Consider the following 54610-nt stretch of genomic DNA (forward strand, 5'->3'; position numbering starts at 1 on the left):
TCACCCGCGACCGCGGCTTCACCGCGCAGTTCGAGCACACCCTCGTCATCAACGAGGACGGGCCGGAGCTGCTCACCGTCGTCTGAGCGGGCCGACGGGCAGGACGGGGTCCGTGCCGCGAGGAGATCTTCGGCATACTGTCCCTCGCGGCCGCCCGTCGGACGGCCCCGGACCCGGCGGACCGGGACGAGGACCCATCGTGAGCTCTGACAAGCAGAAGACGGCCTTCGGCATCGACATCGGCGGCAGCGGCATCAAGGGCGCCCCCGTCGATCTGCGCAAGGGGAAGCTCGCCGCGGACCGCGTGCGCATCCCGACCCCGCAGCCGTCCCTCCCGGATGCCGTCGCGGACACCGTGCGCGACCTCCTGGACTCCTTCGACGTCCCCGCCGGCATGCCGGTGGGCGTCACCTTCCCGGCGGTCATCCAGCACGGGATCGCCCGCACCGCGGCGAACGTGGACGACTCCTGGATCGGCACGGACGCCGACGCCCTGTTCACCGAGCGCACCGGCCACGACGTGTTCGTGGTCAACGACGCTGACGCCGCCGGCATCGCCGAGGCCGAGTTCGGCGCGGCCCGCAAGCAGAAGGGCGTCGTCATCGTGACCACGCTCGGCACCGGCGTGGGCAGCGCGGTGTTCAACGACGGCGAGCTCGTGCCGAACACCGAGCTGGGGCACGTGCTGCTCCACGACATGGACGCCGAGAAGTACATGGCGGACTCCGCCCGGGACCGCGAGGACCTCGACTGGAAGACCTGGGCGGCGCGCCTGCAGGAGTACTACGCGCACATCGAGTTCCTCTTCAGCCCCGACCTGTTCGTCGTGGGCGGCGGCGTCTCCAAGCACCACGAGAAGTACCTGCCGCTGCTGGACCTGAAGACCCCGATCGTCCCTGCGAAGCTCCGCAACGAGGCCGGGATCATCGGTGCCGCGGCGCTGGCCCGCAAGGAGGCCAAGCGGGCGAAGAAGGCGGCGTCCTCGGACTGAGGACCGCCACCGCCGACGAGGAACGGGCCCGGACGCTCTCGCGTCCGGGCCCGTCCATGTCGAGCGGACCAGCCGGCCTGTAAGCCGGGTTCTGTGTTCGACAGTCATCCCTCTCGGATCGCCGTTGCCGACGACCTCCAGCGGTCCACCCGGACGCTCGGGCTGGCACCCTCGAACGCGCCCTGTCCGACCTTGCTCCCGGTGGGGTTTACCGTGCCGGCCTCGTCACCGAGACCGCGGTGGTCTCTTGCACCACCCTTTCACCCTTACCGCCCCGCCCGAGGGCGGGGAGGCGGTCTGCTCTCTGTGGCACTGTCCCGCGGATCGCTCCGGGTGGGCGTTACCCACCACCGTGCCAGGTGGAGCCCGGACTTTCCTCGGCCCCGCACGAGTGCGGGGACGCGACTGCCCGGCCGACTGGTCCGCCCAGGATCCTACGCCCGCGCTCCCGTGCCCTGCACCGGGCCCGGGCGCGGCGTGCGCAAGCTCTCCGCGCCGCCTGCCGGCGCGGGCGCCGCGGCCCGGGACAATGGACGGGTGCTGATGCTGCTGCCGCCCTCCGAGACGAAGACCCGCCCCGCCGACGGGAGCGCGCCGCTGGATGCGACGGCGCTCGCCCACCCGGAGCTGTCCAGGGCGCGGGAGACGATGCTGAGGGCCGCGCGGTGCACCGCCGAGGGGCGCGACGGCGGGGAGCGCCTCGGCGTGCCCGCCTCCTCCCCCGAGCTCGTGGCGCGGATGGCCGCGATCCACGAGGAGCCCGCGGGTCCGGCCCTCTCCGTCTACTCCGGGGTGCTCTACGACCAGCTCGCCCCCGGGGCCGTGATCCCCGAGGACCGCCGGGTGCTCGTCATGAGCGCGCTGCTCGGCGTCGTCGACGCCGCCGGGGACCGCGTGCCCGCCTACCGTCTCTCCGCCGGGTCCCGGGTGCAGCGGCTCGGCGCGGCCGGGCCCTGGTGGTCCACCCACCTGAGGCCGCTGCGCACGCGACTGCTCGAGGAGACGGGGGCGGGGCCCTCGCCGCTCGTGGTCGACTCCCGCTCGGGGGCGTACCGCTCGATGCTCCCGCTGCGCAGCGGGCGCGGGGCGCGCGTCCTGCAGGTCGCGCCCGTGCAGGAGCGGGGTGGATCGCGGAAGGTGATCTCGCACGACGCGAAGCGCTACCGCGGGATCGTCATCCGGGAGCTGATCGCGGCCCCGGAGCTGCCCGGGGACGCGGACGCCCTCGTGGACCTCCTGCGCGAGCGTCTCGCCGCAGTGCCGGGCGTCGCTGGTGCGCCGCTCGGCGTCGAGCTCGACGGGGATCAGCTCGTGGTCGTCGACCCGGTGGGCTGAGTCCCCTCCCCCGATCCGCCGGGACCCTCCGCTCCGCCGGGACCCTCCGCGCCGCCCTCGCCCGCCTGCGCGCCGTCCCCCGACTCCGCCGCGGTGATCGCGGCACGGAGGCGCTCCCGCACCTCCGCGATCCCGCCCCGCGCATCGATGCGTCGTGCCCGCGGGCGGATCTCCTGGACCCTCTCGAGGGAGGCGATCAGGTCCACCGCGTCCGACGGCGGCGTGAGCGCGCTGTTCACCGCGTGCTCGGGCCGGTCCGGCCGCTCCGCCCGGGTGGCGAGCCGGGACGCGAGCGTCGAGGCGTCGAGGTCCAGCACGAGCTCGTGGAAGCGCGCGCCGTGGCGGCGGGCCGCCTCCTCGAGCGCCGCGGGGAACTCGGGCCGGGCGAGGTACTGCCCGAGCACCGCATCGGCGCCGGCGGCGAGCTGCGCGTCGACGAGCGCGAGGGCGAGCTCCCGGGCCCGCAGCCCGGCCCGCTGCGGGTCACCCGGCCAGGAGCCGAGGCCGTGCTTGATCTGGTCGACGTCGATCGCGAGGGCATCGGGGTCGCCCGCGACGAGCTCACGCGCGAGCGTGGACTTCCCGCTCCCGGGCGCGCCGTTGAGGAGGACCAGACGGGCCATGGCTCAGCCCGCGCGCCCGGTCCAGGGATCGGTGGTGCGCGCGGAGACGGCCACCTCGAGACCGGGAAGGGCCGTGGTCAGCAGCTCCTGAGCGAGTGGGAGCCACAGCGCCTCGCTCGCGGAGTGCGGCACGTCCACGAGCGCCGGCACCGCGAGCGGATCCGCCGCGGACTCCACGTGCTCGAGGGTCGGATGATGGCGGAGGTCCGAGGTGACGTAGGCGTCCACCCCCGCCGCGGCGGCGTCCGAGAGGAAGGAGTCCCCCGCGCCGGGGCAGACGGCGAGGGTGCGGACGACGCGGCCCGGATCTCCGGTGCGGAGGATCCCGCGGGCCGTCGCAGGGACGATCCCGGCGATCCGCTCGCTCAGCGCGGCGACGCTCATCGGCGCGGGGAGCGTGCCCACGGCGCCCAGACCGAAGCGGGCGGAGCCGTGGCCGGCACCCTCGAGGGCACCCGTGCCCCCTCCCTCGCCGCCCCCCAGCGGCCGTGGGTCCTGCAGGTCGAGGGCCCGGATCCAGGCGCCGACGGTGCCGAGGGTGGAGCGGTCCACGTTCGTGTGCCCGCACCACAGGCCGACGCCGGCGCGCAGCAGGGCGGTGACGACCGCGCCCTTGCCGTCGTCTGCCGGGAGGAAGCTCGCGCCGCGCAGCAGCAGCGGATGGTGGGTGACGAGCAGCTGGTGGCCGTCCTCGATCGACTCGCGGGTCACGTCGAGCGTCGGGTCGACGGCGAGCAGCACGGAGCGCACCGTCGCCTGCCGCTCCCCCAGCACGAGGCCGGCGCGGTCCCAGTCCTCCGCCCACGAGAGCGGGTAGGCCTCCTCGAGGACGCCGACGACGTCGCCGAGCATCGGGGTGCCCATCAGGCGCCCAGCACGCGGGTCTCGACGAGCGCGGCCTGGAACGCCTTCCAGGACATGAGCACGCACTTCACCCGGTTGGGGAACTTCGCGGCGCCCACCAGCGCGATGCCGTCGCCGATGATCTCCTCGTCCCCCGCCTGCTTGCCGCGGGCGTGCATGACCTGGTCCATGTGAGCGGCGATCGGCTCGATCTCGGTGAGCGTGCGCCCGATGAGCAGGTCGCTCATGATCGAGGCGGAGGAGCGGCTCATCGCGCAGCCCGTCGCGTCGTAGGAGACGTCCTCGACGCGCACGGCGCCGTCCTCCCCGGTGCCGAGGTGCACGCGCAGGGTGATCTCGTCGCCGCAGGTGGGGTTCACGTGGTGGACCTCGGCGTCGAAGGGTTCGCGCAGCCCCGCGTGGAGCGGGCGCTTGTCGTGCTCGAAGATGATGTCGGTGTACAGGGAGGTGAGATCCATGGGGTCTCCGATCACTCGAAGCGGGCGAAGAAGTCGATGACGGCGCCCATGCCCTCGACGAGCGCATCGATCTCCTCCGGTGTGGTGTACACGGAGAAGGTGGCGCGCGTGGTGCCGGGCACGCCGTAGCGGCGGTGCAGCGGCCAGGCGCAGTGGTGGCCCACCCGCACCTCGACGCCGCGGGAGTCGAGCACCTGGCCCACGTCGTGGGGGTGACGCCCCTCGAGGACGAAGGACACGGCGCCCACCCGGTCCGGACCGGGGCCCGGGCCCAGGATCCGCACCCCGGGGAGGGCGGCGAGGCCCCGCACGGCGCGGTCGGTGAGCTCGCGCTCGTGGGCGGCGACCGCCTCCATGCCGAGCGCGGAGAGGTAGTCGCAGGCGGCGGCGAGGCCGACGGCCTGGGAGATCATCGGGGTCCCCGCCTCGAAGCGGGCCGGCGGCTCGGCGTAGGTCGACCGCTCCATGGTCACGGTCTCGATCATGGAGCCGCCGGTGATGAAGGGCGGCAGCTGCTCGAGGATCTCGTGGCGGCCCCAGAGCGCGCCGATCCCCGTCGGCCCCAGCATCTTGTGCCCCGAGAAGGCGGCGAGGTCCACGCCGAGGCCCGGCAGGTCCACACTCATGTGGGGCACGGACTGGCACGCGTCGAGCACCACGAGCGCGCCCACGGCGTGGGCGGCCTCGGCGAGCTCGGCGACCGGGTTCACGGTGCCCAGCACGTTGGACTGGTGCGTCAGGGCGAGCACCTTGGTGCGCTCGGTGAGCAGGGAGCCGAGATCGGAGAGGTCCAGCCGGAAGTCCTCGCCCAGCGGGATCCACCGGAGCGTGGCACCGGTGCGCCGCGCGAGCTCCTGCCAGGGCACGAGGTTCGCGTGGTGCTCCATCTCGGTCACGAGGATCTCGTCGCCCTCGCGCACCCGAAGCCGCTCCGGCGTCGAGGCGTCCCCGTTGCCCAGCGAGTAGGCGACGAGGTTCAGCGCCTCGGTCGCGTTCTTCGTGAACGCGATCTCCTCGGGACGCGCGGCGCCGACGAAGCCGGCGACGGTCTCCCGCGCGGTCTCGTAGGCGTCGGTCGCGGCCTCGGCGAGGCGATGGGCCCCGCGCTTGACGGCGGCGTTGTCGTGGCGGAGGAAGGCGACCTCGGCGTCGATGACCTGCTGGGGGCGTTGAGCGGTCGCTCCGGAGTCCAGGTAGATCAGCGGGGTCGTCTCGTCGAGCCGGCGGCCGAGGATCGGGAAGTCCTCCCGGATCCGGGCCACGTCGAGCGGGGACGGGACGGTGGACGCCTGCGGCGCGGTCATGCGGTGCCTTCCCATAGGGGACCTTGGGGGTCTTCCAGTATAGGAACGGGAGGCGCCGCCGGCGGTGCCGGGGTCGGGCACGCCACGTCACGCCCCTCCTCGATCGCCTGCCCGTCGCCCCGTGCATCGCAGGCACCCTGGGGCCGGGCACGGGACACGAGCAGGCAGGGGATGCCAGACTGGGCCCGTGGGCACCGTCATCCTCATCGTCTTCGCGATCGCCATCGTCACCACGCTGGTGGTGATGATCCCGCGCACCGTGCGCGCCCTGCGCGCCGACGCTGCGCGACCCCGATCGGAGCGCGAGCGTGAGCGCGACTCCCGCTCCGCCGTCATCTGGCTGCTCGTGGTCGTGATCGTCGTCGGGGCGCTGTGCCTCGCCTATCTGCTGACGCGCAGCGCCTGAGCGCGAGCGCCCTCACGGCGCGGCTGCGCGCCGCCGGCAGCGTCTTCGCCGAGGAGGAGGCGCAGCTGCTCCTGGCCCGGGCACGCTCCGCCGAGGAGCTCGAGGAGCTCGCCGCGCTCCGGATCGCCGGGGCCATGCTCGAGCACGTGGTGGGCGAGGTCGAGTTCTGCGGGCTGCAGCTGCCGCTCGGCCCCGGCTGCTTCGTGCCCCGGCGTCGCACGCGCCTGCTCGCCCGGCTCGCGGTCGCTGCCCTGCGCGGTCACCCCGCCTCGCCCCGCGACCTCCGGTTCGTCGAGGTCTGCTGCGGCATCGCCCCGATCGCCGCGGTCGTGCACCGCGCACTCCCCGCGGTCTCCCTGGACGTGACGGACGTGGACCCGGTCCCGCTCGCCCACGCACGCCGCCACCTGCCGCCCACGGCGGGGGTGCACCGCGGGGACCTGCTCGACGCGCTCCCGGAGTCGCTGCGCGGAGCGGTCGACGTGATCGCAGCGGTCACCCCGTACGTCCCGACCACGGCGCTGCCGCTGCTCCCCCGCGAGGTGCGTGAGCACGAGAGCGAGCTCGCGGTCCACGGCGGGGAGGACGGGCTGGACCTCGCACGGCGGCTCGTGACCGCGGCGCCGGCCTGCCTCGCGCCGGGCGGGACGCTGCTGCTCGAGCTGCACCGGGAGCAGGCCGCCCTGCTCGCGCGGGAGTCATCGGATCCGGGGCTCACGTCCCGGTTCCACGGGGCGCTCGACGGGCGGACCGGAGTGCTCGCCCTGCGTCGAGGGTGCTGATCGGGTGGGTCGTGAGGGGTTCGAACCCCCGACATCCACGGTGTAAACGTGGCGCTCTACCGGCTGAGCTAACGACCCCGTCGGGGCGGGGCCCCGTGGGCGCCGCCCCGGGAGGGCGGCGCCGGTGGATCACTGACGGGAGGCGAGGCGGGTGCCGGTCCAGTCCGCGGCGAGGCTCACGGTGCTCATGACGCGCAGGCCCGCGGTGCCCGCGGCCTCCTGGACCTCGCCGGGGGTGACGTGGCCGTCACGGCCGGCCTTGGGCAGCAGCAGCCAGATCGGACCACCCGCGGTGAGGGTGGTCAGGGTGTCGACGAGGGCGTCGGTGAGGTCGCCGTCCTCCTCGCGCCACCACATGATGACGGCGTCGACGATCTCCTGGCAGTCCTCGTCCTCGAGCTCCTCGCCGATGGCGTCCTCGATCGCGTCCCGCAGATCGAGGTCGACGTCGTCGTCGTACCCGAACTCCTGCACGATCTGCCCCGTCGAGAGGGCCATCACCTCTACGGGCGAGCTGGTGGCATTGACGTCGGACGACGGTGACAAGAACGGACTCCTCACGGGACGGGGATGACGGACGGCGCACGAGCGGCGCCGGATGCGGAGCGGACGCCCGGGGACGGAGGCCCCGAGGCACTGCTGCGCGCAGGTCGATGCTATCCCACGGCCCGTCGGCACGCACCGGCGGAGGCGGGATCCTCGGCCTGCCCGCCCTCCCCGACCCGCGGCGCGTGTCGGGTCTCTCACGGTCCCAGGGGCCGACAGGACCGTCGGGAGCGGTGCTCACGACGGTAGGCTGACGGGCACCATGGCCGAAGGTCCGGGCGCACCGTCGCACCATCCGTCGGCTGGTCCGACGCCTCCCGTAGAGAGAAGGACAGTGTGAGTTCGTTCGAGACGCCTCGTCCCATCGGTATCAACCTGCCCAGCCATGCGCAGGATCCTGATCCCGAGGAGACGCGGGAGTGGCTGGACTCCTTCGACGGCCTCGTGGAGCAGCGCGGTGAGGACCGCGCCTCCGAGATCGTCCAGAACCTCATCCAGCATGCCCGTCACCAGGATCTCCACCTGCCTGATTCGCTGACGACGGACTACGTCAACACGATCCCGGCGGATCAGCAGCCCGAGTACCCCGGTGACCTCCGCCTCGAGCGCGAGATCCGCGACATCAACCGCTGGAACGCGGCGATGATCGTCCATCGCGCCCAGCGCCCCGGCGTCTCCGTCGGCGGCCACCTCTCGAGCTACGCCTCGATCGCGACGATGTACGAGGTGGGCTTCAACCACTTCTTCCGCGGCCGTGACCACGAGGGCGGCGGCGACCACGTCTTCTTCCAGGGCCACGCCTCCCCCGGCATCTACGCCCGCGCCTTCCTCCAGGGCCGCCTCACCCAGGAGCAGCTCGACGGGTTCCGCCAGGAGAAGTCCAGCCCCGTCGGCATGCCGTCCTACCCGCATCCGCGGGCGATGCACGACTTCTGGGAGTTCCCGACGGTCTCGATGGGCATCGGCCCGGTCAACGCGATCGAGCAGGCCTCCTTCGACAAGTACCTCCACAACCGCGGTCTCAAGGACACCTCCCAGCAGCACACCTGGGCGTTCCTCGGCGACGGCGAGATGGACGAGGTCGAGTCCCGCGGCGCGCTGCACATCGCCGCCAAGGAGCACCTCGACAACCTCACCTTCGTCGTGAACTGCAACCTGCAGCGGCTCGACGGCCCGGTGCGCGGCAACGGCAAGATCATCCAGGAGCTCGAGGCGCAGTTCCGCGGTGCGGGCTGGAACGTCATCAAGGTGATCTGGGGCGCCGGCTGGGACCCGCTGCTGGACGCCTCCGACGACGGCGCCCTCATCGACCTCATGAACTCCACCCCGGACGGCGACTTCCAGACCTACCGGGCGGAGAACGGCGGCTTCATCCGCGACAACTTCTTCGGTCGCGACCCGCGCACGAAGGCGCTCGTCGAGGACATGTCCGACGACGACATCTGGTGGAAGCTCAACCGCGGCGGCCACGACACCCGCAAGATCCACGCCGCCTTCCAGGCCGCGATGGACCACAAGGGCCAGCCCACGGTGATCCTCGCGCACACCATCAAGGGCTACCGCCTGGGCAAGAGCTTCGCGGGCCGCAACGCGACCCACCAGATGAAGAAGTTCACGCTCGAGGACCTCAAGGCCCTCCGCGACACCCTGAACATCCCCTTCTCCGACGAGCAGCTCGAGTCCGGCAGCGTCTACGACGCCCCGCTCTACGTGCCCGAGCCCGACTCCGAGGTCATGCGCTACTTCGAGTCCCGTCGCGCCGAGCTCGGCGCGGTGCCCTCGCGCCGCACCGAGCACACCCCGCTGCCGATGCCCGAGGAGAAGGTCTGGGAGGTCGCCAAGCGCGGCTCCGGCAAGCAGGAGATCGCCACGACCATGGCGCTCGTGCGACTGCTCAAGGACCTGCTGCGCGACAAGCAGAGCGGCAAGCGCTGGGTGCCGATCATCCCCGACGAGGCGCGCACCTTCGGCATGGACTCGCTGTTCCCGACGGCGAAGATCTACAACCCCGACGGCCAGAACTACCTCTCGGTGGACCGCGACCTGCTCCTGGCCTACAAGGAGTCGGTGCAGGGCCAGATCAAGCACATGGGCATCAACGAGATCAGCTCGACCTCCGCGTTCACCGCGGCGGGCACCTCGTACTCCACCCATGACCTGCCGATGATCCCGCTCTACATCTTCTACTCGATGTTCGGGTTCCAGCGCACCGGCGACTTCTTCTGGGCCGCCGGCGACCAGATGGCGAAGGGCTTCGTGATCGGCGCGACCGCCGGCAAGACGACCCTCGCCGGCGAGGGCCTCCAGCACATGGACGGCCACTCCCCGATCCTCGCCTACACCAACCCGGGCACGGTCATCTACGACCCGGCGTACGGCTACGAGATCGGGCACATCCTGCGCGACGGCCTGCAGCGCATGTACGGGGAGGACGAGACCCGCCTCCAGGAGGTCTTCTACTACCTCACCGTCTACAACGAGCCGATCGTGCAGCCGGCCGAGCCCGAGGGGCTCGACGTCGAGGGCCTGCTCAAGGGCATGTACCTGCTCGAGGGCGCCGCGGAGGGCGAGGGCCCCGAGGTCCAGCTGCTCTCCTCCGGCGTCGGTGTGCCGTGGGCCCGCCACGCCCGCGAGATCCTCGCCGAGGACTGGGGCGTGCGCGCGAGCGTGTGGTCCGTGACCTCGTGGACGGAGCTGCGCAAGGAGGCCCTCGAGGCCGAGAAGCACAACCTGCTCCACCCCGAGGACCAGCGCACCCCCTGGATCTCCTCCCGCCTGCAGGGCGTGACCGGGCCGTTCGTCGCCTCGAGCGACTACGACTTCCTGGTCCCGGACCTCATCCGCGAGTGGGTCCCGGGCAGCTACGGCGTGCTCGGGGCGGACGGCTGGGGTTTCTCCGACACGCGCCCCGCCGCGCGCCGGTTCCTCAAGATCGACGCCCACTCGATGGTCGTCAAGGCGCTCCAGCTGCTGGCCCGCGAGGGCAAGGTCGATCCGTCCCTGGTGCGCCGGGCGATCGACAAGTACGACCTCACCGACGTCAACGCCGGCCAGTCCGGCTCCTTCGGCGGCGAGTCCTGACATCGACGGGCCGTCCGTCCCTCCGGGGGCGGGCGGCCCGTCGCCGTCCCCGCACGCGGCCGCGCACCGGCGCCGCCGCTCCCCTGCACCACCCGTCGTCCCCTCATCCGGAGGTCTCCCCGTGCTCGCGATCGTCTGCCCCGGCCAGGGCGCCCAGAAGCCCGGCTTCCTCGAGCCCTGGCTCGACCTGCCCGGCGTCCGTGAGCGCCTCGAGGCCCTCTCCGTCCCCGCCGGCATCGACCTGGTCGCCCACGGCACCGTCTCGGACGCGGACACGATCCGCGACACCGCGGTCGCCCAGCCGCTCCTCGTCGCCGCCGGCATCATCGCGGCCGCGGAGCTGCTCTCCCCCGCCGATCTCCCGTCCCCGGACCTCATCGCCGGGCACAGCGTCGGCGAGCTCACCGCCGCCGCGATCTCCGGGGCGCTCTCCGACGAGGACGCCCTGCGGCTCGTCGCCGTCCGCTCCCGCGCCATGGCCGACGACGCCGCGAAGGAGCCGACGTCCATGGCCGCGGTCGTCGGCGGAGTGCGCGAGGAGGTGCTCGCCGCGATCGAGCGCCACGGGCTGCACCCTGCCAACCTCAACTCCGCCGGACAGGTCGTCGCGGCGGGCGCCGTCGACGCCGTCGCGGCCCTCGCCGAGGACGCCCCGGCGCGTGCCCGGGTGATCCCGCTGCAGGTCGCCGGAGCGTTCCACACGCCCTACATGGCCGGTGCCCGGGACGCCGTGGCCGCCTTCGCCCCGGAGCTCGCGCCGGCCGCCCCCTCGACGCCGCTCGTGTCCAATGCGGGTGGGGAGCTCGTCACCGACGGCGGCCGCTACCTCGAGCTGATCGTCGGCCAGGTCGCCTCCCCCGTGGACTGGGAGGCCTGCATGGCCACGCTCAAGGAGCGCGGCGTCACCGGCATCATCGAGGTCGCCCCCGCGGGCACCCTCACCGGTCTCGCGAAGCGTGAGCTGAAGGGCGTGGCGCTCGCGAACCTCAACGTGCCCGCCGACCTCGAGGCCGCCCGCGCCCTCGTCCGCGAGCACGCCGGCGTCGCCCCGACCGCCGAGGAGGCCTGAGCGATGGCGATCTCCCTGCGCTCCCGTCCCACCGTCCCCGGCTCCCGGGTGCTCGCCTACGGCGCGGCCCGCGGCGACCTCGTGGTCCCCAACGACGACCTCGTGGGTCCCATCGACTCCTCCGACGAGTGGATCCGCCAGCGCACCGGCATCGTCACCCGGCACCGCGCGAGCGCCGAGCTCGGGGTGAAGGACCTCGCCCTCACCGCGGGTCGCGAAGCGCTCGAGCGCTCCGGCATCGCGATCGACGAGCTCGACGCGATCATCGTCTCCACGATCTCCTTCCCGTACCCCACGCCCTCGCTCGCCACCTGGCTCGCGGGGCAGCTGGGACGTCCCGACGTCATCGCCTACGACATCTCCGCGGCCTGCGCGGGCTTCGCCTACGGGATCGGCCAGGCGGACTCCCTCGTGCGCTCCGGCTCCGCCCGGAACGTGCTCGTGATCGGCGCGGAGAAGCTCTCCGACTTCGTCGACCCCACCGATCGCTCGATCAGCTTCCTGCTGGGCGACGGCGCGGGCGCCGCGGTCGTGGGAGCGTGCGAGCAGCCGCTGATCGGCCCCACCGTGTGGGGCAGCGACGGCGACAACTGGTCCACGATCCGCATGACCGGCTCGCTCACCGAGTTCCGCGACGGCACGGGCCCCTGGCCCACGCTCGAGCAGGACGGTCGCACCGTCTTCCGCTGGGCCGTGTGGCACACGGCGAAGAAGATCCGCGAGATGCTCGAGCTGAGCGGCCTCACGATCGAGGACGTCGACGTGTTCGTGCCGCACCAGGCGAACATGCGCATCGTCGACGAGCTCGCCAAGCAGCTCGCGCTGCCCGAGCGCGTCGTCATCGGGCGGGACATCGCGGAGACCGGGAACACCTCGGCCGCATCGATCCCGCTCGCGACCCATCGTCTGCTCGAGGAGGGCGCCGCGGGCAGTGGCGACGTCCTCGTCCAGTTCGGCTTCGGCGCGGGCCTCGCCTACGCCGGCCAGGTGATCGTGCTCCCCTGAGCACCCGCCACCCGGTGCGGCATGTCGTGACCGTCACGCCGCGCCGGACCACCTGGACCATCACCGCTCGGACACCGTCCGTCGCGGGTAGTCTGTCCCCGCCAGAGAAACCGACCCACAAGGAGCACCCATGGCCAGCACCGAGAACGAGATCCTCGAGGGCCTCGCCGAGATCGTCAACGAGGAGACCGGTGTCGCCACGGAGGACGTCAAGCTCGACAAGTCCTTCACCGACGACCTCGACATCGACTCCATCTCGATGATGACCATCGTCGTCAACGCCGAGGAGAAGTTCGACGTCCGCATCCCCGACGAAGAGGTCAAGAACCTCGTCACCGTCGGCGACGCCGTCACCTACATCGCGGGCGCCCAGTCCTGACCCGCTCCTGGCGCCCGGGGCCCCAGGTCCCGGGCGTCGCTGCACCCCGCCCCTTCCCGTCCCCGTCGTTCCGGAGGTCCAGATGACCGCTCCTCGCCCCCGTGTCGCCGTCACCGGTCTCGGCACCGTCAACCCCCTCGGCGGCGATATCGCCACCACCTGGGAGAACGCGCTCAAGGGCACGTCGACGGCCCATACCCTCGACAACGACTGGAAGGAGCGCTACGGCCTCGCCGTGGACTTCGCGTGCGAGGTCACGATCGACCCGTTCGACGTGCTCGCCCGTCCCGAGGCGAAGAAGCTCGACCCCTCCGGCCAGTTCGCCCTCATCGCCGCGCGCGAGGCGTGGTCCGACGCCGGCACCCCCGAGGTGCCCGGTGAGCGCCTCGGCGTCGTCATCGGCACCGGCATCGGCGGCGTCTGGACGATCCTGGACCAGTGGGACGTGGTCCGTGAGCGCGGCGCCCGCCGCGTGAACCCCTTCACCGTCCCGATGCTCATGGCGAACTCCTCGAGCGCGCACATCGAGATCGAGCTCGGCGCGAAGGCCGGGGCGCACACCCCCGTCTCCGCCTGCGCCTCCGGCGCGGAGGCCGTCGCCCAGGGCTTCGACATGATCCGCTCCGGCCGGGCCGACGTGGTCGTCGTGGGCGGCACCGAGTCCTGCGTGCATCCGCTGCCGCTCGCCGGCTTCGCGAACATCCGTGCGCTCTCCACGCGGACCGACGATCCCGAGCACGCCTCCCGTCCTTACGACACCGATCGCGACGGATTCGTCCTCGGTGAGGGCGCGGCCGTGCTCGTGCTCGAGTCCGAGGAGCACGCCGCCGCCCGCGGAGCGCGCGTCTACGCCTACGTGGCCGGCCGCGGCATGGCCTCGGACGCTCACCACATCTCCGCCCCCTCCGCGGAGGGGCAGGCCCGTGCGGTGCGCGAGGCGCTCGAGGACGCCGGGCTCGAGGCGGCGGACGTCAAGCACGTCAACGCCCACGGCACGTCGACTCCGCTCGGCGACATCGGCGAGCTGAACGCCGTCTCGCAGGCCCTCGGCGGCGTCACGGACCAGCTCGTCGTCACCTCGACGAAGTCGATGACCGGTCACCTGCTGGGTGGCGCGGGAGCGCTCGAGTCGGTCTTCTCCGTGCTCGCGGCGCACCACCGCATCGCCCCGCCGACGATCAACATCGAGAACCTCGATCCCGAGACCCCGATGCGGATCGCGCAGAACGCGCCGGCCGAGCTCCCCTCGGGTGATCTCGCGGTGCTGAACAACGCCTTCGGGTTCGGCGGCCACGACGTGGCCGTCATGTTCACCAGCGCCTGACCCGGCCGTCGACGAAGCGCCCCGCCCCGGAGTGATCCGGGGCGGGGCGCTTCGTCGTGCTGGAGCGGGGCTGCGGGCCGATCCGCTGCAGCAGGGCCGCGGGAGGGCTGCGGCGGTCCCGGCGGACCCCGCAGGAGACGGGTCGGTTCAGCCCACGCGGTGGAGCCAGCGCATCGGTGCGCCCTCGGCGCCGTGGCGGTAGATCTCGAGCTCCTCGTCCCAGGGCTCGCCGAGAGCGATACCGAGCTCGCGGTGCAGGGCGGTGGGATCCGCGCCCGCCCGTTCCATCGCGCCGCGCACCTGGTCCTCGCCGAGCACGGTGTTGCCGGCCCGGTCGGTCATGGCGTAGTGGATGCCGAGGTCGGGGGTGCAGCTCCAGCGGGAGCCGTCCTCCTGGGTGGTGGCCTCCTGGGTCACCTCGAAGCGCACCTCGTGCATGCCTCGCAGGGCGCTGACGAGGCGGGCGCCGGTGTCCTCCCGGCCGCGCCAGGTCATCTCGCCGCGGAGCATCCCACGGTGGGCGGGCTGCTCCTCCCAGCGGATGCGGCACGGCATGCCGAGGACTCCGCTCGCGGCCCACTCGATATGAGGGGTGAGGGCGCGCGGGGCGGAGTGGATGTGGACAACACCCTGGGTCATCGCGTTCCTTCCGGTCTCCGAGACGTCTTCCCCACGAATCGGCGGACAGGATGCAGGCTGCGATGGACTGCAGGTGGCGGGCCGGGGCCCGGGGACAGACTAGAGGGTCTCGCGGATGGCGCGCAACGCCTGCTTGCGCACGGAGCGCTCGAGGCCGTCGATGTACAGCGCCCCGTCGAGGTGGCCCACCTCGTGCTGGATGAGGCGCGCGATGATCCCCTCCCCCTCGAGCTCGATCTCCTGTCCCTCGACGTCCATGCCGACGCAGCGGGCATAGGCGGAGCGGGTGCGCGGGAACCAGAGGTTCGGGACGGAGAGGCAGCCCTCGTCCCCCTCCTGCAGCTCGTCCGAGAGCTCGACGATCACGGGGTTGAGGATGCAGCCCAGCGGCTGGTCGAGATCCGGGAGGTTCCAGGAGAAGGCGCGCACGGAGACGCCGATCTGGTTGGCGGCGACGCCAGCACGACCCTCGTCGTCCACGGTGGCCACGAGGTCCGCCGCGAGCCGGCGCGTGGAGTCGGTGATGTCCCGGACGGGATCGCAGGGGGTGCGCAGCACGGGATCGCCGACGATCCGGATGGGGCGGATGCTCATCGGGCATCCTCCTCCGCCGGCGGCTCGCCCTCGGCACCGAGGATCCGGTGCGTGACCTCGACCCCCGGGACGATGCTGCGCTCGACGGTGCAGGCGGCTGCGACGGCGCGGCCGAAGACCTTCACGACCGCGGCGACCTCCTTCTCGTCCAGGCCCTCCAGGGGCAGCTGGATCTCCTCGCCGATGCGGAGGTAGCGGTCCTGCTCGGCGTCGGACTCGTCGTGCGCCCACAACCGCATCGGGAAGTCCTCGCCGAGGCGGCGTGCGAGGGTGCGGTCCGAGCTCATGCCCGCGCAGCCGAGCAGCGCGATCTTCAGCAGCTCGCCGGGGTTGACCTGCCCCTCGCCGGAGCCGATGGGGATCTCGACGCCGCGCTGGTTGCGTCCCACGAGGGAACGCTCTCCCACGCGGTCCACCCAGACGCTCGCCCCGGTGACACCCTCGGGGAGCGGGAAGCTGTCGTGCGGCAGGACCATGGGATCTCCCGATTGACGGTGGGGGCGGGGCAGGGGGGGAACGAGAACAGCCCCGGCGCTGGGCCGGGGCTGTTCTCGGTGATGCTGGCTCCCGCGACTGGACTTGAACCAGTAACCGTTCGATTAACAGTCGAATGCTCTGCCGATTGAGCTACGCGGGATCGACCTGGACGACTCTAGCAAGCCTCCGCCCTCCGCGCATCCCGAAGAGGCCTCCGACCGGTGACTATGCCCTAAATCACGACACGCTCGAGCGGAGAGCGCCGTCCATCGGGCTCTTCGGGGCGGAGGGGTCGGTGGAGGCCCGCACGAGCAGCTCGGGCTCGATCACCCGGGACTCGAAGGTGCCGGAGCTGCGGTCCCCGCGTGCCGCGACGACCTCGAGCAGGCGGCTCGCTGCGAGGCGCCCGTACTCGACGGCCGATCGTCCGATCGCGGTGATGGGCGGGCGGTGGCTGCGGGCGAGCGGTGAGTCCTCGATGGTCACGACGGCGACGTCCTCGGGGATCGCGCGACCGGACTCGAGGACGACGTGGGCGCCGGCGAGGGCCATCTCGTCGCTGTCGAAGACGATCGCGCTCGGGGCGTCCTCGGTCGCGAGGAGGTCCGCCGTCGCGCGGGCGGCGCCCTCGGCCCCGTAGCCGGCGTCCTGGAGCACGGTGCCGACGCCGAGCTCGGCGCCGACGGCCTCGAAGGCGGCGTCCCGCTGCGCGGTGTGGAGGAAGGACGCGGTGCCTGCGACGCGCGCCACGCGGCGGTGGCCGAGCGAGGCGAGGTGCTCGACGACGAGGCGCACCGCGAGGGCATCGTCCACGTAGACGGCGGGCAGGCTGCCGTGGTGCCCGGGGCCGCCCACCACCAGCGCGGGCTCGCCGAGGGCCTCGAGGGCGGGGACCCGCGGATCGTCCACCCGCAGGTCCACCATGACGACGCCGTCGACGCGACGCTGCGCGAACCAGCGACGGTAGGTCTCGACCTCCGCCTCCGGGGAGTCGACGATCTTCATCTGGAGGGCGTAGTCGCGAGCGCTGAGCACCTCCTGGAGCCCGGCGCCGAAGGCGCCGAAGAAGGCCTCGGAGCCGAGGACGTCCGCCGGGCGGGCGAGCACCATGCCGATCGTGAGCACGGGGGCGCCGGCGAGGGCGCGCGCGGCCGGCGACGGCTCCCAGTCCAGCTCCTTCGCGATCCCGAGGATCCGCTCCCGGGTGGCGTCGGAGACCCCGGGGCGACCGTTCACGGCGAGGGACACCGCAGCGGGGGTGACGCCGGCACGGCGGGCGATGTCCGCGATAGTGACGCGCCCCCGGCGCGGGGCGGGCGTGGACGGTGGCATGGGCTCTCCCCTGGGACGGCGCCCGCAGGGGCGGCGGACGGCGGATCGTGCTCGCTCCGACGGTACCGGGGAAACACGGCGCGGACGGCTACTTGAGCGCTATAGTAAACCTCGTTGACCGACGGGGAGGAGCCCTGTCGGCGATGCGGGCCGCGCCCGTGCTCCAGCCGCCCCGGAAGGACGACGATGTCTGAGGCCCTCGCGCCGCTCCCCCGCACCGTGCGCTTCGGCGTCAACCACACGCCCCGCCAGGGGTGGTTCCACTCCTGGCTCGACCTGGACCTCGACGCGGTGGGAGAGGATCTCGCCGCGATCGCCGCGATCGGGGCGGACCACGTGCGGATCTTCCCGCTGTGGACGCTGCTCCAGCCCAACCGCTCACTCATCCGCTCCCGCGCGCTCGACGACGTGCGCGCCGTGGTCGACGTGGCAGCGGGCGTCGGACTCGACGTCGTGGTCGATGCGCTGCAGGGCCACCTCTCGAGCTTCGACTTCGTGCCGAGCTGGCTGACCAGCTGGCACCGCCGGAACATGTTCACCGATCCCGAGGTCGTCGCCTCGACCGCGCGCCTCGTCGGCGAGCTCACGGACCGCCTCGCCGGCGCGCCGAACCTGCTCGGCATGACGATCGGCAACGAGGTCAACCAGTTCTCCGCCTCGAACCACCCCGACCCGGACCCGCTCTCCCCCTCCCAGGCCGAGGCCTGGACACGGACGATGCTCGACGCCGCCGAGGAGCGCGCGCCCGGTCTCCTGCACACCGTCGCCAACTACGACGCCGCCTGGCTCCTCGACGACCACGCGTTCACCCCGGACCAGTCGGCGACACTCGGCGCGGCGACCGTCGTGCACAGCTGGGTCTTCGACGGCACCGGTCAGCGCTACGGCGGCCGGTCCCACGAGGTCGCCCACCGCGCTGAGTACTACCTCGAGCTCGCCCGCGGCTTCTCCCGCGATGCCCGGCGTCCGCTCTGGCTGCAGGAGGTGGGTGCGCCGCGCAACGTCCTCGAGGAGGCGGACGTGCCGTGGTTCGTCGAGCGCACCGTCGCGAACGTCCTGGACTGCCCCGACCTGTGGGGCGTCACCTGGTGGTGCTCCCACGACGTCTCCGAGGACCTCGCGGACTTCCCGCCGCTCGAGCACACGCTCGGCCTGTTCGACGCACAGGGACGGCTCAAGCCCGCCGGCGCCGCGTTCCGCGACGCGATCGCCGCCGCCGCGGAGGCCCCCTCCCCTGCTCCGCGCGGGACGGCCGTCGAGCTCGCGGTGGGCGAGGACCCGCTCCTGCATCGCTCCGCCGCGGCGCCGGGAGGCTCCGTCTTCGAGGCGTGGATGGAGGCCAGCCGCGCCGGCGAGCGGCCGACGGTGCACGTCCTGCGCGAGCACGCGCAGGCGCGGGCGGGTGACTCCCGGACCGGGGGCGCCGCCGCGACCCGCGCCGCCCGGTGAGGATCCCCGCCCTGCTGATCCCCCTCGGTCCGCGCCGCCCGGCGCCACGAGGACCTGCAGGTCGGTGATAGATTCGGCACGGCTCTCCCCCAGGGCCGAGGCCCAGTAGCTCAGCCGGTCAGAGCAGCGGACTCATAATCCGTCGGTCGAGGGTTCAAGCCCCTCCTGGGCTACCCTCGCTCCCCGGCAGCACGAGGTCCTCCTCACGACGGGCGCTCCGGGTCCGGGGCGACCCCGGGGCCCACGGGTGGCACGCGCCGCTTCCGCGTCTCGACCTTCGGACCCACATGCCCACGCCACGAGATGCGCGCGAGGGTCCGCACCGGTCAGCACTTGCTGACCATTCAGTGTTCACTGTATGGTCATCACATGCTGACCAAAGCCTCGCAGCTCGACGTGATGAATCGGCTCGGCCGCGCCATGGCCGATCCCACGCGCTCACGCATCCTGCTCTCGCTCCTCGATCATCCGGGCTATCCCGCCGTCCTCGCCGATGAGCTCGACCTCAGCCGCACGAACGTCTCCAACCATCTCTCGTGCCTGCGCGGCTGTGGGATCGTCGTCGCCGCCCCCGAGGGTCGACGCACCCGTTACGAGATCGCCGACGCCCACCTCACCCGGGCGCTCTCGGCACTGGTCGAGACCGTCCTCGCCGTGGACGACGGCGCCCCCTGCACGGATGAGAACTGCGACGTACCGCTGTGCTGCAACTCCAGCGTTCCCGAGGAGATGACCCGATGAGCGACGAGTGCTGCGGGTCCGAGCGCCCCACCACGACCCCGCGGTCCCCGATCACGCTCGCCGCACGTCCGGCCCCCGAGGTCGACGCGTGCTGCGGCCCCGATCCGAGGCCGACGCCGGTCGAGGACGGGGACGCGTGCTGTGGGAGCACCTCACCGAGCCCGGCGGACGCTCCGCTCGAGGCCGAGCAGTCCAGCCCGTGGTGGCGGGACCGGACCCTCCTGCTCCCGATCACCGCCGGGGTCCTCTGGATCGCCGGGATGGTGATCGACCGTGCAGGACTGGAACTGGTCGCGCTGATCGTGCACGCCCTCGCGCTCGCCGCGGGTGCCTCGACCTTCGTGCCCGGCACGCTCCGACGCCTGGTGCTGGGCCGCGGCCGGGGACGGCTCGGCGTGGGCCTGCTCATGACGATCGCCGCGACCGGGGCCGTGCTGCTCGGCCACGTCGGCGAGGCCGCCGCGCTCGCGTTCCTGTTCTCCCTCGCCGAGGCGCTCGAGGACCGGTCGATGGACCGGGCGAAGCAGGGACTGCGCGCTCTGCTCGCCCTCATCCCCGAGACCGCCCGCGTCCAGCGCCCCGACGGCACGCGGACGGTGCCGGTCTCCGAGGTCCGCGTCGGAGACGTGCTCCTGCTCGGCGCCGGTGATCGCGTCGCCACCGACGGAGTGATCGAGACCGGCCGCTCCTGGCTGGACACCTCGGCGATCACCGGAGAGTCCATCCCCGTCGAGGTGGGGCCCGAGGACGAGATCCACGCCGGCTCGGTGAACGGCTCCGGCTCCCTGTCGATGCGCGCGACGGCCGACGGACGGGACAACTCCCTGACCCAGATCGTGCGCCTCGTGGACCAGGCGCACGCCGCCAAGGGAGAGCGCGCGCGACTGGCCGACCGCATCGCCCGACCGCTGGTGCCGACCGTGCTCGTGGTCGCCGCACTCGTCGCCCTCGTGGGCGTCGCCACGGGAGATCCCTCGACCTGGATCGAGCGGGCCCTCGTCGTCCTGGTCGCCGCCTCCCCGTGCGCACTCGCGATCGCCGTGCCCGTCACGGTGATCTCCTCGATCGGCTCGGCGAGCAAGCTCGGCGTGGTCATCAAGTCCGGCGCCGCCTTCGAGCAGCTCGGCACGATCCGCACCGTCGCCCTGGACAAGACCGGCACCCTCACCCGCAACCAGCCTCGCGTCGTGGACGTCGCAGCGATCGACGGGCGCAGCGACGACGAGGTCCTCGCCATCGCCGCCGCCCTCGAGTCGGTCAGCGCCCACCCGCTCGCCGCCGCGGTCCTCTCGGCCACCGGCAGCGCACCCGACGCCGAGGCCGTCCAGGAGATCCCGGGGCACGGGATCACCGGGACCCTCCGGGGACGCGCCGTGCGCGCCGGCAGCCCCCGCTGGATCGCCCCGGGAGCGCTCGAGAGCCGCACGCGTGACATGGCGTCCCGAGGGATGAGCGTGGTCATGGTCGAGGAGGACGCACGGGTGATCGGGGCGATCGGGATCCGTGACGAGCTGCGTCCCGAGGCCGTCGAGACCGTCGCCGCGCTCCACGCCCAGGGCATCCGCACCGTCATGCTCACCGGCGACAACGAGCTCACCGCGCGGGCCATCGCCGCGGAGGCCGGCATCGACGAGGTCCACGCCGAACAGCTGCCCGCCGACAAGGCCGCCCACATCCGCCGTCTCGCCGAGATGTCCCCGACCGCGATGATCGGCGACGGCATCAACGACGCACCCGCCCTCGCCTCCGCGACCGTCGGCATCGCGATGGGCGTGACCGGCACCGCTGCAGCGGTGGAATCAGCGGACGTCGCCTTCACCGGCACCGACCTGCGTCAGCTCCCTGCCGCCCTCGCCCATGCCCGTCGAGGACGCCGCATCATGACGGGGAACATCGCCCTGGCCCTCGCGATCATCGTGGTGCTCTTCCCGCTCGCGCTGCTCGGCGTGCTCGGCCTCGCCGCCGTGGTGCTCGTGCACGAGGCCGCGGAGGTCGTCGTCATCGCCAACGGCATGCGCGCCGCCCGCACCGCAGGTCTCCACCCGCAGGGGGCACCCGGTGCCGCCAGCGGGGATCAGCGCAGGACGACCCCCGACCAGGAGGTCTCCGCATGAGCCGCAGCCTGAAGCTCAGCATCGGTCTGGTCGCCGTCGCCGCGCTCGTCCTCACGGCCGTCGTCGTCCTCCTCCCCCGGGTGAAGGACCCGTCGGCGCAGGCCGAGGCCACGGACTCGACGAGCGCCCAGCTCGTGCGCGAGGACAGCCCCCGCCTCTCCGAGGGCAGCAGTGACGTCGTGTTCGTGGAGTATCTCGACTTCGAGTGCGAGGCCTGTCTCTCCATGTACCCCACGATCGAAGAGATCCGTGCGGAGTACGGGGACCGCGTCACCTTCGCGGTGAGGTACCTGCCGCTCCATGGCAACTCGCTCGAAGCCGCCCGGGCCGCGGAGGCGGCGAAGGACCAGGGTGAGTTCGAGGCGATGTACGCGGCGCTGTTCGAGAACGCCGCCACCTGGGGACATCAGCAGACCTCCCAGCGCGAGCAGTTCTTCTCCTACGCGGAGGAGATCGGGCTGGACATGGAGCGCTTCGGGAAGGTCTACGACGACCCCGCCACCGCGAAGCGCATCGAGCAGAGCGCCGCCGACGCCGAGGCCCTCGGCGTGACGGGGACCCCCACCTTCTTCGTCGACGGGAAGCGTCTGGAGCCGACCCGTGTCGAGGACCTCACGGATCCGCTCGATGCCGCTCTCGACGGGTGAGGTCGTGGCCACGGACGCGCCTCCCCCGGCATCGCCCTCCGTCGTCGACGGGAACCCCGGCAGGTTCGCCGCGCTCCTCATCGTCACCGGGACGGTCGGCCTGATCATGGCCGTCGTGCTGCTGGTCGAGAAGATCGCTCTGCTCGAGGATCCCGCCTACGTCCCCTCGTGCAGCCTGAACCCGGTCCTGTCGTGCGGGTCGGTGATGTCCACCCCGCAGGCCTCGGCGTTCGGCATCCCCAATCCGATCCTCGGCGTCGCGGGATTCTCGGCGGTCCTGACGCTCGGTCTCGCCGTGCTCGCCGGTGCGCGCACGGCCCGCTGGATGGAGGTGCTCATCCAGGTCGGCGTCTCGTTCGCCGTGCTCTTCGTGCACTGGCTGATCGGGCAGAGCCTGTTCGAGATCGGCGCGCTGTGCCCCTACTGCATGGTCGTCTGGACGGTGACGATCCCGCTGTTCTGGATCACCACACTTCGCCACCTGCACCGCTGGACAGGCGGCGCCGCCCCTGCCGTGCGCCGGGCGGTCGCTCTTCTGATCGAGTTCCGCAGCACGGTGCTCGTGGCCTGGTACCTCGTCATCCTGGCGCTGATCGCCGTGAGGTTCTGGGACTACTGGTCCACGCTGCTCTGAGCGATCGCCTCCTCGCGACCTGAGCCCTCACCCCTCACGACCCCTCGAAGGAGAGCCACCATGGGCCCTCGCTCCCGACGTCAGCTCCTCCACGCGACAGGGCTGGTCACCGCCATCGGCCTGACCTCGGCATGCAGCAGTTCGGACACCACGGATCGCTACGGCGACGAGGCATCCGGATACGTCTCCGGCAACGGGGTCACGACGGAGATCGCCCTCCAGGATCGCACCGAGCCGCTCGAGTTCTCGGGGACCACCTATGACGGCGAGGTGTTCGACTCCGTCGAGCAGCGCGGCAGCATCCTGGTCGTGAACGTCTGGTACGCCTCCTGCCCGCCCTGTCGCATCGAGGCGCCTGAGCTCCAGGCCATCAACGAGGAGTACGCCGACCGAGGGGTCGCCTTCGTCGGCATCAATCTCCGGGACGACGCCGGGCCCGCCCAGGCCTTCGAGGACAAGTACGGCATCACCTATCCCTCGATCCCCGACCAGCAGTCCGAGGTCATGTATCAGCTCCGGGGCCACGTCGCACCCAACGCCGTCCCGACGACGCTGGTCCTCGACCGCAGTGGACGGGTCGCCGGACGGATCTCCGGGGCGATCGATCCCTCGATCCTGCGGGCCATGCTCGACGGCGTCATCGACGAGCCCGCGTCATGAGCGGCGGCGGTCTGGCCGAGGTCTTCCAGACGATCGCATTGGACGGATCACTCGTGCTGGCCATCGCCGTCGCGGCGTCGGCCGGTCTCGTCGCGTTCCTCTCGCCCTGTGTGCTGCCGATCGTCCCCGGATATCTCGGCTACGTCTCCGGACTCGCCGGGCAGCGCGCCGGACGCCCCGCCGCACCGCCCGCGCACCATGACACCGGGAAGAGATCATCTCGAGGAGCATTCCTCCGCCGGGGAGCCGGACGAATGCTGGCCGGCAGCATCCTGTTCGTCGCCGGCTTCGCCACCGTCTTCATGACGCTCGGCGGATTCGCCGGTGCCATGGGTTATCTGCTGCAGGAGCATGCCCTGTGGATCAACCGCATCGCCGGAATACTGGTCATCTTCATGGGACTCATCTTCATGGGTTTCCTGCCGCGCCTCTCCGGGAACGTGAGGGCCACGAAGAAGCAGCCGGATGCAGGACTCCTCGGGGCTCCGCTCCTCGGTTTCGTCTTCGGGCTGAGCTGGACCCCGTGCATCGGACCCACCTATGCCGCGATCATCGCGCTCTCCCTCGACCCCGGCACCGACGGGACCGGGGCAGCACGCGGCGCGGTCCTCGCGCTCGCCTACTCGCTCGGCCTGGGGATCCCCTTCGTGATCAGCGCACTCCTCCTCGACAAGGCCATCGGGGTGAGCAAGCTGCTGTCACGTCATCGCCGGCTCATCGGGATCCTCTCCGGTGCGCTCCTGATCAGCATCGGACTGCTGCTGCTCACGGGGACCTGGGCCTCCTGGATGGATCGGCTCCAGGGCTCCATCGCCACGTTCCGGCCCGTGGTCTGAGCGCCCTGGTGCGCACGGACGGGACAGCGCTCCACGAATCCCCGCGTCCTCGTGCGCGACCCTCGTGCGACGCACGTGACGACTGCCCCACCAGGTCACCACGATCAGGTCAAGAGAATGTACACGAGGCCCGTCCGAGGCGCCTTCGGTTCAAGATCCGGTGAAGTCATCGGCCCGGGTCGATCTCCGAGGTTCCCTCGGACCTCGGGCCTGGGTACGTTGGTCATACCGGTTACGAGGTACGAGAGTTTCTTCCCGATACTTGCGCTGCTTTTCCGTTGCCGCGACCCGATACCCGACTCTCCCCGAACATCTCGGGGATAAACACGGAGAACATTCATGGCCACGAGCAATTCCCACCGCGCGCCTGGCCGCGCAGTCACCCCCCTTCGACACAGCGGCCGCGCCCTGCGCGGGACCGGCGGCGCTGCCGTCCTCGGCACCGTTCTGATCGGATCCGCCTTCGCGAGCGGCGCCGCCCAGGCCGCTCCCGCCGCGCCCGCCGCCGCGGCCGTCGCCGCCCCTGCCGCCGCCCCGACAGCTCCCACGTCCGTGCTCGATTCCTCGAAGAAGCTCCGCTGGGGCTCCGAGGGCTCCTCGGTCGAGCAGCTCCAGTCCGCGCTGAACGACGAGGGCGCCTCCCTCGCCGTCGACGGCAAATTCGGCAAGCGCACCCACAGCGCGGTGAAGGACTACCAGCGCGCCCACGGCCTCCAGGTCGACGGCGTCGTGGGCTCCGAGACCCGGGGCTCGCTGAACGGTGGTGCGTCCGTCGCCAGCGCCGGCGCCTCCGCCCCGGCCTCGGGCTCGTCCAGCTCCTCCAGCAGCAGCGGCGAGGCCATCGTCGACGCCGCCCGCACCCAGATCGGCGCCTCGTACTCCTGGGGGTCCAGCAACCCCGGGGTGAGCTTCGACTGCTCGGGTCTGACCCAGTACGCGTACAAGCAGGTCGGCATCGACCTCCCCCGCACCTCCGGCCAGCAGGTCGCCGCGGGCACCCAGGTCTCCAAGTCCGAGGCCCAGCCGGGTGACCTCGTCGTGTGGCCCGGCCACATGGGCATCTACGCCGGCGGCGACAAGGTCGTCGATGCGGGCCGCTCCCCCGGCGCCGTCACCGAGCGCACCATCTGGGGCAGCCCCACCTTCGTCTCCTTCCGCTGAGCCCAGCGACCACGAGCGGCGTGCACTCCACCGGGATGGTGGGGTGCACGCCGCTTCCGCATGTGCCGGAGGAGCCCCGACCTGGGGCCGCCTTCACGAATGGAGGGAGCGGCCGCCCTCCCGGTGTCGCACCGACGGGCTCTCGAGCTGGATCGTGGCGTGCTCGAACGCCACCGGGAAGTGGGTGCTGACGCAGAGCTGGACCTCCTCGAGGATCTCCAGCGCGTGCGACGACTCGAAGCACTCCTCCCCCACGACCACGTGCGCGGAGATGATCGGCAGGTTGCTCCCGATCGCGGAGGCATGGAGGTCGTGGACCTCCTGCACATGCTCGAGCGCGAGGATGTGCTCCCTCACCTGGTCGAGATCGACCCCCTTCGGGGTGTACTCCATGAGGATCCGCAGGGTCTCCGCCATGATCCGGAAGGCTCGAGGGACGATCAGCGCGGCGATGAAGAGCCCGGCGAGGGCGTCGGCCTGCTGGAATCCCGTCACCTGGATCACGATCGCCGCGGTGATCACCCCCAAGGACCCGAGCGCGTCGTTGAGGACCTCGAGGAAGGCGGCCCTCATGTTGAGGCTCGAGTCCTTGCCCCCGGCGAGCACGAGGATCGCGATGACATTGGCGAGCAGTCCGACCACGCCGAAGACCAGCAGCTGCCCCGAGGGGACCTCCGGCGGCCGGCCGAGGCGGGAGATGCCCTCGATCGCGGTATAGGTGCCGACGACGATGAGGAGCGTCGCCTGCGCGAGCGCCGCCAGGACCTCGATCCGGGCGAATCCCCAGGTACGCGTGCTGCTGGCGGGGCGGAGAAGCATGGTCGCCGCGATCAGGGCCACCAGCAGCCCGGACGCGTCCACGACCGCGTGCGCCGTGTCCGTGAGCAGCGCCAGGCTCCCGGTGACGACACTCCCCACCGCCTGGGAGAGGACGATGCCGGCGGTGATCGCGAAGGCGATCACGAGTCGGGTGCGGGCGGAGCCCGTCGCGCCGGAGCCGTGCCCATGATCATGGCCCGCGCCCATCAGAGCCCCTCCTCGTCGAGCTGCTCGTGGTCGCGGTGGCTCCTCAGGGACAGCGAGGAGCCGGACGCGTCGAGCAGCCGATCGGCAGCCTCGAGCACGTCGGCGAGCCGGGAGGGATCGGCCAGGGAGAACCACGAGGCGCGTCCCTCGGCACGGGTGGTCACGACACCGCAGTCGCGCAGGCACGCGAGGTGATTGCTCACCGTGGACTGGGCAAGGTGCATGTGGTCGACGAGGTCGCGGACACGATGCTCCCCCGTGGCGAGATGGCGGATCAGGGCGAGGCGCGTCGGCTCCGCCAGGGCGTGGAACAGCGCCGCGTGGGCCTCGGTCACCTCGAACCCCGCGTCGGTCAGATTCTCATTCATCGGCATATAGCGATGATATCGCCGATCGGGTCGAGCGGGAAGTGTGGGCAAGGCCTCGGCTGCCGCCGCGACCCGATCCGCTCTCATCGCGGGATACACTCATTCCATGACTCCATGGAATGACGAAGAACCGTCGAAGGCGGATGTCTTCACGGCGTTCGCCGAGGTGCTGAAGGCCGTCTCGAACCCTCGGCGGCTCGAGCTCCTCGAGCTGATGGCCCAGGGAGAGCACAGCGTCGACGCCCTGGCACGGATGTCCGGACAGGGCGTGACCACCACCTCCGCGGGCCTCCAGAGCCTGCGACGCGCCGGCCTCGTCGCCACCCGGCGCGAGGGTGCGTACATCTACTACCGGCTCGCCGGTGACGACGTCGCCGAGCTGTACACCGCCGCGAAGAGGGTCGCGCTCGAGCGCTACCCCCGGATGCGTCGTTCCCTGGACGAGTTCCGCGGCCTGCTCGACACCGAAGTCCCCGAGATGGCGCCGAGCACCGTCACTGCGGACATGCTCGTCATCGACGTGCGACCGCGGTGCGAGTACGACGCCGGGCACTTCCCCGGCGCCCTGTCCATGCCGATCGACGAGTTCGACAGATCCTCGAGAGAGATCCCCGAGGACGCGATCGTCGTCCTCTACTGCCGCGGGGAGCTGTGCAGGCTCGCTCGCGAGGCCGCCGGCGCCCTGCGCGCCCGAGGCATCGATGCGCGAGTCCTGGACGAGGGCGTCGTCGAGTGGCGCGCCACGAAGGAGGTCGCGCTCGATGGTGCATGAGACCGATCTCCCGTCGCCGACGACGGTGAGCGAGCTCGAGCGAGCCCGGGTCCACCGGCGCACCCTCACCGTCGTCATCGCCAGCCAGATCCTCGGCGGGGCAGGCCTCGCCGCAGGAATCTCCGTCGGGGCGCTACTCGCCCAGGACATGCTCGGCAGCGACGGCCTCGCCGGGCTGCCCACGGGACTGTTCACCCTGGGGTCCGCGCTCGCAGCGTTCCTCGTCGGGCGCTCGACCCGCGCCTTCGGTCGGCGCCGGGGCCTCGCCTCCGGATTCCTCGCCGGCGCGATCGGCGCGGCCGGGATCGTCGTCGCGGCGCTGGTCGACTCGGTACCGATGCTGTTCGCCGCACTGTTCGTCTACGGGGCGGGGACCGCGACGAACCTCCAGGCCCGCTATGCCGGCTCCGATCTCGCCCTCCCCCACCGGAGGGGCCTCGGCACCTCGATGGCGATGGTGGCGACGACCATCGGCGCCGTCGCCGGCCCGAACCTCATCGAGCCGATGGGCGCACTCGCCACCTCGCTCGGCATCCCCGCTCTCGCGGGGCCGTTCCTGCTGGCCGCCGTCGCCTACGGCTCCGCGGGCATCGTGCTGTTCCTCTTCCTCCGTCCCGATCCCTACCTGCTCGCGCAGCGGATCGCCGCCGACTCCGCTCCCCGGGTACGGCACGGCGCGTCGGTCCACCGCCCGCGGGTCGGGGCGGGTGCCTACGTGGGGGCGCTGATCATGGTCCTCACCCAGATCGCGATGGTCGCGATCATGACGATGACCCCGGTGCACATGAGCGCCCATCACCACGGCCTGGGCGCCGTCGGCCTGGTGATCGGGATGCACGTCGGCGCGATGTGGCTCCCGTCCCTGGTGACCGGAGCCCTCGTCGACAAGGTCGGCAGGATCCCGGTCGCGATCGCCGCCGGTGCGACCCTGCTCAGCGCAGGGGTCCTCGGAGCGCTCGCTCCCGGGGACTCCCTCGGCCTGCTCGTCCTGGCCCTGGTCCTGCTGGGGCTGGGATGGAACCTCGGCCTCGTCTCCGGGACCGCTCTCGTCGTCGACGCGACGGTGCCGGCGAACCGCCCGCAGACCCAGGGCACGATCGACGTCCTCATCGCCCTGGCCGGGGCCGGGGGCGGCGCGGCATCCGGTCTGCTCATGACGACGACGAGCTTCCAGATCCTCGCCCTGACCGGTGGGGTGCTCGCGGTGCTGCTCGTCCCGGTCGTCCTGGGGGCCCGAGGGCGCCTTGCCGCCGATGCCCCGTCCACCCGGTGATCCGCCGCGCCACGACCCTCGCACCCACCACAGCAACCGCCCCACCTCGGAGGAGAAGCTCATGTCCGCTCGCTCGCATGGCCAGTCGACCCGTGCCATCCACGGCACGCACCTGAGAGATGCCCACGGGGCACCTCACCTGCCCGTCTACAACACCACGACCTTCGCGTTCCCCTCGACGGCCGATTTGCTCGACGTGGTCGAGGGGCGTAAGGCGGGTGCCCTCTACTCCCGGTACGGCCTGAACCCCACCACCTTCGCGCTCGAGGAGACGATGGCGGGCATCGAGGAGGCCGAGGCCGCGATGGCCTTCTCCTCAGGCATGGCTGCGGAGACCGCGCTCTTCGCCCAGTACGGGCGCGACGGCATCATCTGCCTCGGGGACGCCTACGGCGGCACTCTCGAGCTGCTCGCCGACCAGCTTCCGCTGCTGGGCATCCGCACGACGTTCCTGCTCGGCGATGAGCTCGGTCGCCTCGAGGACGAACTGCGGGGCGGGCCGAAGCTGATCTTCTTCGAGACCCCCACGAACCCTGCGCTCGAGATCTTCGACATCTCCGCGATCGCCGCACTCGCCCACCGCCACGGCGCGCTGGTGGCCGTGGACAACACCTTCGCCTCGCCCGTGAACCAGCGTCCCCTCGACCTGGGCGCGGATCTCGTCGTGTACTCGGCGACCAAGTACCTCGGCGGACACTCCGACATCACGGCCGGCGTCGTCCTCGGCTCGGCGGAGAAGGTCGCCGCGCTGGCGCCGTGGCGGAAGAACCTGGGCACCGCCATCGCACCGGAGACCGCCGCGATGCTCTCCCGATCGCTGCGCACGCTCACCGTGCGGGTGAAGGCGCAGAACGCCGCGGCGCAGGCCGTCGCCGAGGCCATGGACGCCGACCCGCGGGTCGCCCGGGTGCTGTACCCGGGGCTCGCGTCGTTCCCCGGCCATGAGCTCGCTCGCGCGCAGATGAACGGCTTCGGCGGCATCCTCACCATCGAGCTCGCGGCCGACGGCGCCACGACCAGCCGCGTCGCCGATCGGCTCGAGCTGTTCGCCCTGGCCCCGAGCCTCGGCGGCGCCGAGTCCCTGGCCACGCAGCCCGTCACCACGACGCACCACGGTCTGAACCCTGCGGAGCGGTCACGGCGCGGGATCACCGACTCCATGATCCGGCTGTCCATCGGACTGGAGGATCCCCAGGATCTGATCTGCGATCTCGACCAGGCGCTCGGAGAGGTCCGGGCATGAGCGCCGCGGAGCGTGCCATCGTCCTGGAGCATCTCGCCTCCGTCGACGTCGATGTCCGTCCCGTGCCCTATCCCGAGCACTCGACCGTCGAGGAAGGCAAGCGACTGCGCGGCGATCTCCCGGGCACCTTCACCAAGAACCTCCTCCTGCGGGACAAGAAGAGCAATCTGTACTTCCTCACCGCCCACGAGGATGCCGAGATCGATCTGCGCACTCTTCACACCCGAATCGGCGCACGCGGTCGCATGGGCTTCGCCTCCGTGGAGGTCATGGAGGAGCGGCTGCACGTCGGCCCGGGCACTGCGACCCCGCTCGCCCTGGTGCACGATCCCGACGCCGAGATCACGCTCGTCGTCGACCAGGGTCTCGAGCACGCCGATCAGCTGAACTTCCATCCGATGGTCCAGAGCGAGAGCATCGGACTGACCTGGGAGGAGTTCACCCGCTTCGCGCACTCCACCGGTCATCCCCCCGTGCTCGCCGCGATGAGCGGTCCGCAGGACGACCCGACCAGCCCGACGCCAGGAGGCACGCTGTCAGGACGACCATCCAGAACCCCGCCCACTCCGTCGATCCCACCGGGGCCCGGCGGCTGATCCTCGAGCGCGACGCCCAGGTCATCGACGTCCGCGAGACGTACGAGCACGAGGCCGGACACATCCCGGGAGACCGACATCTCGACCTGCAGCACGTCGCCCTCGAGACCGACTCGATCGACCAGGACCGCCCTGTCATCTTCTACTGCCGGGCCGGGATCCGCTCGGCCATGCCCACCGAGGCTTTCCGTGCCGCGGGCTGGGAGGCGTACAACCTCGAGGGAGGCCTCCTGGCCTGGATCGCTGCCGAGGACGGCATCGAGCCCTCTGACGGTCGGGTCGCCCCGCACTGAGCCGGCTCGTCGGGGCGTTCAAGAGCATGCGAGACCCGGCCTCGTGAGCCCGCGACCGGTCGGACGCAACCTCTGCGGTCTCACGTACCGGCGCCGACGGGCGGAGGGCGCGTGCGCTGATCATCGTCAGCTCGTCGCGTGAGGCGAGATCATCGTCGCGAGGACCGGTCGCCGGTCCACGGGGAGTTGCCGGCCCGCTCGAGACGCACCACCCCCGTCCCACCAGTGCAGCACGCCCTCCCGGCAGACCTCGACGACATCGCAGATCGGCCGCGGGGTCTGTACGTGGACCACGGCGGCCGTGCCCGGGTCGCAGCCGGGGAAGCGATGCTCCTCGAACTCATGGAGGAGGACCGGGAGATTCAGCAACAGGATCAGCCGGAGGGAGCCAGTCGCCGAGCGCCGCCCGGACCAGCAGCAGAGTAGCGGCGACTCCGGCCGCATCGACCGATTTCTCAGCGGTGCGCTCATCGCCTCCTTCCCGCCGCTCGTGGTCACACTTCGCCGCTGTGATGGGCTCGCAGCGCGGCGAGCGGACCTGCCATCGCTCCGTGGTGTCCGAGGCGGCACCACTGATCAGCACGGCGGGGGTGGGGTGGCCGTGGATCGATCCGCGTCCGTCGACGATCCCTGCCCCCGCCCCACGATGGCGCCGGGGAAGTCGGTCGCGCCGAGGACGAGCAGGCGCGCCGCGGGGTGGAAGCTCTGCACGAGGACACCGCATCCTGCGCGGCCGAGGAGCACGCCTGGACGAGCATGCCGCGGGCGGCCACGACCGCCGCCTCATTCCCGTCCCGGTCCTGGTATCGCCCTGTCCCGCCCCACTGCCGGCGTCGTCGGTGGGACGCGCGGGTGGCGGACGATCAGCTCCACATCGGGGTGCTCGACGATGGTCGCGTCGGCGACGCGGCCGACGCGGAGTCGGACGACCTGGCCAGAGCGTCCCCGTTCAGCCGGCGCCGGGCCGGTCGACGTCCGCCCCGTCCCAGAGGTCGCCGCACTCGACCTCGAGGACGCCATGGTGCACGAGAAAGCTGCGCGCACCCCGGTCACCCTGCAGCGTTCCCGACAGGGCCGACCAGTGCTCGGCGCCGATCGCCACGGGGTGCGCCGGTGCGCCGCCGTGCATCGCCTGCACGAGCGCGTCGCGCGCTCCGTGCCTGGTCGCCCGGTCCACGATCCGCTCCACGGCCCCGACCGGGAGGCCCGGGGTGTCCACCGGCACGAGCACGACGAGATCCGCACCCTCGTCATCGGCAGCCCGCAGTCCCGCCCGGATCGAGGCGGCGATACCCTCCTGCCAGTCCTCGGCCGGCACGATCCGCGCCCAGCTGGGCACGAGCGGCGCGGCCTCCTGGGCGGAGGCCCCCAGGACCACGACGACCACCTCGCAGTCGGCGTCCCGGAGCACCGTGGCGGCGCGGGCCACCCACGGGGTGCCGTCCTCGCCGATCACGAGCGACTTCGGGCGACCGTAGCGCCGGCCCGCCCCCGCCGCGAGCACGATCCCAGCCGCCCGCGGCCGGTCGACGGGCGCGTCGGGTCGCCGGTCAGTCATCCTGTCCACCGCCCCCGACCCCGGGGACGAGACCGTCGAACGCGAGGATCGCCTCGCCGACCGCTGCCCGCGCGGCGAGGTGCTCCGCGGCGTCGTAGGAGAAGCGGTCGTAGGCGAGGGTGCCGCCCTCATCGACCAGCGCCGCGGCATCGTCGTGGCCCGCGAGAGCCGCGAGCAGGGTGAGCGCGCGGTGATCGGCCATGGCCTGGGCGAGCACGCGGTGCCGGATCGAGGGCCACGGGGTCCCGTCGGGTCCCGGGTAGACGACCGAGGCGTCACCGCCCGGGAAGGCGCCGCCCGCGCAGGTGTCCGTGAAGGGGTCCACCGGGGCGAGCGCGTGCTGCGTCCACCAGAAGTTGAAGCCCCAGTGCAGGAACCCCGGCGCGCCGTGCACGAACAGCTGCCGGCCCAGCACCCGGGAGCGCACCGAGGGCAGGGCGATGAAGCGGTTCGCGACGTCGCGCCCCTGGGAGACGCAGTAGTACACCCACGGCTGCAGACCCGCCTCGAGGAAGGGACGCACGTGGTCCGTCGCGACGACGGGCGTCGCCACGAGCCCCGCGGCGGCATAGGCGTAGGAGCTGAGCGCGTCGACCACCTGCGCCCCCTCGAGCAGGTCCGCGACCTGGGCCCGCGCGGCGCGGTACCCCTCGAGATCCGCCTCCCCGGGCTCGTCGCTCAGGTGCCAGAGCACCTCCCCGGGCCACTGCGCGTCGAGGTGCGCGCGCAGCACCGGGATCATCTGCTCGAGAAGACGACGGTAGGAGGGGTCCGTCGCCGGCACGTGCCAGCCGAACCGCTTCTCGGGACCCGCCGGGGTGTCCACCACGATCTTCGGGGTGGCCTGCGCGCCCCACTGGGTGAACAGGTGAGCGAGCTCGATCGCGCGGAACCCGGCGGCCTCGCACAGGGCGAGCCAGCGGTCCAGCGCCGAGAGGTCGACGCGGTACTCCCCCGGTCCCGTCTCCTCGATCCCGACGAGCTGGACCGTGGGCCGCTCGTGCCCGACGGCCGTGTCCAGAGGCGGGGTCCACACGGGGGTGAGCACCGAGTTCACGTCCATCCCGCGGGCGGCGCCGAGGAACGCCTCGATGAGCTCCCAGTGCCGTTCCCCGAGGACCGGCACCTCGTAGTGCACGGCGAGGCTGTCCGCGTGGAACCAGTGGGTGTTGAGGAGGGAGAGGGGCGGGAGCTCCCGGGGGTGGATGCGCACCCGCACCCGGTGCCGGGCGCTGCCGCCCTCGGACTCCACCGCGATCTCGAGGTCGTGGTCTCCTGCAAGCTCCGGGTCCGTCACCCGCACGTCGATCCACAGCGCCTCCCAGGTCCCCGGGGTGAGGCGCACGGGGCCCGTGGGGGCCGGCTCGAGCAGGTCGGGGTACTCGCCGGGATCGGTGACGAGGTAGTGGGGGTCAGCGTCCTCCGGGGCGGCGAGGGAGACCGGGACCCGGCGCACCACGCTCAGCTCCGTCACGCCCGCGAGCGGCCCCTCCGCCCCCGCCCGGACGCTGTCGCCGTCCCCGTGCTCGAGGAGCACCGCGAGCTGGAGGGACAGCCGCTCGCCGAGGAATCCGGAGACGTGCATGTCCCCGCGGGTCGCGAGCGGGCGGGGCGGCGTCGGCCCCAGCACCTTCTCGAGGGAGTCGGTCAGGCGGGTCTGCACAGGGAGGTCTCCGGACGTCGGTGTCGGACGGGGCTGGGCTGCGGGTCTTCTGCTCCACCGGTCAGGTGGGAACGCTACCGCTCAGGCGCCGTCGGCGTCCTCGAGATAGCGCAGCACCGCGAGCACCCGGCGGCTCGTGCCGTCCTCCCCCGTGAGCTCGAGCTTGTCGAAGATCGCGGTGATCGCCTTCTCCACGGTGCTCTGCGAGATGAACAGCCGCTCCCCGATCCCGCGGTTGGACAGGCCCTCCGCCATCGCCTCGAGCACCTCGACCTCGCGCGGGGTCAGGCGGGCCACGAGCCGCTGCTGCTCGGGAGCCCGCAGCAGGGAGCGCACGACGGCCGGGTCGATGACGGTGCCGCCCGCGGCGACCCGCCGCACCGCGGCGAGGAAGCCGTCGATCTCGGTGATGCGGTCCTTGAGCAGGTAGCCGATTCCCGGGGACTCGGTGCCCAGCAGCTCGCTCGCGTACTCGCGGGCCACGTACTGGGAGAGCATCAGCACGCCCACGCCCGGATGCTCCCGGGTGATCCGCAGCGCCGCGACGAGGCCCTCGTTGGTGTGGGTCGGCGGCATCCGGACGTCGACGATCGCGAGATCCGGAGGATCCGCGGCGACGGCCTGCAGCAGCTGATCACCGTCGCCGACCGCCGCGACCACCTGGACGCCCTCGTCCTCGAGCAGGGAGCGCACCCCCTCGCGCAGCAGCACGGAGTCGTCGGCGAGCAGCACCCTCAGCGGGCGAGGCGCGGTCTGGGGCTCAGGCATAGGGGATCTCCGCGATGATGAGGGTCGGTCCGCCGAGGGGACTGCGGACCTCCAACGTACCGTCGAGCGCGGCGACCCGACGGGCGAGGCCCTGGAGGCCGCCGCCCTCGGGGTCCGCGCCGCCGGCGCCGTCGTCGCGCACGACGAGCCGCAGCACCCGGCGATCGCCCTCGCCGCTGCTGGTCAGCGTGAGGCTCGCGGAGCCCGCTCCCGCGTGCTTGACCACGTTGGTCACGGCCTCCCGCGCCACGAAGTACGCGGCGGACTCGACGGCCCGGGGCGGGGGGCCCTCGATGCGGTTCTCGACGGTGAGCGGGACCGGGCAGGTCTCCGCGATGCCGGCGAGGGCGGAGGCGAGGCCGTGCTCGTCGAGCGCCGTCGGGTAGATGCGCCAGGCCACCTGGCGCACCTCCTCGATGAGCGCCTGGGACTGGCGGTGCGCCTGCTCGAGCAGCTCGTCCGCTCGCTCCGGGTCGGTGGCGCGGCGTGCCCGCGCGAGCGCCACGGAGAGCGAGACGACGTTCTGCTGGACCCCGTCGTGGAGGTCGCGCTCGATGCGGCGCCGCTCGTCGTCGATCGCGAGCACCACACCGCGTCGAGTGGTGAGGAGGCGGCTGATCCTCGATTCGAGGGCGTCCTCCCGCGCGACCGTCGTCCAGCGGCCCAGCAGCGCTCGCTGCAGGCGTGCCGCGAGCTCCGCGTACAGCGCCGCGGCGAGCAGGCTCGAGGTCCCGAAGATGACGAGCACCGCTAGGGCGGGCCGGCTGATCGTCCAGGCGTCGAACTCCATGGTCACCGGCCCGCCGAGCAGGAGCTGGGTGAGGCTGCCGAGCACCACGGCGGCGACGAGCAGCAGCAGATCGCCCATCACGTACCCGAGCACCGCGGCGAGCAGGCCGTGCACGATCGCCCGGCCGGGGCCGAGGAACTCCGGCTCCGCGCCGTCGTCGACGAGCCGCAGGCGGTGGAAACGGTGCAGACGGCGCTGCTCCCAGCGGCGTGCCGCCTGCAGGGGGCGGCGGATCCGGATCAGCGCGAGCAGGGCCGTGAGCACGAGCAGCGTCCCGGTCATGAGACCCAGGACCGTGCCCACCACCTGCCGCACGGAGCGGCGCACGAGGCGGCTCGGCTCGCGGGGCGCGGACTGCAGGGTGAGCACGGGCAGGCGCACCGGGACCTCCTGCGCGTTCGGGGAACGGCGCCGGGGCCGGCACCGGGATCGAGGCTAGCAACGCCGGCCGGCGCCGGTCAGGGGGCGTTCCCCGAGGCATCCGGGGGTTTTCCCCAGGGTCGGCCGACGGGGCACCGTGTGTCGGGAACAGGTCCCCGCTCTCTAGCGTGGATGCACCGCCGGGCACCGCGACCGCCCATGTCGCGCCCGGTCCCGCCCTCCACCTGGGAGTCATGCATGGACGCCGTCCTCCACCTCGCCGAGTCGCTCCTCGGCTCCCCCTGGTTCTTCGTGCTCGTGCTGGGGCTGTCCCTGCTCGACGCCGTCGTCCCGGTGGTCCCCGCGGAGACCGTCGTGATCACGGCCGGGGCCTTCGCCGCCGCGCAGGGGTATCCGGCGGTGGTCCCGCTGGTCCTCGCGGCCTGGGCGGGGGCGCTCGCGGGGGACGTGATCGCCCACCACCTGGGGCGCCGGGCCGGCGGGCTCGCACGGCTGCTGCGGCGGCTGCGGATCGGCGACGCGGTGCTGCGCTGGGCGGAGACGGGGCTGCGCGAGCGCGGTCCGGCGATCATCATCGGCGCCCGCTTCATCCCCGGTGGACGCACCGCGACCACGGTGACGAGCGGGATGATCGGCTACCCGCGCCGCCGCTTCGTGCTCTGGGCCGCGGTGGCGGCACTCGCCTGGGCGGTGTACAGCGTCGGCATCGGGATGCTCGGCGGGCTCGCCTTCCACGACCAGCCCCTGCTGGGCGTGGCCCTCGGCATCGGGATCGCGCTCGCGGTCGCCGGCGGGATCGAGGCCGTGCGGCGGCTGCGGTCCCGCCACGCCGGGAGGTCCGGCACGGAGGGGGCCGACGGCGGCGTCAGTCGCCCGCGCCCCGCAGCGAGCGACGACGCTCCTGCACCTGCGCGAGACGGCCGAGGATCTCCTGATAGCGCTCGCCGTCCGAGGGATCCGTCCGCTGCAGGCGCTGCTTGAGCACCGAGTACTCGCGGGTGATCGACAGCTCCGTCAGCCGGTCCATGAGCGAGTCCCCGAGCTTCTCGAGGGCCGGCTCGGTGCGGGCGGGCAGCTCGAGGTTCGCGATCTCCACGATGAGCGGACGCACCGTCTCCCCCGCGATCTCGAGGACCTGCTCGAGGTAGCGGGCAGGGTGCAGGGCACCGGTGACCGCGTCGAGCAGGGTGCCGGCGGCGAGCATGACGTCCCACACGCCCTGCAGCGAGAGCACGTGGAAGGCGTCGTCCGGGAGGGCGGCGACCTTCGCCTCGGCGAGCAGCTGCGGGGCCTGGAGCATGACGGCGAGGGACTGCACCTCGACCTGCCCCACCGGGTCGCGGCGGCTGACGACGTCCGCGAGGCGCGGCACCGGCAGCGCGGGGGCCTCGTCCTCCTGGGGAGGGCGGGTCCCCGAGGGCGGCTCGACGGTGTCCGCGTGGCGGCCGCCGCTGCGACCCTCGGAGCGGGCGGCGTCGTGCACGGCGCGCAGCACCGTCCGCTCGTCCATGCCGAGCCAGCCGGCGAGACGCCGCGCGTACTCGGGGCGCATCGCGCGATCGCGGATCCCGGCCACGACCGGTGCCGCCATGCGCAGCGCCGTCACCTGCCCCTCGACGGTGTCGAGATCCACCTGGGCGATCGCGCTGCGGATCGCGAACTCGAACAGCGGCCGGCGGGACTCCACGAGATCCACGACGGCCTGGTCGCCCTGGGCGATGCGCAGCTCGCAGGGGTCCATGCCGCTCGGCTCGACGGCCACATAGGTCTGGGCGACGAAGCGCTGGTCCTCCTCGAAGGCCCTCAGCGCCGCCTTCTGCCCGGCCGCGTCGCCGTCGAAGGTGAAGACGACCTCGCCGGCGAGGCCGCGGCCGTCGGTGTTCAGCCGCAGCCCGGCCGAGGGGTTCGAGTCGCCCATGACGCGCCGCACGATCTTCACGTGGTCCGCGCCGAAGGCGGTGCCGCACGAGGCGACGGCGGTCGTGACCCCCGCGAGGTGCGCGGCCATGACGTCGGTGTAGCCCTCGACGACGACGACCCGGTGCTGGGTCGCGATCTCCTTGCGGGCGAGGTCGAGCCCGTAGAGCACACTGGACTTGTGGTAGATCGCCGTCTCGGGCGTGTTGAGGTACTTGGGGCCCTTGTCCTGCTCGAGCAGGCGGCGGGCGCCGAAGCCGATCGTGTTGCCGGTGATGTCGCGGATCGGCCACACGAGCCGCCCGCGGAAGCGGTCGTAGACCCCCCGCTGGCCGGCGGAGACGAGGCCGCTCGCGGTGAGCTCCGCCTCGGTGAACCCGCGGCCGCGCAGCACGTTCGTGATCGAGTCCCAGCCCTCGGGGGCGAAGCCGACGCCGAAGCGCTCGGCCGCCTCGCGGTCGAAGCCGCGCTCGGTGAGGAAGCGCCGGCCCACCTCCGCCGCCTCGGTGCCGAGCTGATCGCGGTAGTACTCCTCCGCGATCGCGTGCGCGTCCAGGAGCCGGCGGCGGGTGCCGAAGTCGGGACGGTCGCCGCCGCCCTTGCCGCTCTCCTCGTACTGGATCTGCACGCCGTACTTCGCGGCGAGCATCTCGACGGCCTCGACGAAGCTGAGGTGGTCGATCTTCTGGACGAAGGCGATCACGTCGCCGCCCTCTCCGCAGCCGAAGCAGTGCCAGTGGCCCAGCTGGGGGCGGATGTGGAAGCTCGGGGTCTTCTCGTCGTGGAAGGGGCACAGGCCCTTCATCGAGCCGATCCCGGCGCCGCGCAGGGTGACGTGCTCGCCCACCACCTCGTCGAGCCGCGCCCGCTCGCGCACGAGCTCCACGTCGGAGCGTCGGATCAGTCCCTGGGCCACGCGCTCAGAGCTCCGCGCCGAGGCCGGGCAGCGGGGTGTCCGCCGCGGTGACGTGCGTGGCGCCGCGGTCGAAGAGCCGCTCGTGCAGGCGCCCCGCGGTGACGTCGGTGTAGGAGGCGATCTGATCGACGATCACGCGGCGGCGGGCGTCGTCGTCCTCAGCGGCCTCCCACAGCTCGGCGAACAGCGGGCTGAGGTGCGTGGTGCCGGTGTTCCACAGCTGCGCGTAGAGGTCGCGGATGATCTCCTCCTGCCGCTCGTAGACGGGCTGCTGCGAGGCGGAGGACATGACATAGGCGGCCGCGAGGCCCTTGAGCACGGCGATCTCGAGGCGGGACTCCTCGGGCAGCTCCGCCTGGCCGCGGTAGCGGGCGAGGGGGGCGTCGCCGTGGCGCTCCCGGGTGGTCGTCACGACGGCGCGGGTGAAGCGGCCGATGAGCTGGCTGGCCATGTCCTTGAGCGCGGCGGCGGAGCGCATGCCGCCGGTGAAGTCGAGGACCCACCAGGGCTCCGCCTCGAGCCGGCCGAGCGCCTCGTCGAGCGCGGCGATCGACTCGCCGGGCACGTACCAGTCCTGGACGACGTAGAGCGCCGCGGCCCGCTCCATCGGGTCGCGCAGGCGCCGGAGGTCCAGGGTCCCGCCCGTCACCGCGTCCTCGACGTCGTGGACGGAGTAGGCGATGTCGTCGGCGAGATCCATGACCTGCGCCTCGAAGCACTTGCGGCCCGGGACCGCGCCCTCACGGGCCCAGGTGTAGACGTCGAGGTCGTCGGCGTAGGCGCCGAACTTCGGGGAGGCCGGGTCCGGCCCCTCCGCGCGGGCCCAGGGGTACTTGATCGCGGCGTCCACCCCGGCGCGGGTGAGGTTCAGGCCGTAGGGGCGTTCCTCGCCGATGACCTTGGGCTCGAGCCGCGTGAGCAGGCGGAGGGTCTGCGCATTGCCCTCGAAGCCGCCGAAGTCCTCCGCGATCGCGTCGAGGACCTTCTCGCCGTTGTGGCCGAACGGCGGGTGTCCGAGGTCGTGGGAGAGGCAGGCGGCGTCGACCACGTCGGGGTCGCAGCCGAGCTCGGCTCCGATGTCGCGACCCACCTGGGCCACCTCGAGGGAGTGGGTCAGCCGCGTGCGCACGAAGTCGTCGGACCCGGCGCCGAGGACCTGGGTCTTCGCGCCGAGCCGGCGCAGCGCGGAGGAGTGCAGCACACGCGCCCGGTCGCGCTGGAAGGGCGTGCGGGCCTCGGACTTGGGCTCCTCGGGCGCCCAGCGCTCGAGGTCACCCGCGCTGTAACCGGCGGGGACGCGGACGGTGGTCGCGGAGGACGCTGCGGCGGTGCTCATCGCTCAGCCCCCCGAGACGTCGAGCTCGGCCTCGTGGAGGCTCTCCCGGTGATCGGTGCTGAGCGAACGGCTGTCCATCCATCCCTGGGGCACGACGGCGTTGCGGGCGTGCCCGCTGCGGCCGCGCGGCCCCTCGACGGCCTCGCCGGGGTAGGGCGCGTCCAGGTCGAGCTCCGCGAGCTTCTCGTCGAGGTCCGCGAGGGACTCCATGGTGGTGAGGCGGCGACGCATGTCCCCGCCGACGGGATAGCCCTTGAAGTACCAGGCGACGTGCTTGCGGAGGTCGCGAACGCCGCGGCCCTCGTCCTCGTAGAACTCGGCGAGGAGCTCGGCGTGGCGGCGCACGATCCGTGCGACGTCGCCGAGGCCCGGGCGCACGCGCTCGTCGCTGCCGGAGAACCCGGCCGCGAGATCGGCGAAGAGCCACGGCCGGCCCTGGCAGCCGCGGCCGACGACCACGCCGTCGGCCCCGGTCTCGTCCATCATCCGCAGCGCGTCCTCCGCGGACCACACGTCGCCGTTGCCGAGCACGGGGATGTCGGTGACGGTCTGCTTGAGGTCCCCGATCGAGGTCCAGTCGGCGGTGCCGGAGTACTGCTCCTTGACGGTGCGGCCGTGCAGGGTGATGGCGGCCGCGCCGACCTCCTGGGCGATGAGCCCGGCGTCGTGGTAGGTGAGGTGCGCGTCGTCCACGCCCTTGCGGGTCTTGAGCGTGACGGGCACGTCGCCGGCGGCGTCGACCGCGGCGCGGAGGATCCTCGTGAACAGCTCGTCCTTCCAGGGCAGCACGCCGCCGCCGCCGCGACGGGTCACCTTGGGCACGGGGCAGCCGAAGTTGAGGTCGATGTGGTCCGCGGCGTCGCGCTCGAGGATCAACTCGATGCTGCGCGCGACGACGGCCGGGTCCACGCCGTAGAGCTGGACGGAGCGGGGGCGCTCACGATCGGCCATCCGCAGCAGGCGCCACGACTCGGTGTGGTCCTCGATGAGGGCGCGGGTGGTGACCATCTCCGTGGGGAACAGGCCGCCGTCGTCGTCGCTGTGCCGGGCGCCGAACTCGCGGCAGAGCACACGGAAGGCCATGTTCGTCACGCCGGCCATGGGGGCGAGCATGACGGGGGTGTCCACGGTGAGCCGGCCGATGGTCAGCGACCGGCGCTCGCGCGGGCCCTCCGCAGGAGCGGATTCCCGTGCCGCGGCGTCGGGAGCGGTCGCGGGAGCGCCGGGCACAGGGGTGTCCGGCGAGGTGCGGGCGTCGTGGAGAAGGGTCATCGTCCCGCGATTGTCCCATCCTGGCCCGTCCCGCGGGAGGTGGGGCGGGGGTGATGTGCATCCGGGTGTCCTCGGGAGGAGGGACGGATGACGCCGGATGACGACCCCGTGCACCGAGGGCGGCGGGGACCTACAGTGTGCTTGACCCTTCAATCATCCCGGCCGGCACCGCCCGACCACGAGGAGCAGCCATGACCTCCCCCGTCGCCTCCCCCGCCACGACCGCCGGCCCCCTCTCCCACCTCGGCATGGGCTTCCTCGCCTTCGTCGACCACACCGGCGTCGACGACGCCGCCGGCCGCTCCCGAGGGCTCGACGACGGGCTGGACCTCTTCGCACGGGCGGAGGGCATGGGCCTGGACAACGGTTACGTGCGCCACCGCCATCTGCAGGACTACCTCTCCTCCCCGCTGCCCTTCCTCGCCGCCGCCGGCCAGCGCACCTCGACCCTCACCCTCGGCACGGCGCTCATCCCGCTGCGCTTCGAGAGCGCGGGCCGCCTCGCCGAGGACCTGGCCACGACGGACCTCCTGGTGGGCGGCCGTCTGCGGATCGGCGTCGGCTCCGGCTACGCCAAGCAGGACCACGTCAACGAGCGCGCCTTCGGCGCCGTGCCCGAAGGCGTGCGCCCCCGCGTGGACGCGGTGCTCCACGACCTCCTCGACTTCGTGGGCGGCGAGCAGGTCTCCACGGCGGACGAGTTCTTCGAGACCGAGGCGGAGGGCACCCCGCTGCGGATCCGCCCGCAGGTCGCCTCGCTGCGCTCGCGGATCGCCTACGGCGCCGGCTCCGTGGCGAGCGCCGAGCGCGCGGGACGGCTCGGCATCGGGCTCCAGGTCTCGACCCTGCAGCCCGGCGAGGCGGGACGCTCCTTCGAGGAGCTCCAGCTCGAGGTGATCGAGGCCTACCGTGCCGCGAGCCGCGAGGCCGGGCACGGCGAGGGGCATGTCTCGGCGAGCCGGCAGATGCTGCCGGTCGCCGATCCCGCGGATCTCGCCGCCTTCGCGGACCTCATCGAGCGCGACCGCTCCCGCCAGCAGGCCATGCGCGAGGGCGGGGCGGGGATCGGCGGGATGGCGGTGGCCTTCGGCCGCGTCGTCGCGGACGCCCCGGAGGCCGTGGCCGCCTTCCTCGCGGAGGACCGCGCCCTCGCCGCGGCGGACGAGCTCGTGCTCGCACTCCCCTTCGGGCACCCCTACCCCGTGGTGCGACGGATCCTCACGACCTGGGCCGAGCAGGTCGTCCCGCTGCTGCGCGGGGCCTGACGCGACCCGCCGCCACGGCCGGGACAGGCCGTGCACGGACGAGGCCCCGCCCCGCAGCAGCGGGACGGGGCCTCGGGTCTCGCAGCTCAGGCGCTGAGCAGGCGGACGGCTCAGGCGCCCAGCAGACGCGCCGCGAGGTAGGACTCGACCTGGTCGAGGGCGACGCGCTCCTGCGCCATAGTGTCGCGCTCTCGGACCGTCACCGCCTGGTCCGTCGCGGTGTCGAAGTCGACGGTGATGCAGAACGGGGTGCCGATCTCGTCCTGGCGGCGGTAGCGGCGACCGATCGCCTGGGAGACGTCCATGTCGACGTTCCAGTGCTTGCGGAGCTTCGCGGCGAGCTCCTCGGCGCGGGGCACGAGGTCCTCGCTCTTGGACAGCGGCAGCACCGCGGCCTTGACGGGCGCGAGGCGCGGGTCGAGCTTGAGCACGGTGCGCACGTCGACGCCGCCCTTGGTGTTGGGCGCCTCGTCCTCGGCGTAGGCGTCCACGAGGAAGGCCATCATCGCGCGGGTGAGCCCGAAGCTCGGCTCGATGACGTACGGCGTGTAGCGCTCGTTCGCGGCCTGGTCGAAGTACTGCATCTTCGTGCCCGAGCCCTCGGTGTGGCTCGTGAGGTCGAAGTCGGTGCGGTTCGCGATGCCCATGAGCTCGCCCCACTCGCTGCCGGAGAAGCCGAAGCGGTACTCGAGATCGATCGTGCCGGCGCTGTAGTGCGCGCGCTCGTCCTCGGGGACGTCGAAGCGGCGGAGGTTCTCCTCCTTGATCCCGAGGTCGATGTACCAGTCCCAGCAGGCTTCGACCCACTCCTTGAAGTGCTGGTCGGCCTCCGCCGGAGGCGTGAAGAACTCGATCTCCATCTGCTCGAACTCGCGCGTGCGGAAGATGAAGTTGCCGGGCGTGATCTCGTTGCGGAAGGACTTGCCGACCTGGCCGATGCCGAAGGGGGGCTTCATGCGCGAGGCGGTGACCACGTTGAGGAAGTTCACGAAGATGCCCTGCGCGGTCTCGGGGCGCAGGTACGCGAGGCCGGCCTCGTTCTCGACGGCGCCGAGGTAGGTCTTCATGAGCCCGGAGAACTGCTGGGGCTCGGTGAACTCCCCGCGCACGCCGCAGTGGGGGCAGGGGACCTCGGCGAGGCCGCCCTCGGGCTCGCGGCCCTTCTTCGCCTCGAAGTCCTCGAGGAGGTGGTCCTCGCGGAAGCGGTTGTGGCAGCTGCGGCACTCGACGAGCGGGTCGGTGAAGGTCGCGACGTGGCCGGAGGCCTCCCACACCTTCGAGGGCAGGATGATCGAGGAGTCCAGGCCCACCATGTCGCCGCGGGACTGCACGAAGGTGCGCCACCACTGCTTCTTGATGTTCTCCTTGAGCTCCACGCCCAGCGGTCCGTAGTCCCATGCGGAACGGGTACCGCCGTAGATCTCACCGGCCGGGAACACGAAGCCGCGCTTCTTGGCGAGTGCGATGACGTTATCCAGCGTGCTGGCGGGGGCCTTGGCCACGGGGGTGCTCCTGGTGACGGGTGGGACGGACGGTGCCCCAGCATAGCCAGCCCCGCGCCTGTGACGGTGCCCACGAATGCCGCATCTCACCGCGCCGCCGCTTGCCGTCGGCCGCCCCGCTCGTGAGAATGATTGTCATGTCGTTCGCACCCAGCCGTCGCCACCTCCTCGCCCTCCTCGGCGCCGCCTCCGGCGCCGCGGTGCTCGCCGCCTGCGGGGAGGGCGGATCGGGATCCGACGGGAAGCCTGCCGTGGTCGCCGCCTGCTACCCGATGGAGTACCTCGCGACCCGCGTGGCGGGCGATCACGTCGACATGATCCAGCTCGCGACGCCGGGCGCCGACGCCCACGGCCTCGAGCTCTCCGTCAAGCAGACCCTCGAGATCCAGAAGGCCGCGCTGGTGCTCCGGATCCCCGGTCTCTCCACCGCGCTCGACGACGCGATCGCGAGCGAGGGCACCGACAACGTGCTCGACGTCTCGAGCGTCGTCACCCTGCTCGCGAGCTCCGGCGAGGACGAGCACGAGCACGAGGAGGGCGGGTCCGACGACGGCGGCGAGGAGCACGACCTCGCCGGCGACGACCCGCACCTGTGGCACGACCCGCAGCGCATGGCGGACATCGGCGACGCGATCGCGAAGCGCCTCGGCGAGCAGCTGCCGGACGTCGCCGACGAGCTCACCGCGAACGCGACGTCCCTCCGCACGGACCTCGAGGCCCTCGACGCCGAGCTCGCGGAGGACTTCTCCTCGGTGAGCGGGAACCGCACGTTCATCACGAGCCACACCGCCTTCGCGTATCTCGCGGACCGCTACGACCTCCACCAGGTCGGGATCAGCGGCGTCGACCCCGAGACCGAGCCCTCCCCCCAGCGCCTCCTCCAGCTCGAGCAGGTCGTGAAGGACGAGGAGGTCACGACGATCTTCTTCGAGACCACGGCCTCCCCCAAGGTGGCCCAGACGCTCGCGGAGAACGTCGGCGTCACCGCCGCGGAGCTCGACAATCTCGAGACCCAGCTCGACGAGGACCAGGACTACCCTGCGGTCATGCGCAGCAACGCGAAGGCCCTGATGGCGAGCTGGTCATGAGCCGTCCCTCCACCGACCCCGTGCTCGAGGCGCGCGACCTCCACGTGAGCCTCGGCGGCTCCCCCGTGCTCGACGGCGTGGACCTCCGGATCGCGCCCGGCGAGATGGTGGCCCTGCTCGGCGCGAACGGGTCCGGCAAGTCCACCCTGCTGCGCGCCCTGCTGGGCCTGATCCCCCTCGCGAGCGGCGAGGTGACCCTGCTCGGCAGCCCCGCCCGCCGTCGCGCGGGCCACGACCGCCTCGGCTACGTGCCCCAGGACAGCGCGAGCGGCGGCTCGATCCCGGCCACGGCCCGCGAGGCCGTCGCCGCCGGGCTCCTGGGACCGCGCACCTGGACCGTGCGCCGCAGCGACCGCCGCGTCCAGGAGGCGCTCGACGCGGTGGGCCTCGGTGACCTCGCCGGCCGTCCCGTCACCCGCATGTCCGGCGGACAGCGACGCCGCGTGATGATCGCGCGCGCCCTCGTGCGCCGCCCGGAGCTGCTCGTGCTCGACGAGCCCTTCGCCGGCATCGACCTGCCCACCCAGGAGCTCATCGCCGGCCTCTTCCGCGACCTCTCCGCGAGCGGCACCACGATCCTCGTCGTCCTCCACGAGACCGGCGCGCTCGCCGAGCACCTCAGCCGCGCCGTCGTCCTCGACCACGGCCGCGTCGTGCACGACGGTCCCGTGTCGGCCCTGCCCGCGCAGTCCCACGGCGACGACCACGACGACCACAGCGGCCCCGCGGGGCACATCGACGAATGCCTCGGACAGGAGATCCACCCCGCATGATCTCGCCCCTCGACCTCCTCACCTCCGACGTCCTGCGCTACCCGCTGATCATCGCCGTGCTCATCGGGCTCACCGCGCCCGTCGTGGGCACCTTCCTCGTCCAGAAGAAGCTCTCCCTGCTCGGCGACGGTCTGGGCCACGTGGCCCTCACGGGCGTGGCCGTCGGCTGGCTCGTGGGCGCCTGGCTCGCCGCGAGCCCTGCGGACCTCCTCGCGATCCCCGGCGCGCTCGTCGCCTCGATGATCGGCGCGATCGCGATCGAGTACGTCCGCGAGATCGGGCACACGAGCCGCGACGTCGCCCTCGCGATCCTCTTCTACGGCGGCATCGCCGGCGGCGTCGTCATCATCAAGCTCGCGGGCGGCACCTCCCAGTCGCTCATGGGCTACCTCTTCGGCTCCCTCTCCACCGTCACCGGGCCCGACGTCGTCATCGCCGTGGTGCTCGCGGTCGTGGTGCTCGGGATCGGGCTCGGCCTGAACGGGCTGCTCGCCGCCGTCACGAGCGACGAGGAGTTCGCGCGCGCCTCGGGCCTGCCCGTGCGCGCCGTCAACGTGCTCATCGCGATGATGGCCGCGCTCACCGTCACCCTCTCGATGCGGATCGTGGGCGCGCTCATGGTCTCCGCGCTCATGATCGTCCCCGTCGCCGCCGCGCAGACCCTCGTGGTGGGCTTCGCGCGGACCATGCGCACGGCGATGGTCATCGCGGTCGTGTGCGCGGTCGCCGGACTCGTGATCACCGCGAGCGTCGACCTCCCGCCCGGCGGCGTCATCGTGCTGCTGACGATCGGCGTCTACGTCCTCGGCCTCGTCGTGAAGGCGGTGCTGCCCACGCCCTCGCGGCGCACCGCGGTCGAGACCCCGCAGGCGCGGGCATGACGCGGCACCGGTCACCCGGGATGGAGGTCCCGACGCCCATGGGGGAGAATCGGGGCATGCAACGGAACACCCGCCAGCGCTCCGCGATCCTCGAGGCGCTCTCCCGGCAGGACGACTTCCGCAGCGCCCAGCAGATCCACGAGCAGATGCGGGCCGACGGCGAGACCGTCGGCCTCGCGACCGTCTACCGCAACCTCCAGGCGCTCGCCCAGTCCGACCGCCTCGACGTGCTCGTCGGCGACGACGGGGAGACCCGCTACCGCCAGTGCGAGGCGACAGGGCACCACCATCACCTCGTGTGCCGTGAGTGCGGGCGCACCGTCGAGTTCCTCGCCCCCGAGCTCGAGGCCGCCATGTCCCGGATCGCGCGCGAGCAGGGCTACACGGACCTCGACCACACCCTCGAGGTGTTCGGCCTGTGCACCGGGTGCGAGGCCGCCCGGGAGCAGGCCTCCGCCCGATGATGGAGTGGGTGCGGTCGCTGCCTCTGCTGCCGGCGATCGGCGTGCTCTACCTCGTCATCCTCTGCCGCGCCGGGGCCACCTACGCGATCGCCCGCGGCGCCCGCTCCGTCGCCGATCGCGGCCGGGTCGCGGAGCTGCTCGCCTCCCCGCGCGTGCGGCGCGCCACCGGGATCGTCAACGCGTGGGGCGCCCCGGTCGTCGCGCTGAGCTTCCTCACGGTGGGCTTCCAGACCGCCGCCAACGCCGCCGCGGGCCTCACCGGGATGCCGCTGCGCCGGTACCTGCCGGCGCTCGCGATCGGAGGCCTCGCCTGGGCGGTCGTCTACGCGACGATCGGGCTCGTGGCCCTCGCCGCCTGGCTCGAGCTGTTCCTCCGCTCGCCCTGGGCGGCCGTCGCGGTGCTCGCGCTGATCGTCGTGCTGGTCGTCGTGGTCGTGCTCAGCCGTCGGTCCCGGGCGCGTCGCCGCGCTCAGGATCCGATCCCGGCAGATCCACGGCCCCGCCGTAGCGACGATCCCTCCGCGCATACTCCGTGATCGCGCGCCACAGCACCACCCGGTCCACGTCCGGCCACAGCTCCGGCACGAAGACCAGCTCCGCATAGGCGGCCTGCCACAGGAGGAAGTTCGAGGTGCGCTGCTCCCCGCTCGTGCGGAGGAACAGGTCGACGTCGGGCATCGTCGGATCGGTGAGATGCCGGGCGAAGCTCTTCTCGGTGATGCCGCGGCCGCGGAGCCGCCCCGCGCGAGCCTGCTCCGCGATCTCGCGCACCGCATCGACGATCTCGGCGCGGCCGCCGTGGTTCACGCACATGTAGAGCGTCATCCGGGTGTTGCCCCGGGTGAGCTCCTCGGCCGCCTTGAGCTCGGAGATCACCGAGCCCCACAGGCGCTGCTCCCGCCCGATCCACACGATCCGCACACCCCAACGGTTCAGGGTGTCGCGCTGGCGGCGCAGCACCGAGCGGGAGAAGCCCATGAGGAAGCGCACCTCGTCCGGGGAGCGCTTCCAGTTCTCCGTGGAGAACGCGTACGCGGAGAGGTGCGTGACGCCGATCTGCAGGGCGCCCGCGACCACGTCCAGCAGCGCCGCCTCCCCCGCCTCGTGGCCGGCCGTGCGCGGCAGCCCCCGACGGTTCGCCCAACGTCCGTTGCCGTCCATGACCACCGCGACGTGCCCCGGCACGAGCTCGCGCGGCAGCTGCGGGGCGCGGGCGCCGCTCGGGTGCTCGAAGGGCTCGGCGTACGGGGCGTCGGCGGGCATGGGAGGGCCTCCGGGGCAGGACGGGGACGGACCCGCTGATCGTATCCGTGAACATGACGGCGGATGACACGGCGCTTGGGGGCGGGACTCCCCCGCCCGTAGCGTGCCGCGGGGCCGTGCCGCGTGATCAGCTCCCCGCTGCGCCCGACGGCCCTGCCGCTCCCCGCGGCACCGGTGTCACCGCTCGAAAGGTCCCCCATGCCCCGCACCCTGACCGCCCCTCCCGCGCTGATCGACGACCTCGCCGCGCTGCGCGCGCACTTCGCCCCGCTCCTGGACCGCATCCGGGCCGGAGCCGTGGAGCGGGAGATCGGCCGGGTCCTCCCCCACGAGGAGATCCGCGCCCTCGACGAGGCGGGCTTCGGCACCCTGCGCGTCCCCGCGGAGCACGGCGGCCCCGGCGTGAGCATCGCGACCTTCACCGCGCTGCTCGTGGACCTCGCCGCCGCGGACTCCAACGTCGCCCACCAGTACCGCAGCCACGCGGGCTTCCTCGAGTCGCTGCGGTTCCAGCCCACCGCCGTGCAGGAGCACTGGTACCCGAGGGTCCTCGCCGGAGCGACCGTCGGCAACGCGTCCACCGAGCGCGGCGGCAACCGCCTCGGCACCCTGAGCACGACGCTCACCGCGGGGGCCGACGGAACGATCCGTCTGAACGGCACGAAGTACTACTCGACCGGGACGATCTTCGCCGACTACACACGCGTCTCCGCGGCCCTCGAGGGGCAGGACGGCCGGCGCTTCGCCGTCGTCGCGACCGACGCCCCGGGCGTGCGGATCGAGGACGACTGGGACGGCTTCGGCCAGAAGCTCACCGGCACCGGCACGACCGTCCTCGAGGACGTCGAGGTGGAGGCCCTGGCCGTGCTCGAGCGCGAGCCCCGCGGGATCGAGGCCACCCACGAGGCCGCCTTCTTCCAGCACGTGCTGCTCGCGGTGCTCGCCGGGATCGCCCGCGCGGCCCGCGACGACGCCGCCGCCCTCGTCGCCTCCCGCGCCCGCACCTTCAACACCGGCAGCGGGGTGCCCTTCCGCGAGGACCCGCTGATCCTCGAGGCCGTCGGCCGGATCGCCGCGAAGGCGCACAGCGCCGAGGCGATCGTCGAGCGCACCGCGCGGGCGCTGGACGCAGGCATCGCCGCCGCGACCGACCCCGCCTCCGGCGACCCCGCCACCGGGGCGAGCGGGCTGCGGGGCGTGGACCGGGCGGAGCTCGAGGTGGAGCAGGCGCAGATCAGCGTCCCCGAGCTCGCCCTCGGCGCCGCCCAGGACCTCTTCCTCACCGTCGGCGCCTCCGCGACCTCCCGCACGAAGGCCTACGACCGGCACTGGCGCAACGCCCAGACCGTCGCGACCCACAACCCGATCGCCTTCCGCGCCCGGGCGATCGGCGACCACCTCGTCAACGGCACGGTCCCCGAGGGGCTCAACGCGATCGGCGACGCGACGTCCGGCTCCGCCGCGGCCGCCACCACCTCGCCGGGCCAGGAGCAGGGGGCCCGCGCATGACCGCCGCCCTCGAGCAGGCGCCGCCCGCGCCGGAGCTCGCGAGCCCGCGCGAGCAGCGCCGGGTGCTCGCCTCGGCCTTCGCGGGCACCACGATCGAGTGGTACGACTTCTACCTCTACGGCACCGCGAGCGCCCTGATCTTCACGACCCAGTTCTTCCCGAGCAGCAGCCCGCTCGCGAGCACGGTCGCCTCCTTCGCCTCCCTCGCGATCGGCTTCCTCATGCGGCCGCTCGGCGGGATCGTCGCCGGTCACCTCGGCGACCGGATCGGGCGGAAGTCGCTGCTCGTGGGCTCCCTGCTGCTCATGGGCACCGGCTCCCTGCTCATCGGCCTGCTGCCGACCTTCCAGGCGATCGGCCCGTGGGCCGCCGTCGCCCTCGTCGCCCTGCGCATGGTGCAGGGGCTCGCCGCGGGCGCCGAGTGGGGCGGCTCCGCGCTGCTCTCCGTCGAGCACGCCCCGCCCGCCCGGCGCGGCCTGTTCGGCTCCTTCACGCAGGTGGGCTCCTCCGCGGGCATGCTCCTCGCGACCGGTGCCTTCGTGATCGTGCGTGCACTCACCACCGAGGAGCAGTTCGCCGCCTACGGATGGCGACTGCCTTTCCTCGCGTCCGCGATCCTCGTGGGCCTCGCCCTGTGGATCCGCCTCGGCGTGAAGGACGCCCCGGAGTTCACGGCCGTCCAGGAGGAGGGCCGCACCTCCCGCGCCCCCGTGCTCGAGGTCCTCACGCACCACCTGCGCCCGCTGCTCATCACGATCGCCCAGCGCGTCGCGCAGAACAGCATCTACTTCCTCATCACGGTGTACCTGCTGAGCTACCTCTCCACCGCCCGCGGCGACGACGAGGCCGGCGTGACCGCGGTGATGATCGCCTCGGCGGTCGGCATCGTGACCACCCCGCTGTGGGGTCTGCTCTCGGACAAGGTGGGAAGGCGCCCCGTCGCCGTCTTCGGATACGTCGCGATCGGCGGCTTCGTCTGGGTGCTGTTCCTCTTCCTGGACTCCGGCCCGCTCTCGCTGCTGCCGCTCGTGATCATCGCCGGCATGAACGTGGCCCACGACGCGGTCTACGGCCCGCAGGCGGCCTGGTTCGCCGAGCAGTTCCCGGTCGAGGTGCGCTACTCGGGCGTGAACATGGGCTACCAGCTGGGATCGGTGGTCGGCGGCGGCATCATGCCGATGGTCGCCGCGCTGCTCTTCGCCGCCGGCGGGGACACCCCCTGGCTGATCTGCGCCTACGTCACCGCGATCTCGGTGCTCTCGCTCACCGCCTCGCTGCTCGCGAAGGACCCGCACGGCAGCGCGCTCCGCGCCGCCCGCCGCTGACCTCCCCTCATCCGCCGGCCGGGCCCCGCGCCCGGCCGCCCCTCCCTCCGAGAAGGAGACCCATGACCTCGCGCCCGATCCTCCTGAACGCCTTCGACATGCTCACGCCGGTGCACCAGTCCCCCGGCCTGTGGCGCCACCCCGAGTCCCGCAGCGGCGACTTCCAGCGGCTCGGCCACTGGACGGAGCTCGCCCGCACCCTCGAGGAGGGCGGCTTCGCCTCGCTGTTCCTCGCCGACATCGTGGGCGTCTACGACGTCTACGGCGGCGGGGCCGACGCGACCTCCCGCGGCGGCGTCCAGTTCCCGCTGCTGGACCCGCTCGTGGCGGTGCCCGCGATGGCCGCCGTGACCGAGCACCTCGGCTTCGGCGTCACCGCCTCCGTCTCCTACGAGGAGCCGTACCTGCTGGCCCGCACCCTCAGCACCCTGGACCACTTCACCGACGGCCGCGTCGCCTGGAACATCGTCACGAGCTACCAGGACTCCGCCGCCCGCAACCTGGGGCGCAGCGCACAGATCCCCCACGACGAGCGCTACGACCGCGCGGACGAGTACCTCGAGGTCATGTACGAGCTCTTCGAGGGCTCCTTCGCACCGGACGCCCTGCGCCTGGACCCCGAGGCCGACGTCGTCGTGGACCCGGCGAAGGTGCGGGACGTCGAGCACCACGGCCGCTACTTCGACGTGCCCGGCCGCGCGCTCTCGGCCCCCGGTCCCCAGCGCACGCCCTTCCTCTTCCAGGCCGGCGCCTCCTCGCGCGGTCTGCGCTTCGCCCAGGAGCACGCGGAGGCGATCTTCTTCTCCGGCCCCACACCGGGCCACGTGCGGCGCTGGGTCGACGCGGTCCGCGACGGCCTCGAGAGCGCCGGCCGCGGCCGTGACGCCGCCCGGATCTTCTCCCTCGCCACCGTCGTCGTCGACGAGACCGACGAGGCCGCCCAGGAGCGCCTGGACGCCTACCGGCAGTACGTGGACACCGAGTCCGCGCTCGCGCTGTTCGGCGGCTGGACCGGCGTGGACCTCGCGGGCGCCCGGCCCGAGGACCCGATCGAGCACGTGCGCACCGAGGCGAACCAGTCCGCTCTCGCCTCCTTCACGACCCTCTCCCCGGACCGCACCTGGACCGTGGGGGACCTCGCGGAGTTCGTCGCGATCGGCGGCCGCGGCCCGGTGATCGTCGGCTCGCCGCAGACCGTCGCCGACGAGCTCGAGCGCTGGATCGAGGAGGCGGGGGTGGACGGCTTCAACATCTCCGCCGCCGTGCGGCCCGCGGATCTCGAGCGCTTCGCGCGCTTCGTGACCCCGGAGCTGCGCCGGCGCGGGCTGCTGCCCGAGGCGGGCGACGCCCCGGTCACCCTGCGCGAGCGGATCGGCGGCGCCGGTCCGCACCTGCCCGCGACCCACCCGGGCGCCCGGCACCGCTGGGACGGCTGAGCGTGGGAGGGCCCGCCCGGAGGAGGGCGGGCCCTCCCACGACGGGCTGTGCTCAGCGCTCGACGTAGCTGAGCGAGCGCACGGAGCGCTCGAGGTGCCAGGTGATCGTGTCCGCGATGATCCGCCCCGCCTCGTGGACGACGGGCTCCTCCGCGGTGACGGCGTTCTCCCAGTCCCCGGCGAGCAGGAAGATCATGTGCTCGACGGCGGCCTGGCGCACGGCCCGCGCGCCGGGCTTCCGGCAGGCGGTGCACACGATCCCGCCCGCACGGATGTCGAGGGCGTGGTGGGGCCCGTGCGCGCCGCAGGAGGCGCAGACGCTCAGCTCCGGCGCCCAGCCGGACAGCGCGAGGGTGCGCAGCAGGAACGAGTCGAGCACGAGCGGCGCCGGGATACGGCCCGCGGCCATGGTGCGCAGGGCGCCCACGAGCAGCAGGAACCCGCGCTGGGAGGGGTCGACGACCTCGTCGGTCAGCCGGTCCGTGGTCTCGAGCATCGCGCTCGCGGCGGTGAAGCGTGCGTAGTCCGCGCTGATCGGCCCGGCGAAGGCCTCGATCGTCACCACCTGGTTGACGGTGTGCAAGCCGCGGCCCGCGTGGAGCTGGACGTCGACGAGGGTGAAGGGCTCGAGGCGGGCGCCGAAGCGGCTCGCGGTGCGGCGCACGCCCTTGGCGACGGCGCGCACCTTCCCGTGCGTGCGGGTGAGCAGCGTGATGATGCGATCGGCCTCGCCCAGCGGGTGGGTGCGCAGGACGATCGCATGGTCACGGTAGAGCTTCTGCATGGTCCCTCGAATCTACCGCCGCACGGGGACGCGCGGCGGCAGGCGGGCCGGGCTCAGGGCCTCCGCGCGACGGCGAACACACGCCGGAAGGGCAGGACGACGCCCGCGCCGGTCTCCGGGTACGCCTCCCGCAGCCGCGCGCCGAGCTCGGCCTCGAAGCGGGCGCGCAGGTCCTCGGGCAGGGCGAGCAGGGTGGGCCGGGCGCCGGTGCCCTTGACCCACTCGAGCACCGGGTCCTCGCCGTGGAGCACGTGGAGGTAGGTGGTCTCCCAGGCGTCGACCTCGCAGCCCAGCTCCTGCAGGGCCCGCAGGTAGTCCGCGGGGTCGTGGGAGGCGGGGTGGTCCACCCCGGCCGTGTGCGCGGCGAAGGGCTCCTGGGCGGCGAGCTCGCGGCGCAGTGTGTGGCTGGGCTCCTCGAAGTTGCCCGGCACCTGGAGGGCCAGCCATCCGCGGGGGGCGAGGTGGTCCACGAGCCGGGGCAGCAGCGCGAGGTGGTCCGGCACCCATTGCAGGGAGGCGTTCGCGACGATCACGTCCACGGGCGCGTCGGGCCGCCAGCGGCGCAGGTCGGCGTGCTGGACGGCGATGCCCTCGATCGCGCGCGCACGCCCGACCATCTCGGCGCTCGAGTCGACGGCGGTCACCGTCGCCTCGGGCCAGCGCTCGTGGAGCAGGGCGGTGAGCGTGCCCGGCCCGG

At 72.6% G+C, this 54610-nt stretch carries 56 protein-coding genes, 3 tRNA genes and 1 other RNA gene (2 of these 60 only partly in view); 34 read left to right on the forward strand and 26 right to left on the reverse strand.

Going from position 1 to position 54610, the window contains the following annotated elements:
- Together map and ppgK are read left to right on the forward strand one after the other, a co-directional pair.
- A protein-coding gene (gene map / locus ABD080_RS11635; RefSeq protein ID WP_343905110.1) for a type I methionyl aminopeptidase crosses the window boundary here: on the forward strand, positions 1 to 86 show its final stretch. The gene continues 802 nt to the left of window position 1, outside the view; 86 of the gene's 888 nt are visible here — the last part of the coding sequence; its start codon lies off the left edge, out of view; it ends in the stop codon at positions 84 to 86.
- Positions 87 to 199: 113 nt separating this feature from the next.
- Positions 200 to 991 carry a polyphosphate--glucose phosphotransferase gene (ppgK, locus tag ABD080_RS11640; protein ID WP_259359839.1) on the forward strand — a complete coding sequence of 264 codons (792 nt, stop codon included), beginning with the start codon at positions 200 to 202 and terminating at the stop codon, positions 989 to 991.
- A 64-nt stretch (positions 992 to 1055) separates the two neighbouring features.
- Here ppgK and rnpB read toward each other — a convergent pair.
- Positions 1056 to 1412: RNase P RNA component class A (rnpB, locus tag ABD080_RS11645), an RNA gene on the reverse strand.
- Positions 1413 to 1441: 29 nt separating this feature from the next.
- Between rnpB and yaaA the strand changes: the two genes are divergently transcribed.
- Entirely contained in the window at positions 1442 to 2326 is an 885-nt protein-coding gene (gene yaaA, locus ABD080_RS11650; protein WP_343905113.1) for a peroxide stress protein YaaA, read from the forward strand.
- On the opposite strand, the gene ABD080_RS11655 is transcribed toward yaaA, so the two are convergent.
- Genes ABD080_RS11655 through ABD080_RS11670 form a run of 4 tightly spaced genes read right to left on the reverse strand, consistent with a single transcriptional unit; the run spans position 2296 to position 5575 of the window.
- Positions 2296 to 2949, reverse strand: a complete 654-nt coding sequence (locus ABD080_RS11655) for an AAA family ATPase (protein ID WP_343905115.1) — start codon at positions 2947 to 2949, stop codon at positions 2296 to 2298. The two genes, yaaA and ABD080_RS11655, sit on opposite strands and share 31 nt — an antisense overlap.
- A gap of 3 nt (positions 2950 to 2952) precedes the next feature.
- Entirely contained in the window at positions 2953 to 3813 is an 861-nt protein-coding gene (locus tag ABD080_RS11660) for a Nif3-like dinuclear metal center hexameric protein (RefSeq protein WP_343905117.1), read from the reverse strand.
- Positions 3813 to 4271 carry a Fe-S cluster assembly sulfur transfer protein SufU gene (sufU, locus tag ABD080_RS11665; protein ID WP_264449887.1) on the reverse strand — a complete coding sequence of 153 codons (459 nt, stop codon included), beginning with the start codon at positions 4269 to 4271 and terminating at the stop codon, positions 3813 to 3815. The genes ABD080_RS11660 and sufU overlap by 1 nt, the downstream gene beginning before the upstream one ends.
- An 11-nt stretch (positions 4272 to 4282) precedes the next feature.
- Positions 4283 to 5575 (reverse strand): aminotransferase class V-fold PLP-dependent enzyme, encoded by a 1293-nt coding sequence (locus tag ABD080_RS11670; protein WP_264449888.1) that lies wholly within the window; start codon positions 5573 to 5575, stop codon positions 4283 to 4285.
- Positions 5576 to 5762: 187 nt separating this feature from the next.
- On the opposite strand from ABD080_RS11670, the gene ABD080_RS11675 reads away from it, so the two are divergent.
- Together ABD080_RS11675 and ABD080_RS11680 are read left to right on the forward strand one after the other, a co-directional pair.
- On the forward strand, positions 5763 to 5981 hold the full coding sequence (locus ABD080_RS11675) for a hypothetical protein (protein ID WP_137770727.1): 219 nt from the start codon (positions 5763 to 5765) through the stop codon (positions 5979 to 5981).
- Complete coding sequence (locus tag ABD080_RS11680) at positions 5948 to 6763, forward strand: class I SAM-dependent methyltransferase (RefSeq protein WP_264449889.1); 816 nt, start codon at positions 5948 to 5950, stop codon at positions 6761 to 6763. The genes ABD080_RS11675 and ABD080_RS11680 overlap by 34 nt, the downstream gene beginning before the upstream one ends.
- A 5-nt stretch (positions 6764 to 6768) precedes the next feature.
- On the opposite strand, the gene ABD080_RS11685 is transcribed toward ABD080_RS11680, so the two are convergent.
- Positions 6769 to 6841: transfer RNA gene (locus ABD080_RS11685), tRNA-Val, on the reverse strand.
- A gap of 51 nt (positions 6842 to 6892) precedes the next feature.
- Entirely contained in the window at positions 6893 to 7261 is a 369-nt protein-coding gene (locus tag ABD080_RS11690; protein ID WP_137771727.1) for a DUF3052 domain-containing protein, read from the reverse strand.
- 384 nt (positions 7262 to 7645) lie between these two features.
- Between ABD080_RS11690 and aceE the strand changes: the two genes are divergently transcribed.
- The 5 genes from aceE to ABD080_RS11715 all read left to right on the forward strand — a co-directional run bounded on the left by aceE (position 7646) and on the right by ABD080_RS11715 (position 14167).
- Positions 7646 to 10390, forward strand: coding sequence for a pyruvate dehydrogenase (acetyl-transferring), homodimeric type (gene aceE / locus ABD080_RS11695; RefSeq protein ID WP_264449890.1), 2745 nt, complete (start codon positions 7646 to 7648; stop codon positions 10388 to 10390).
- Between the two features lie 121 nt (positions 10391 to 10511).
- Positions 10512 to 11459 carry an ACP S-malonyltransferase gene (locus tag ABD080_RS11700; RefSeq protein ID WP_264449891.1) on the forward strand — a complete coding sequence of 316 codons (948 nt, stop codon included), beginning with the start codon at positions 10512 to 10514 and terminating at the stop codon, positions 11457 to 11459.
- Between the two features lie 3 nt (positions 11460 to 11462).
- Positions 11463 to 12464: a beta-ketoacyl-ACP synthase III gene (locus ABD080_RS11705; RefSeq protein ID WP_264449892.1), complete on the forward strand. Its 1002-nt coding sequence runs from the start codon at positions 11463 to 11465 to the stop codon at positions 12462 to 12464.
- Between the two features lie 130 nt (positions 12465 to 12594).
- Entirely contained in the window at positions 12595 to 12843 is a 249-nt protein-coding gene (locus ABD080_RS11710) for an acyl carrier protein (RefSeq protein ID WP_137770722.1), read from the forward strand.
- Positions 12844 to 12925: 82 nt separating this feature from the next.
- On the forward strand, positions 12926 to 14167 hold the full coding sequence (locus tag ABD080_RS11715) for a beta-ketoacyl-[acyl-carrier-protein] synthase family protein (protein ID WP_264449893.1): 1242 nt from the start codon (positions 12926 to 12928) through the stop codon (positions 14165 to 14167).
- A 147-nt stretch (positions 14168 to 14314) separates the two neighbouring features.
- Here ABD080_RS11715 and ABD080_RS11720 read toward each other — a convergent pair whose 3' ends face one another.
- The 5 genes from ABD080_RS11720 to ABD080_RS11740 all read right to left on the reverse strand — a co-directional run bounded on the left by ABD080_RS11720 (position 14315) and on the right by ABD080_RS11740 (position 17209).
- Positions 14315 to 14806, reverse strand: coding sequence for a DUF3145 domain-containing protein (locus ABD080_RS11720; protein WP_264449894.1), 492 nt, complete (start codon positions 14804 to 14806; stop codon positions 14315 to 14317).
- 99 nt (positions 14807 to 14905) lie between these two features.
- The gene (locus ABD080_RS11725; RefSeq protein ID WP_264449895.1) at positions 14906 to 15400 is read right to left on the reverse strand and encodes a peptide deformylase; all 495 of its coding nucleotides are present in this window, start codon (positions 15398 to 15400) and stop codon (positions 14906 to 14908) included.
- Positions 15397 to 15876, reverse strand: a complete 480-nt coding sequence (locus ABD080_RS11730; protein WP_264449896.1) for an OsmC family protein — start codon at positions 15874 to 15876, stop codon at positions 15397 to 15399. Before ABD080_RS11730 ends, ABD080_RS11725 begins: the two co-directional genes overlap by 4 nt.
- A gap of 85 nt (positions 15877 to 15961) precedes the next feature.
- Positions 15962 to 16037 (reverse strand) — tRNA-Asn (locus tag ABD080_RS11735).
- A 77-nt stretch (positions 16038 to 16114) separates the two neighbouring features.
- Positions 16115 to 17209: a LacI family DNA-binding transcriptional regulator gene (locus tag ABD080_RS11740; RefSeq protein ID WP_343905129.1), complete on the reverse strand. Its 1095-nt coding sequence runs from the start codon at positions 17207 to 17209 to the stop codon at positions 16115 to 16117.
- A gap of 186 nt (positions 17210 to 17395) precedes the next feature.
- On the opposite strand from ABD080_RS11740, the gene ABD080_RS11745 reads away from it, so the two are divergent.
- The 9 genes from ABD080_RS11745 (at position 17396) to ABD080_RS11785 (ending at position 25451) form a co-directional block, all read left to right on the forward strand.
- On the forward strand, positions 17396 to 18658 hold the full coding sequence (locus ABD080_RS11745; RefSeq protein WP_343905131.1) for a glycoside hydrolase 5 family protein: 1263 nt from the start codon (positions 17396 to 17398) through the stop codon (positions 18656 to 18658).
- Positions 18659 to 18757: 99 nt separating this feature from the next.
- Positions 18758 to 18831 (forward strand) — tRNA-Ile (locus ABD080_RS11750).
- 196 nt (positions 18832 to 19027) lie between these two features.
- The gene (gene cmtR / locus ABD080_RS11755) at positions 19028 to 19399 is read left to right on the forward strand and encodes a Cd(II)/Pb(II)-sensing metalloregulatory transcriptional regulator CmtR (protein ID WP_264449899.1); all 372 of its coding nucleotides are present in this window, start codon (positions 19028 to 19030) and stop codon (positions 19397 to 19399) included.
- A complete protein-coding gene (locus ABD080_RS11760) occupies positions 19396 to 21513 on the forward strand; it encodes a heavy metal translocating P-type ATPase (protein WP_264449900.1) in 2118 nt (705 codons plus the stop codon). Before cmtR ends, ABD080_RS11760 begins: the two co-directional genes overlap by 4 nt.
- The gene (locus tag ABD080_RS11765) at positions 21510 to 22160 is read left to right on the forward strand and encodes a DsbA family protein (protein ID WP_264449901.1); all 651 of its coding nucleotides are present in this window, start codon (positions 21510 to 21512) and stop codon (positions 22158 to 22160) included. The genes ABD080_RS11760 and ABD080_RS11765 overlap by 4 nt, the downstream gene beginning before the upstream one ends.
- Positions 22141 to 22794: a vitamin K epoxide reductase family protein gene (locus ABD080_RS11770; protein ID WP_264449902.1), complete on the forward strand. Its 654-nt coding sequence runs from the start codon at positions 22141 to 22143 to the stop codon at positions 22792 to 22794. The genes ABD080_RS11765 and ABD080_RS11770 overlap by 20 nt, the downstream gene beginning before the upstream one ends.
- A gap of 60 nt (positions 22795 to 22854) precedes the next feature.
- The gene (locus ABD080_RS11775) at positions 22855 to 23454 is read left to right on the forward strand and encodes a TlpA family protein disulfide reductase (protein WP_264449903.1); all 600 of its coding nucleotides are present in this window, start codon (positions 22855 to 22857) and stop codon (positions 23452 to 23454) included.
- Positions 23451 to 24290, forward strand: a complete 840-nt coding sequence (locus ABD080_RS11780) for a cytochrome c biogenesis CcdA family protein (protein WP_264449904.1) — start codon at positions 23451 to 23453, stop codon at positions 24288 to 24290. The genes ABD080_RS11775 and ABD080_RS11780 overlap by 4 nt, the downstream gene beginning before the upstream one ends.
- 339 nt (positions 24291 to 24629) lie before the next feature.
- Complete coding sequence (locus ABD080_RS11785) at positions 24630 to 25451, forward strand: C40 family peptidase (protein WP_264449905.1); 822 nt, start codon at positions 24630 to 24632, stop codon at positions 25449 to 25451.
- Between the two features lie 93 nt (positions 25452 to 25544).
- On the opposite strand, the gene ABD080_RS11790 is transcribed toward ABD080_RS11785, so the two are convergent.
- Both ABD080_RS11790 and ABD080_RS11795 read right to left on the reverse strand, forming a co-directional pair.
- The gene (locus ABD080_RS11790; protein ID WP_264449906.1) at positions 25545 to 26477 is read right to left on the reverse strand and encodes a cation diffusion facilitator family transporter; all 933 of its coding nucleotides are present in this window, start codon (positions 26475 to 26477) and stop codon (positions 25545 to 25547) included.
- Positions 26477 to 26845: an ArsR/SmtB family transcription factor gene (locus ABD080_RS11795; protein ID WP_264449907.1), complete on the reverse strand. Its 369-nt coding sequence runs from the start codon at positions 26843 to 26845 to the stop codon at positions 26477 to 26479. Before ABD080_RS11795 ends, ABD080_RS11790 begins: the two co-directional genes overlap by 1 nt.
- 106 nt (positions 26846 to 26951) lie before the next feature.
- Between ABD080_RS11795 and ABD080_RS11800 the strand changes: the two genes are divergently transcribed.
- From ABD080_RS11800 to ABD080_RS11820, 5 genes are all read left to right on the forward strand, one after another.
- Positions 26952 to 27617, forward strand: coding sequence for an ArsR/SmtB family transcription factor (locus ABD080_RS11800; protein WP_264449908.1), 666 nt, complete (start codon positions 26952 to 26954; stop codon positions 27615 to 27617).
- On the forward strand, positions 27607 to 28890 hold the full coding sequence (locus tag ABD080_RS11805) for an MFS transporter (protein WP_264449909.1): 1284 nt from the start codon (positions 27607 to 27609) through the stop codon (positions 28888 to 28890). The genes ABD080_RS11800 and ABD080_RS11805 overlap by 11 nt, the downstream gene beginning before the upstream one ends.
- 61 nt (positions 28891 to 28951) lie before the next feature.
- Positions 28952 to 30133, forward strand: a complete 1182-nt coding sequence (locus ABD080_RS11810; protein ID WP_264449910.1) for a trans-sulfuration enzyme family protein — start codon at positions 28952 to 28954, stop codon at positions 30131 to 30133.
- Entirely contained in the window at positions 30130 to 30729 is a 600-nt protein-coding gene (locus tag ABD080_RS11815; protein ID WP_264449911.1) for a YbaK/EbsC family protein, read from the forward strand. Before ABD080_RS11810 ends, ABD080_RS11815 begins: the two co-directional genes overlap by 4 nt.
- Before the next feature lie 23 nt (positions 30730 to 30752).
- Positions 30753 to 31022 carry a rhodanese-like domain-containing protein gene (locus ABD080_RS11820; protein ID WP_343906090.1) on the forward strand — a complete coding sequence of 90 codons (270 nt, stop codon included), beginning with the start codon at positions 30753 to 30755 and terminating at the stop codon, positions 31020 to 31022.
- A gap of 126 nt (positions 31023 to 31148) precedes the next feature.
- Here the strand turns inward: ABD080_RS11820 and ABD080_RS11825 are convergent, their stop codons facing one another.
- The 5 genes from ABD080_RS11825 to ABD080_RS11845 form a co-directional block, all read right to left on the reverse strand.
- The gene (locus ABD080_RS11825) at positions 31149 to 31493 is read right to left on the reverse strand and encodes a hypothetical protein (protein WP_264449912.1); all 345 of its coding nucleotides are present in this window, start codon (positions 31491 to 31493) and stop codon (positions 31149 to 31151) included.
- Between the two features lie 478 nt (positions 31494 to 31971).
- Entirely contained in the window at positions 31972 to 32580 is a 609-nt protein-coding gene (locus tag ABD080_RS11830) for a nucleotidyltransferase family protein (RefSeq protein WP_264449913.1), read from the reverse strand.
- Positions 32573 to 34243: a glycoside hydrolase domain-containing protein gene (locus tag ABD080_RS11835; protein WP_264449914.1), complete on the reverse strand. Its 1671-nt coding sequence runs from the start codon at positions 34241 to 34243 to the stop codon at positions 32573 to 32575. The genes ABD080_RS11830 and ABD080_RS11835 overlap by 8 nt, the downstream gene beginning before the upstream one ends.
- A gap of 81 nt (positions 34244 to 34324) precedes the next feature.
- Entirely contained in the window at positions 34325 to 35011 is a 687-nt protein-coding gene (locus ABD080_RS11840; protein WP_264449915.1) for a response regulator transcription factor, read from the reverse strand.
- Positions 35004 to 36182, reverse strand: a complete 1179-nt coding sequence (locus tag ABD080_RS11845) for a sensor histidine kinase (protein ID WP_264449916.1) — start codon at positions 36180 to 36182, stop codon at positions 35004 to 35006. Before ABD080_RS11845 ends, ABD080_RS11840 begins: the two co-directional genes overlap by 8 nt.
- 237 nt (positions 36183 to 36419) lie before the next feature.
- Here ABD080_RS11845 and ABD080_RS11850 point away from each other — a divergent pair, with 237 nt between their 5' ends.
- Complete coding sequence (locus tag ABD080_RS11850; RefSeq protein ID WP_264449917.1) at positions 36420 to 37163, forward strand: DedA family protein; 744 nt, start codon at positions 36420 to 36422, stop codon at positions 37161 to 37163.
- On the opposite strand, the gene dnaG is transcribed toward ABD080_RS11850, so the two are convergent.
- From dnaG to dusB, 3 genes are read right to left on the reverse strand one after another with little or no spacing between them, the layout of a single operon-like run.
- Positions 37048 to 39015, reverse strand: coding sequence for a DNA primase (gene dnaG, locus ABD080_RS11855; protein WP_343905146.1), 1968 nt, complete (start codon positions 39013 to 39015; stop codon positions 37048 to 37050). The genes ABD080_RS11850 and dnaG overlap by 116 nt on opposite strands.
- Positions 39016 to 39019: 4 nt before the next feature.
- Positions 39020 to 40351 (reverse strand): deoxyguanosinetriphosphate triphosphohydrolase, encoded by a 1332-nt coding sequence (locus ABD080_RS11860; protein WP_343905148.1) that lies wholly within the window; start codon positions 40349 to 40351, stop codon positions 39020 to 39022.
- Positions 40352 to 40354: 3 nt separating this feature from the next.
- Positions 40355 to 41623, reverse strand: a complete 1269-nt coding sequence (dusB, locus tag ABD080_RS11865; protein WP_343905150.1) for a tRNA dihydrouridine synthase DusB — start codon at positions 41621 to 41623, stop codon at positions 40355 to 40357.
- Positions 41624 to 41814: 191 nt separating this feature from the next.
- On the opposite strand from dusB, the gene ABD080_RS11870 reads away from it, so the two are divergent.
- Entirely contained in the window at positions 41815 to 42888 is a 1074-nt protein-coding gene (locus ABD080_RS11870) for an LLM class flavin-dependent oxidoreductase (RefSeq protein WP_343905152.1), read from the forward strand.
- A gap of 110 nt (positions 42889 to 42998) precedes the next feature.
- Here the strand turns inward: ABD080_RS11870 and ABD080_RS11875 are convergent, their stop codons facing one another.
- Positions 42999 to 44390, reverse strand: coding sequence for a glycine--tRNA ligase (locus ABD080_RS11875; RefSeq protein WP_343905154.1), 1392 nt, complete (start codon positions 44388 to 44390; stop codon positions 42999 to 43001).
- Between the two features lie 137 nt (positions 44391 to 44527).
- Here ABD080_RS11875 and ABD080_RS11880 point away from each other — a divergent pair, with 137 nt between their 5' ends.
- The 5 genes from ABD080_RS11880 to ABD080_RS11900 are packed head-to-tail and all read left to right on the forward strand — an operon-like array spanning position 44528 to position 48132.
- On the forward strand, positions 44528 to 45478 hold the full coding sequence (locus tag ABD080_RS11880; RefSeq protein ID WP_343905156.1) for a metal ABC transporter substrate-binding protein: 951 nt from the start codon (positions 44528 to 44530) through the stop codon (positions 45476 to 45478).
- Positions 45475 to 46251, forward strand: coding sequence for a metal ABC transporter ATP-binding protein (locus ABD080_RS11885; RefSeq protein ID WP_343905158.1), 777 nt, complete (start codon positions 45475 to 45477; stop codon positions 46249 to 46251). Before ABD080_RS11880 ends, ABD080_RS11885 begins: the two co-directional genes overlap by 4 nt.
- Complete coding sequence (locus ABD080_RS11890; RefSeq protein WP_343905160.1) at positions 46248 to 47132, forward strand: metal ABC transporter permease; 885 nt, start codon at positions 46248 to 46250, stop codon at positions 47130 to 47132. The genes ABD080_RS11885 and ABD080_RS11890 overlap by 4 nt, the downstream gene beginning before the upstream one ends.
- 56 nt (positions 47133 to 47188) lie before the next feature.
- A complete protein-coding gene (locus ABD080_RS11895; protein ID WP_343905162.1) occupies positions 47189 to 47596 on the forward strand; it encodes a Fur family transcriptional regulator in 408 nt (135 codons plus the stop codon).
- Positions 47596 to 48132: a DedA family protein gene (locus tag ABD080_RS11900; protein ID WP_343906092.1), complete on the forward strand. Its 537-nt coding sequence runs from the start codon at positions 47596 to 47598 to the stop codon at positions 48130 to 48132. The genes ABD080_RS11895 and ABD080_RS11900 overlap by 1 nt, the downstream gene beginning before the upstream one ends.
- On the opposite strand, the gene ABD080_RS11905 is transcribed toward ABD080_RS11900, so the two are convergent.
- Positions 48035 to 48859 (reverse strand): isoprenyl transferase, encoded by an 825-nt coding sequence (locus ABD080_RS11905; RefSeq protein WP_343905164.1) that lies wholly within the window; start codon positions 48857 to 48859, stop codon positions 48035 to 48037. The two genes, ABD080_RS11900 and ABD080_RS11905, sit on opposite strands and share 98 nt — an antisense overlap.
- 198 nt (positions 48860 to 49057) lie before the next feature.
- On the opposite strand from ABD080_RS11905, the gene ABD080_RS11910 reads away from it, so the two are divergent.
- From ABD080_RS11910 to ABD080_RS11920, 3 genes are all read left to right on the forward strand, one after another.
- Positions 49058 to 50368, forward strand: coding sequence for an acyl-CoA dehydrogenase family protein (locus tag ABD080_RS11910; protein WP_343905166.1), 1311 nt, complete (start codon positions 49058 to 49060; stop codon positions 50366 to 50368).
- Positions 50365 to 51693, forward strand: a complete 1329-nt coding sequence (locus ABD080_RS11915; protein WP_343905168.1) for an MFS transporter — start codon at positions 50365 to 50367, stop codon at positions 51691 to 51693. Before ABD080_RS11910 ends, ABD080_RS11915 begins: the two co-directional genes overlap by 4 nt.
- A 62-nt stretch (positions 51694 to 51755) precedes the next feature.
- Positions 51756 to 53129, forward strand: coding sequence for an LLM class flavin-dependent oxidoreductase (locus tag ABD080_RS11920; protein WP_343905170.1), 1374 nt, complete (start codon positions 51756 to 51758; stop codon positions 53127 to 53129).
- A 52-nt stretch (positions 53130 to 53181) separates the two neighbouring features.
- On the opposite strand, the gene recO is transcribed toward ABD080_RS11920, so the two are convergent.
- On the reverse strand, positions 53182 to 53913 hold the full coding sequence (gene recO / locus ABD080_RS11925; RefSeq protein WP_343905172.1) for a DNA repair protein RecO: 732 nt from the start codon (positions 53911 to 53913) through the stop codon (positions 53182 to 53184).
- A 53-nt stretch (positions 53914 to 53966) separates the two neighbouring features.
- Positions 53967 to 54610, reverse strand: partial view of a trans-aconitate 2-methyltransferase gene (locus ABD080_RS11930; protein ID WP_343905174.1) — the 3' portion only. 121 nt of this gene lie beyond the right edge of the window; 644 of the gene's 765 nt are visible here — the last part of the coding sequence; its start codon lies beyond the right edge, outside the window — the gene reads right to left on this strand; the stop codon is at positions 53967 to 53969.

Source organism: Brachybacterium rhamnosum (assembly GCF_039526185.1).
Lineage (GTDB): Bacteria > Actinomycetota > Actinomycetes > Actinomycetales > Dermabacteraceae > Brachybacterium > Brachybacterium rhamnosum.

Bases quoted from the DNA above. Each gene is read 5' to 3' on its own strand.
- ABD080_RS11655 (WP_343905115.1), bottom strand. From the start codon at position 2,949: ATGGCCCGTCTGGTCCTCCTCAACGGCGCGCCCGGGAGCGGGAAGTCC.
- ABD080_RS11660 (WP_343905117.1), bottom strand. From the start codon at position 3,813: ATGGGCACCCCGATGCTCGGCGACGTCGTCGGCGTCCTCGAGGAGGCC.
- sufU (WP_264449887.1), bottom strand. From the start codon at position 4,271: ATGGATCTCACCTCCCTGTACACCGACATCATCTTCGAGCACGACAAG.
- ABD080_RS11670 (WP_264449888.1), bottom strand. From the start codon at position 5,575: ATGACCGCGCCGCAGGCGTCCACCGTCCCGTCCCCGCTCGACGTGGCC.
- ABD080_RS11690 (WP_137771727.1), bottom strand. From the start codon at position 7,261: ATGGCCCTCTCGACGGGGCAGATCGTGCAGGAGTTCGGGTACGACGAC.
- ABD080_RS11705 (WP_264449892.1), top strand. From the start codon at position 11,463: ATGGCGATCTCCCTGCGCTCCCGTCCCACCGTCCCCGGCTCCCGGGTG.
- ABD080_RS11710 (WP_137770722.1), top strand. From the start codon at position 12,595: ATGGCCAGCACCGAGAACGAGATCCTCGAGGGCCTCGCCGAGATCGTC.
- ABD080_RS11715 (WP_264449893.1), top strand. From the start codon at position 12,926: ATGACCGCTCCTCGCCCCCGTGTCGCCGTCACCGGTCTCGGCACCGTC.
- ABD080_RS11720 (WP_264449894.1), bottom strand. From the start codon at position 14,806: ATGACCCAGGGTGTTGTCCACATCCACTCCGCCCCGCGCGCCCTCACC.
- ABD080_RS11725 (WP_264449895.1), bottom strand. From the start codon at position 15,400: ATGAGCATCCGCCCCATCCGGATCGTCGGCGATCCCGTGCTGCGCACC.
- ABD080_RS11730 (WP_264449896.1), bottom strand. From the start codon at position 15,876: ATGGTCCTGCCGCACGACAGCTTCCCGCTCCCCGAGGGTGTCACCGGG.
- ABD080_RS11740 (WP_343905129.1), bottom strand. From the start codon at position 17,209: ATGCCACCGTCCACGCCCGCCCCGCGCCGGGGGCGCGTCACTATCGCG.
- ABD080_RS11745 (WP_343905131.1), top strand. From the start codon at position 17,396: ATGTCTGAGGCCCTCGCGCCGCTCCCCCGCACCGTGCGCTTCGGCGTC.
- cmtR (WP_264449899.1), top strand. From the start codon at position 19,028: ATGCTGACCAAAGCCTCGCAGCTCGACGTGATGAATCGGCTCGGCCGC.
- ABD080_RS11760 (WP_264449900.1), top strand. From the start codon at position 19,396: ATGAGCGACGAGTGCTGCGGGTCCGAGCGCCCCACCACGACCCCGCGG.
- ABD080_RS11765 (WP_264449901.1), top strand. From the start codon at position 21,510: ATGAGCCGCAGCCTGAAGCTCAGCATCGGTCTGGTCGCCGTCGCCGCG.
- ABD080_RS11770 (WP_264449902.1), top strand. From the start codon at position 22,141: ATGCCGCTCTCGACGGGTGAGGTCGTGGCCACGGACGCGCCTCCCCCG.
- ABD080_RS11775 (WP_264449903.1), top strand. From the start codon at position 22,855: ATGGGCCCTCGCTCCCGACGTCAGCTCCTCCACGCGACAGGGCTGGTC.
- ABD080_RS11780 (WP_264449904.1), top strand. From the start codon at position 23,451: ATGAGCGGCGGCGGTCTGGCCGAGGTCTTCCAGACGATCGCATTGGAC.
- ABD080_RS11785 (WP_264449905.1), top strand. From the start codon at position 24,630: ATGGCCACGAGCAATTCCCACCGCGCGCCTGGCCGCGCAGTCACCCCC.
- ABD080_RS11790 (WP_264449906.1), bottom strand. From the start codon at position 26,477: ATGGGCGCGGGCCATGATCATGGGCACGGCTCCGGCGCGACGGGCTCC.
- ABD080_RS11795 (WP_264449907.1), bottom strand. From the start codon at position 26,845: ATGAATGAGAATCTGACCGACGCGGGGTTCGAGGTGACCGAGGCCCAC.
- ABD080_RS11800 (WP_264449908.1), top strand. From the start codon at position 26,952: ATGACTCCATGGAATGACGAAGAACCGTCGAAGGCGGATGTCTTCACG.
- ABD080_RS11805 (WP_264449909.1), top strand. From the start codon at position 27,607: ATGGTGCATGAGACCGATCTCCCGTCGCCGACGACGGTGAGCGAGCTC.
- ABD080_RS11810 (WP_264449910.1), top strand. From the start codon at position 28,952: ATGTCCGCTCGCTCGCATGGCCAGTCGACCCGTGCCATCCACGGCACG.
- ABD080_RS11815 (WP_264449911.1), top strand. From the start codon at position 30,130: ATGAGCGCCGCGGAGCGTGCCATCGTCCTGGAGCATCTCGCCTCCGTC.
- ABD080_RS11825 (WP_264449912.1), bottom strand. From the start codon at position 31,493: ATGAGCGCACCGCTGAGAAATCGGTCGATGCGGCCGGAGTCGCCGCTA.
- ABD080_RS11830 (WP_264449913.1), bottom strand. From the start codon at position 32,580: ATGACTGACCGGCGACCCGACGCGCCCGTCGACCGGCCGCGGGCGGCT.
- ABD080_RS11840 (WP_264449915.1), bottom strand. From the start codon at position 35,011: ATGCCTGAGCCCCAGACCGCGCCTCGCCCGCTGAGGGTGCTGCTCGCC.
- ABD080_RS11850 (WP_264449917.1), top strand. From the start codon at position 36,420: ATGGACGCCGTCCTCCACCTCGCCGAGTCGCTCCTCGGCTCCCCCTGG.
- ABD080_RS11860 (WP_343905148.1), bottom strand. From the start codon at position 40,351: ATGAGCACCGCCGCAGCGTCCTCCGCGACCACCGTCCGCGTCCCCGCC.
- dusB (WP_343905150.1), bottom strand. From the start codon at position 41,623: ATGACCCTTCTCCACGACGCCCGCACCTCGCCGGACACCCCTGTGCCC.
- ABD080_RS11870 (WP_343905152.1), top strand. From the start codon at position 41,815: ATGACCTCCCCCGTCGCCTCCCCCGCCACGACCGCCGGCCCCCTCTCC.
- ABD080_RS11880 (WP_343905156.1), top strand. From the start codon at position 44,528: ATGTCGTTCGCACCCAGCCGTCGCCACCTCCTCGCCCTCCTCGGCGCC.
- ABD080_RS11885 (WP_343905158.1), top strand. From the start codon at position 45,475: ATGAGCCGTCCCTCCACCGACCCCGTGCTCGAGGCGCGCGACCTCCAC.
- ABD080_RS11890 (WP_343905160.1), top strand. From the start codon at position 46,248: ATGATCTCGCCCCTCGACCTCCTCACCTCCGACGTCCTGCGCTACCCG.
- ABD080_RS11895 (WP_343905162.1), top strand. From the start codon at position 47,189: ATGCAACGGAACACCCGCCAGCGCTCCGCGATCCTCGAGGCGCTCTCC.
- ABD080_RS11900 (WP_343906092.1), top strand. From the start codon at position 47,596: ATGGAGTGGGTGCGGTCGCTGCCTCTGCTGCCGGCGATCGGCGTGCTC.
- ABD080_RS11905 (WP_343905164.1), bottom strand. From the start codon at position 48,859: ATGCCCGCCGACGCCCCGTACGCCGAGCCCTTCGAGCACCCGAGCGGC.
- ABD080_RS11910 (WP_343905166.1), top strand. From the start codon at position 49,058: ATGCCCCGCACCCTGACCGCCCCTCCCGCGCTGATCGACGACCTCGCC.
- ABD080_RS11915 (WP_343905168.1), top strand. From the start codon at position 50,365: ATGACCGCCGCCCTCGAGCAGGCGCCGCCCGCGCCGGAGCTCGCGAGC.
- ABD080_RS11920 (WP_343905170.1), top strand. From the start codon at position 51,756: ATGACCTCGCGCCCGATCCTCCTGAACGCCTTCGACATGCTCACGCCG.
- recO (WP_343905172.1), bottom strand. From the start codon at position 53,913: ATGCAGAAGCTCTACCGTGACCATGCGATCGTCCTGCGCACCCACCCG.